26 protein-coding genes and 3 tRNA genes are annotated in these 45,041 nt (G+C 63.9%); 20 read left to right on the forward strand and 9 right to left on the reverse strand.

All coding sequences use genetic code 11. The features are described from left to right. The first annotated feature begins 55 nt into the window (after positions 1 to 55). The 5 genes from JZY06_RS06805 (at position 56) to JZY06_RS06825 (ending at position 3,307) form a co-directional block, all read left to right on the forward strand. Positions 56 to 132: transfer RNA gene (locus JZY06_RS06805), tRNA-Ile, on the forward strand. A 16-nt stretch (positions 133 to 148) separates the two neighbouring features. Then, a tRNA-Ala gene (locus JZY06_RS06810) sits at positions 149 to 221 on the forward strand. Positions 222 to 309: 88 nt separating this feature from the next. Beyond that, positions 310 to 498: a hypothetical protein gene (locus JZY06_RS06815; RefSeq protein ID WP_207278809.1), complete on the forward strand. Its 189-nt coding sequence runs from the start codon at positions 310 to 312 to the stop codon at positions 496 to 498. 61 nt (positions 499 to 559) lie between these two features. Continuing rightward, the gene (locus JZY06_RS06820) at positions 560 to 1,435 is read left to right on the forward strand and encodes a class I SAM-dependent methyltransferase (RefSeq protein WP_207278810.1); all 876 of its coding nucleotides are present in this window, start codon (positions 560 to 562) and stop codon (positions 1,433 to 1,435) included. Positions 1,436 to 1,576: 141 nt separating this feature from the next. Next, on the forward strand, positions 1,577 to 3,307 hold the full coding sequence (locus tag JZY06_RS06825; RefSeq protein WP_207278811.1) for a hypothetical protein: 1,731 nt from the start codon (positions 1,577 to 1,579) through the stop codon (positions 3,305 to 3,307). 259 nt (positions 3,308 to 3,566) lie between these two features. Here JZY06_RS06825 and JZY06_RS06830 read toward each other — a convergent pair whose 3' ends face one another. Next, positions 3,567 to 11,270, reverse strand: a complete 7,704-nt coding sequence (locus tag JZY06_RS06830; protein ID WP_207278812.1) for a YPDG domain-containing protein — start codon at positions 11,268 to 11,270, stop codon at positions 3,567 to 3,569. 1,875 nt (positions 11,271 to 13,145) lie between these two features. Between JZY06_RS06830 and JZY06_RS06835 the strand changes: the two genes are divergently transcribed. Beyond that, a complete protein-coding gene (locus JZY06_RS06835) occupies positions 13,146 to 13,670 on the forward strand; it encodes a MarR family winged helix-turn-helix transcriptional regulator (protein ID WP_207278813.1) in 525 nt (174 codons plus the stop codon). 76 nt (positions 13,671 to 13,746) lie between these two features. Continuing rightward, entirely contained in the window at positions 13,747 to 14,511 is a 765-nt protein-coding gene (locus JZY06_RS06840) for a glycosyltransferase family protein (RefSeq protein WP_207278814.1), read from the forward strand. Between the two features lie 19 nt (positions 14,512 to 14,530). Here JZY06_RS06840 and amn read toward each other — a convergent pair whose 3' ends face one another. Next, on the reverse strand, positions 14,531 to 15,979 hold the full coding sequence (gene amn, locus JZY06_RS06845; RefSeq protein ID WP_207278815.1) for an AMP nucleosidase: 1,449 nt from the start codon (positions 15,977 to 15,979) through the stop codon (positions 14,531 to 14,533). A 390-nt stretch (positions 15,980 to 16,369) separates the two neighbouring features. Here amn and JZY06_RS06850 point away from each other — a divergent pair, with 390 nt between their 5' ends. From JZY06_RS06850 to JZY06_RS06860, 3 genes are all read left to right on the forward strand, one after another. After that, a complete protein-coding gene (locus tag JZY06_RS06850) occupies positions 16,370 to 17,863 on the forward strand; it encodes a succinic semialdehyde dehydrogenase (RefSeq protein WP_207278816.1) in 1,494 nt (497 codons plus the stop codon). A 101-nt stretch (positions 17,864 to 17,964) separates the two neighbouring features. Continuing rightward, positions 17,965 to 19,239, forward strand: coding sequence for a cryptochrome/photolyase family protein (locus JZY06_RS06855; protein ID WP_330617167.1), 1,275 nt, complete (start codon positions 17,965 to 17,967; stop codon positions 19,237 to 19,239). Positions 19,240 to 19,476: 237 nt separating this feature from the next. Next, positions 19,477 to 20,526, forward strand: coding sequence for an alpha/beta hydrolase (locus JZY06_RS06860; RefSeq protein ID WP_207278817.1), 1,050 nt, complete (start codon positions 19,477 to 19,479; stop codon positions 20,524 to 20,526). Positions 20,527 to 20,955: 429 nt separating this feature from the next. On the opposite strand, the gene JZY06_RS06865 is transcribed toward JZY06_RS06860, so the two are convergent. The 5 genes from JZY06_RS06865 to JZY06_RS06885 all read right to left on the reverse strand — a co-directional run bounded on the left by JZY06_RS06865 (position 20,956) and on the right by JZY06_RS06885 (position 25,287). Next, on the reverse strand, positions 20,956 to 21,849 hold the full coding sequence (locus JZY06_RS06865) for a prenyltransferase (protein WP_330617168.1): 894 nt from the start codon (positions 21,847 to 21,849) through the stop codon (positions 20,956 to 20,958). Continuing rightward, on the reverse strand, positions 21,846 to 22,139 hold the full coding sequence (locus JZY06_RS06870) for a lycopene cyclase domain-containing protein (RefSeq protein WP_207278818.1): 294 nt from the start codon (positions 22,137 to 22,139) through the stop codon (positions 21,846 to 21,848). The genes JZY06_RS06865 and JZY06_RS06870 overlap by 4 nt, the downstream gene beginning before the upstream one ends. Next, on the reverse strand, positions 22,136 to 22,501 hold the full coding sequence (locus JZY06_RS06875; protein ID WP_207278819.1) for a lycopene cyclase domain-containing protein: 366 nt from the start codon (positions 22,499 to 22,501) through the stop codon (positions 22,136 to 22,138). Before JZY06_RS06875 ends, JZY06_RS06870 begins: the two co-directional genes overlap by 4 nt. Before the next feature lie 19 nt (positions 22,502 to 22,520). Next, positions 22,521 to 24,236, reverse strand: a complete 1,716-nt coding sequence (crtI, locus tag JZY06_RS06880) for a phytoene desaturase family protein (RefSeq protein WP_207278820.1) — start codon at positions 24,234 to 24,236, stop codon at positions 22,521 to 22,523. A gap of 247 nt (positions 24,237 to 24,483) precedes the next feature. After that, the gene (locus JZY06_RS06885; protein WP_207278821.1) at positions 24,484 to 25,287 is read right to left on the reverse strand and encodes a glycosyltransferase family 2 protein; all 804 of its coding nucleotides are present in this window, start codon (positions 25,285 to 25,287) and stop codon (positions 24,484 to 24,486) included. A gap of 1,103 nt (positions 25,288 to 26,390) precedes the next feature. Here JZY06_RS06885 and JZY06_RS06890 point away from each other — a divergent pair. Beyond that, entirely contained in the window at positions 26,391 to 30,263 is a 3,873-nt protein-coding gene (locus JZY06_RS06890; RefSeq protein ID WP_207278822.1) for a sialidase family protein, read from the forward strand. A 183-nt stretch (positions 30,264 to 30,446) separates the two neighbouring features. On the opposite strand, the gene JZY06_RS06895 is transcribed toward JZY06_RS06890, so the two are convergent. Further along, positions 30,447 to 30,530, reverse strand: a tRNA-Leu gene (locus JZY06_RS06895). 336 nt (positions 30,531 to 30,866) lie between these two features. Here JZY06_RS06895 and JZY06_RS06900 point away from each other — a divergent pair. The 8 genes from JZY06_RS06900 to crgA all read left to right on the forward strand — a co-directional run bounded on the left by JZY06_RS06900 (position 30,867) and on the right by crgA (position 41,218). Further along, complete coding sequence (locus JZY06_RS06900; RefSeq protein WP_377769083.1) at positions 30,867 to 31,868, forward strand: DUF3662 and FHA domain-containing protein; 1,002 nt, start codon at positions 30,867 to 30,869, stop codon at positions 31,866 to 31,868. Between the two features lie 186 nt (positions 31,869 to 32,054). Further along, positions 32,055 to 32,510 carry an FHA domain-containing protein gene (locus tag JZY06_RS06905; RefSeq protein WP_207278823.1) on the forward strand — a complete coding sequence of 152 codons (456 nt, stop codon included), beginning with the start codon at positions 32,055 to 32,057 and terminating at the stop codon, positions 32,508 to 32,510. Then, the gene (locus tag JZY06_RS06910) at positions 32,507 to 34,192 is read left to right on the forward strand and encodes a PP2C family protein-serine/threonine phosphatase (RefSeq protein WP_207278824.1); all 1,686 of its coding nucleotides are present in this window, start codon (positions 32,507 to 32,509) and stop codon (positions 34,190 to 34,192) included. Before JZY06_RS06905 ends, JZY06_RS06910 begins: the two co-directional genes overlap by 4 nt. 7 nt (positions 34,193 to 34,199) lie before the next feature. Continuing rightward, a complete protein-coding gene (locus JZY06_RS06915; RefSeq protein WP_207278825.1) occupies positions 34,200 to 35,582 on the forward strand; it encodes an FtsW/RodA/SpoVE family cell cycle protein in 1,383 nt (460 codons plus the stop codon). Further along, complete coding sequence (locus JZY06_RS06920) at positions 35,579 to 37,045, forward strand: penicillin-binding transpeptidase domain-containing protein (protein ID WP_207278826.1); 1,467 nt, start codon at positions 35,579 to 35,581, stop codon at positions 37,043 to 37,045. Before JZY06_RS06915 ends, JZY06_RS06920 begins: the two co-directional genes overlap by 4 nt. Further along, positions 37,042 to 38,799 carry a serine/threonine-protein kinase gene (locus JZY06_RS06925; protein WP_242516792.1) on the forward strand — a complete coding sequence of 586 codons (1,758 nt, stop codon included), beginning with the start codon at positions 37,042 to 37,044 and terminating at the stop codon, positions 38,797 to 38,799. Before JZY06_RS06920 ends, JZY06_RS06925 begins: the two co-directional genes overlap by 4 nt. After that, a complete protein-coding gene (gene pknB / locus JZY06_RS06930; protein WP_207278827.1) occupies positions 38,796 to 40,817 on the forward strand; it encodes a Stk1 family PASTA domain-containing Ser/Thr kinase in 2,022 nt (673 codons plus the stop codon). Before JZY06_RS06925 ends, pknB begins: the two co-directional genes overlap by 4 nt. A 137-nt stretch (positions 40,818 to 40,954) precedes the next feature. Further along, on the forward strand, positions 40,955 to 41,218 hold the full coding sequence (gene crgA, locus JZY06_RS06935) for a cell division protein CrgA (protein ID WP_207278828.1): 264 nt from the start codon (positions 40,955 to 40,957) through the stop codon (positions 41,216 to 41,218). Positions 41,219 to 41,339: 121 nt separating this feature from the next. Here crgA and JZY06_RS06940 read toward each other — a convergent pair whose 3' ends face one another. Beyond that, positions 41,340 to 41,858 carry a 4'-phosphopantetheinyl transferase family protein gene (locus JZY06_RS06940; protein ID WP_207278829.1) on the reverse strand — a complete coding sequence of 173 codons (519 nt, stop codon included), beginning with the start codon at positions 41,856 to 41,858 and terminating at the stop codon, positions 41,340 to 41,342. Positions 41,859 to 42,249: 391 nt separating this feature from the next. On the opposite strand from JZY06_RS06940, the gene JZY06_RS06945 reads away from it, so the two are divergent. Continuing rightward, positions 42,250 to 44,850: an AMP-binding protein gene (locus tag JZY06_RS06945; RefSeq protein ID WP_207278830.1), complete on the forward strand. Its 2,601-nt coding sequence runs from the start codon at positions 42,250 to 42,252 to the stop codon at positions 44,848 to 44,850. Positions 44,851 to 45,041: the final 191 nt, after the last annotated feature.

Raw genomic sequence — 45,041 nt, forward strand, 5'->3', positions numbered from 1 at the left:
AGGGGCCCAATTTGCGTTTGTCGACAACCGCACGGTAAAGTTCACTCTCGTTCGAGGGCCTATAGCTCAGGCGGTTAGAGCGCTTCGCTGATAACGAAGAGGTCGCAGGTTCGAATCCTGCTAGGCCCACCAAACAATTTCAATTCTTGGGGCATTAGCTCAATTGGTAGAGCACCTGCTTTGCAAGCAGGAGGTCAGGAGTTCGATTCTCCTATGCTCCACATTTTTATTCCTCCCGGTCGCAGATGACCGGGAGGTTTTGCTTTTCCCGGGCGCCCGGCCACCCGCATCACCGGGTTGGTCGCGGGCATGAAATACACTGTGGTCTTCATCTTTTTGTTCATTGTGGTTTTCTCTGTGATCTCCACGGTTATTTCCCTCGTGCTCGGCGGACTGGGGGCCTCTGTCGGCGGGGTGGAACTTATTGTCATCGCGCTGGTATCGGCGGCCGGGGCATTTTTTATCTCGCGCCCGGTGGCCCGGAAACTCACCCGGTAGTGGTGGTGGGCCGGCAGGGGGTGTTCGTGCACGGATCAATCCGGGGGTTTAAGGTTTGGCTATGACAATTCCGGACAACAACGCCATCCCCGAGATGTTTTCCGACAATCTCGGCGCCACCTTGATTTGTACGATTGAAGCCCGCGCCCACGCCGGCGACGATTACCGGATCGCCTGTTGGAACGACGATGAAGCGAAAAAAGTGTGGCAGCGCCTTACCGTGCTTGCCGAGCAGTCGTCCATTGACTTAAACGACTATGTGGTCGCCGAAAAAAGCAACCGGGCGGGCACCATCCACCGGGCGCTGTGCATTGACCGGCAAATCCGGGAGTTTCGCCGGATCACCGACGGACCGATACAGGTGGTGACCCTGGGGGTGGGACTGTGCACCCGGGCAACCCGGGTGCCCGATATCAAAGACGTCACTTTTTTCGGTATCGACCGTCCGGAAGTGGTGGCAACCAGGAAAGCCGTGATGCCGGAGGATCCGACTGAACTGATCGGGGCGTCGGTGACCGCCCCGGGGTGGATGGATGATTTCGCCCATGACAAGCCGACCTGTTTCGTGGCCGAAGGCCTTGTGATGTATCTCACTGCTGACCAGGTGCGCCAGATTCTTGCCGACATCGCCTCCACCATGACGGCTGCCTGCTGGTTTGTCTCCGACAGCCACCATTCACGGGTGATTGGAAAAGGTCAGCGGAAAGCAGAAATCACCAACAAAACCGGATCGGTCTACACCTTCGGCAGTGCTGACGCCGAGTCAATGGCCAACCTCGGCGGCCAGCGCTGGCAGGCAGTGTCGGCGATCGACACCATGGGGCCGATCGGACCCATGCACAGGGCCATCAGCACTGTTTTCCGGCTGCTCAGAAAAGCGGAGTTGTTTTCGGTGAAAACCATTGCCTTCCAGCCCACCGGTGCTGGGGGGCGGTAGGCGGGCAGGCCAACAGCCCGGGAAAGCCACTGCCGCCGGGATGCCCACTACACTGAACCGAAAACCAATCAAGCTCAGGCAGAAACGGATACCTCACGGGTGGCAAGCGGACGGAAGAGTTGTTCCCCGGCCAACCATGGTGTGTCGCGTCACGATGAAAACAGCCCGCTGCAGGCCCGCCGGCTGACGGGGAGTTTCTACACCCCACCCCTGTGGGCCGACTACGCCCACACCACCCTTGACCGGGTGCTGGGGCCGCGGTGGCGCAGCGAGAATGTTGTGTGGGATCCGGCATGCGGAACCAAAAACCTCACCGGCGGCCACGACGACTATCTCCAGCTTTTCTGTTCGACGATTGACCCGCTGGAACTGGCGGTGTCGGACGGGATCAATCCCGGGGCGAGATGTTTCGTCCACGATTTCCTCAACTCCGGCTACACGGCAGCCACCCCGGCGGCAGGTCTTCCGCGGGATCTGCACAAAGTTTTTGACGACAACCGTCCACTGGTGATCCTCATGAACCCGCCGTACGGCACCGGTGCCAATCACGGGGGCAGTTCGAAAAGAAATATTGCCGCCACCGCAGTCAGACGGGACATGGCGTCCCTGCGGCTCAACCGGGCCACCCACCAGCTGTACGCCCAGTTTTTGTGGCGGATACTGGCCATCACCCGGCACTACCGGCTCACTGATGTCACTGTCGCCCTGTTCAGCAACGACCGTTTCCTGCACGGTGGACCCACCTGGGAGAAATTCATGGGGGAATTCACCTCCACTTTCACCTACCGGGCCGGCAGTGTGCTCAATGCCGGGGAGTTTTCCGCTGTCGCCGGATCATGGGCAGTCAGTTTCACCGTGTGGGCCACCCGCCGGGCGACCGCCACCCCGGCAGTCAGCGCTACCACCACCACCGGTGAACACACCTATCTGCTGGATGTGGTGGAAAACAGGGCGCACACGGCAACCACCGTCGGCAGCCGCCGGGTAACTGCTGTGACAGCAGACAACCTGTTGTCGGCGTGGGTGAAAAAACCGCTGCAGCGGGAAAAGAAAACCATTCTGCGGCCGGCGCAGCGTGTCAGGTTGAAAAACGCCGTGGAGCCAGGTGCCGCGGGACTGCCGGTCACCTGGCCGTGTGGCGCGATCGGCTACGCCCACAACAATGGGGACACGGTGGAGCATTCGCCGAAATACGTCGGCTTATATTCCACCTATTTCGCCTCCGGGCACGGGATCGCTGTCACCGAGGCAAATTTTGACCGGGCCTGCATCAACTTCGCCGTGCGCAAAGCCTGCGTCCCGCCACCCGATCAGATGTGGTTGACCGGGCACACCAACCACCGTTGGCCCGGTGAGGCTGTGACACAAGACAACGGGTGGGAGGAATTCACCGGCGACTGTGTGGCACTGGCGCTGTGTACCGCCTCCGGCTCCAACCAGTCGGCGCTGCGCGACATCACCTGGATGGGCCGCAGCCTTGATCTGGACAACGAATGGTTTTTCCTCGACGCGGCCACCATTGCCGCCCACGCCCGAGCATGCGGGTTTGGTGAACTTGCCGCTGATGCCGACAAAGCCGTGGCCGCCGGAGCCTGTCGTTTTGTCAACCGGTGGCTGGCACAGCACCGGCTGGGCGGACAGGCCGGCGAGCTTATCGCCGCGCTGCGTGATTTTCACCTGCAGTCATTGCCCATGCGCCGGGATCGTCACCGCACCCATCCCCAATGGTCGCTGGCTGCCTGGGATGCGGGTTTCAAACAATCCTGGCTGGCAGTCGGGGGATCGCCCGGGCTGCCGGGCCCACTGGTCCGGGCACACGCCGCGGTGATGGACAATGTCCGCCGCCGGGCGCACGACTACGGCATGCTCTAGGGGCACAACGGGTTGCGGAAACCCGTGGCGCAGTTTGTCAAAGGGCAAACAAGACGGTGTGCGGGGCGGGGAGAAAAAACAAAAAAGCCGCCGCCGGATGCGGTGGGCCAGGGCTTTGTCGGGTCACTGGCTCGCATCCGGCGGCGGATTGGGAAGGGGGATGAAATTTTTTCCTGAAGCTTACGTTTCCGGCAGCACCCGGTGGCGCGGGTCCTGCCGAAACCGGTGGATGATCCGGCAGGACCGGGCGGGGGCGTCGTTACTGGTGGCGGCGCCTGCGGTTGGCGGCCACCAGCACGGCGCCGACCAGCAGGGTCAGCAGGCCGCCGGCAGTGACACCGAAAACATTGGCGCCGGTGACAGCCAGCATGGCGCTGTCGTTGTGGGCGGGCTGTTTGACCACATCAGGGGCAGTATCCGGGGCCGGGGCCAGCGGTTCCGGTGCCGGGGCGACCGGCAACGGTGCGGGTGCCGGGGCACTGACCGTCGGGGCCGTGGCGATAACACCCAGGAGTGTTCCCACCACTCCGAGACCGACGACCACGGGAAGAATCGAATCCATCGATGATCCCGGCTGCGTTTGCGTTGTCTCGCTTGTGTCTGTCGGGGGTTGGGCAACAGAACCAACCCGGAAGGTCACCGGGGTGGTGTCCTTGGAGCCATCAGCAAATTTGGTGACAATCAGGAACTTGAACTTCTTGTTCGCCTGCTTGCCGGCCGGGAGGAACGAGATGGCACCGGTTTCCGGGTCAATCCGTGCCTGGCCCGGTTCAAGGACGGCAGCGGGGTCAGTCACCTGTGTGATACCGGCAGGTAGACCCACAATGCGGTGGGTGGTGCCTTGTGGAATATCGAACGGCTTGTCCGTGTCTTTTTCGTGGAACTCGACCGGACCGGACGTGGTGACTTTGTTCACCGGGGCATCAAGGACCTGCGGGATGTTGGCCACCACAGTCGCGGTTTTTGCCATAGGCGCCACCGGGAAGCTGACCTTGGTCTGCGTGGTGGTCTCATCCGGGAACGTGACGGTAACCCGGAAGACCAGGGTTTTACCGGCGTCTTCCTGCCGCGGGGTGACGGTCAAGACACCGGAGTCGCTATCCAGGAAATACTGGCCGGGGCCCACGGTCTCTGCCGAGTCAGCCGGCATGTAGCCCTTGGGAGCTTGATCGGTTGTGAAGTCAACCTGCTTCGGGCTGACCACAGTGCTGCCGGTCGTGTCGTTGATAAACAGCGGAATCGTCGACGAGACCGGGGTGTTGGAGGTGGCCGGGGTGGAACGGTTGGGTACCGACAGCCTCGGGGCAACGTCGAATGTCACCTGCGCCGTATCGGTGGTGCCGTCCGGGTAGGTGACGGTGACCGGGACGACGACCGAGGTTCCGGCCTGCTGTTTGGTTGCAACATAGGTGATCTCTCCGGTGGCCGGATCAATGTAGATCTTGCCTACGGGTATGTTGTCCGGGGAACCAACCTGGGCGAAACCATCACCGGTGATGGCAACAGTACTGCCTTCAGGCAGTTGCTTCTGCTCGCCGGAGGGATCAACCAGCTCCACCGGGGCAGAGGTGGCGGGTAGACCGGAGACAGCCGGAATATCCTGGCTGACTGGCTCAAAGAGCGCAGCGTCCTGTTTCGCAACTACGAACGTGGTGGTTTCGGTATCCGTGGAGCCGTCTCGGTAGGTGACGGTCACCAAAAAGTCCACCGAGGTTCCGGCCTGGTCGGTGCCGGGAACAAACCACACCTTGCCCGTTGTCGGATCAATCCAGGCCTTACCCGTTGCCTGATCAATCCCGGCCTCACCGGCTTCAAGATCCGGTTTGCTGTCAACCAATGTCACACCCTCGGGCGCGGTGGTGGTGAACTTGGTGTCCTGGGGGGGTGTCACTGGCGGGGTGTCGGTGCCCTGGGCGGTGAACCCGGTGTCCTCGGAGGATGCTTTCTTACCCACCTTGGCGGGGATGGTCTGCGAGGTCGGATGGTAGTCGACACTGGCCAGCTGGTCGACCGTGAAGGTGACCATGGTCGAATCGGTGGTGCCGTCTTTGTAGGTCACCGTCACCGGGAACTGGAATTGTTCTCCGGCCTGCTCTTTGGTGGGGGTGAAGGAAACCGCACCGGTGGCCTGGTCAATGGTGACTTTAAGATCTTCAGGGACTTCACCCAGCGAGAAGGATTCGTCAGTCAGCGCCGGTTTGTTGTCACCGGTAGCCTCCTCACCTTTGGCGTGGTCGACGAAAGCGATCGGGGTGCCGGATTTGGCCTTGCCGATCGGCGCATTCCAGTTTTGGGCGACAGGCTCGAACTCGTCGGCCTCGGAAACCGGGACGGTAAATGTGACGGTGACCGGGTCAGTGGAGCCATCGGTGTAGGTCACGGTCGCCGGGATGATCACCGATTGTCCGGAATCCTCTTTCCTCGGCTGGAAGGTGACTGCACCGGTTGTCGGGTCGATCCACACCGTGCCGGGTGTGACATCGTTTTTGTTGTTGACTTTGCTGACACCTATCAGCAAACGTGCTTCGTCGATGGCGTATGTTTCACCCTGCGGTGAATCCTCACCACTGACAGGGGTGTCGGCGGCCTGGTCGAGGTAGGTGACCTCGTCGGAGGTGGTTGTAGCCCCGATGGGTGCCACAGCTTTTTCATTGTTGGGTTCAACGACCGTAGCTGTTTCGGCGATGGTGAACTTCACCGTGGTCTTCGCGGTGGTGCCATCGTTGTAGGTCACTGTCACAGGCACCGTGATTGAGGTTCCGGCCTGCTCCAAGGTGGGAACGAAGGTGATCTCACCTGTCTGCGGATTGATCCAGGCCTGACCTTGAGCAAGCGTGTCCGGGGCGGAGGTGCCGGAGACGAACTCGATACCGCCGGGAACATCGTTTCTGTCAACCGTGAAGGTTGTCACCTTCGCGTCCGCGTCTGTGATCGGCGAATCGTCCACCGCGGAGGTGAACGTGATCGCAGGCGAGGTCGCCGATTCAGTCGGGGTGGCCTCCTTGATCTGCGGGTTCGCGACAACCAGGGTCGACAAAGCCGCCGGAACAGTGAACTTTGCCGTTACCGGGTCGGTGGAACCGTCTGGGTAGGTGACGGTGACCGGGAAGACGAACGACTGTCCGGCTTGCTTCACATCCGGTTCGAACGTGACCTGGCCGGTGGTGGTGTTGAATCTCACCTGGCCTTTGTCGACACCTTCCGGCAGGTCGCCCAGTGTGAAGGACTTGGTGGCCGGCGCAGTGGTGGCCGTGGTGCCGTCCTGCAGCGTGTAGGTGTAGTCGTCGGAGGTCGTTTTTTCCCCGAACGGTGCGGTTTTTTCCACGTCGAGTGGTTCGAAGCTTTCCGCCTGCGTCCGTCCGACAACGAAGGTGACGGTGGTGTTGTCTGTTGTGCCGTCGGCGTAGGTGACAATCACCGGCACACTGATGGTGGTTCCGGCTTGTGTCACGGTCGGGGTCAGACTGACCTTGCCGTTGTCGATGCCGAACTGGTCTTCGTCGACACCCTCCGGCAGCTTGCCGAAGTCGATGGTGTAGGTGGTGCCGGCCGGCACGTCGCTAGGCGTGGTGGTTCCCTGCTCAACAAATCCCGGAACGTCGGCGGTGGTTGTACCTCCGACCGGGGCGGGAAGTGTCTGCGGCAGCGGCTGGAAACGCTGGTTATCGTTTTCCGGGGCGGTGGCTTTGACCCCGAAGGAACTGGTGGCCTGATCGGTGGAGGAATCGGGGAAAGTCATCACCACCGGAATATCGACCGTGGTGCCTTCCTGGTTTTCATTCGGGGTGAAGGTGACTGCACCGGTAGTCGAATCAATAAAGACCTGGTTGTCTTCGACACCTTTCGGCAGCGTACCGAGGGAAAAGACGGTGCCCGTTGGCGGGATGGCGGTGTTGATGGTGCCCTGCTCGGTGATTGCCGGGGCTTCGGCGACAGCCTCGACACCCACTTCGGCCGGGGTGTAGACATCACCGGGTTGCATCACGTTTGCCATCAGCTTTGCGACGGTGAAAGTGTCGGTGAAGGTGTCGGTCGAGCCGTCGGCGTATTTCACGGTGACCGGGAAGATGAAGGATGTGCCTGCCTGGCCAAGCTCCGGGGTGAAGGTGACTGCACCGGTATCCGGGTGAATCGAGACCTGGTCTGGTGCGACACCTTCCGGCAGCCTACCGAGAGCGTAGCGTGCGCCATCCGGTGCGGTGACAGTGTTGTCGGTGCCCTGCTGCTTGTAGCCCGGGGTGGCGGCGGTTGCGCGTTTTTTGACCACCGCATCCAGGGTCTGGGACTGCGGATCAACCAGGGTGGCAGTCGACTGGGCGACATTGTAGGTGACGCTGGTGTCATCTTCGGTGCCATCCGGGTAGGAGGCTGTCACAGGGAAGGTGACAGAGGTGCCTGCCTGTCCCAGTTTCGGTTTGAAGGTGACAATGCCGGTTGTCGAATCAATCGACACCTGGTTTTCATCGATGCCTTCAGGGCGATCACCCAGCTTGTAGGTGGTGCCTTCCGGGGCTTCGGTGGGCGTGATGGTGCCTTGTTTCACAAACGACGGTGCGTCAGAGGATTTCGACTGGTCCACCATGGCCGGGAGGGTCTGCGGCAGCGGATCAACACTTGCGGCAGAGGACTTCGCCACCGTGTAAGTGACAGTGGTGGCATCGGTGGAGCCATCGGCGTATTTCACGGTAACCGGGAAGACGAAGGACTTGCCCTGCTGGTCACCTGTCGGGCGGAAACTGACGACACCGGTGTTGGCGTCGATGCTGACCTGTTTGGAGTCGATTCCCTCAGGCAGGGTGCCCAATCTGAATGTGGCGCCCTCGACATCGGCAGGCACCCGGGTCGACTGCTTGTCAAAGCCGATCGGCTGGGAGTCGGTTGTCTCGTTTAATGGTGCGGGCAGAATCTGCGAGGCCGGTTCGACCAGATTCGATTCCAGTTTCGCGACGGTGAACACAATGGTGCCCGGGTCCGTCGAACCGTCCGGGTAGGTGACGGTGACAGGGAAGGTAATAGAGCTTCCCTGCTGGGCTGTGGTGGGGGTGAAGGTGATCTCACCGGTTTCCGGATCAATGAAGGCCGTACCCTGTGTCACGGAGTCTTTGCTGCCGACGCGTTCCACACCGTCAGGCATGTCGGCAAAAGCAAACGAGTCGCCGTCCATGGGATCGGCTTTGTCAGTGGTGCCCTGGGTGGTGAAACCGATCGGCGCGGAGGTGGCGGGTTTTTCGGCTTTGGCCGGAATGATCTGCCGATTCGGGTCCAGCTTGGCCTTATCGAGTTTGGCTGTGGTGAAAGTGATTGTGGTGTCGTTTTTCGACCCGTCCGGGTAGGTGGCCACAATCGGGATGATCGGGCTGGTGCCGGCCTGCTGTTTGGTGGGGATAAACGTCACTATGCCGGTTGCCGGATCAATGTAGACCTCGCCCGGTTCCATCTCCTCCGGGTTGTCGACAGGTGTCACATTGTCGGCTAAGGCGTCCGTATCGATGCTGAATGTAGTCTCATCGGGTGCCTTCGCCGGTTCGGTGGTGCCGGAGGTGACGAACTGTGGTGTTTTGGACGTGGCGGGCTTGTCCGCTACCGCCGGAATGATCTGCGGAGAGGGAGCCACCAGAGCCGCCGACAGCGGGTCTACCGTGTAGGTCACGGTGGTCGTATCAGTTGAATCATCCTCGTAGGTCACGGTGACCGTGAAGACGAACGAGCTGTCGGCACGGTCCGTCGTCGGGGTGAAGACGATTTTGCCGGTGCTCGGATTGAATTGAACTTCATCCTCGGTGAGACCCTCCGGAATGTCGAGGGAGAACTCGGCGTTGATGGGCCGGGCCACCGGATTTGTGGTTCCCTGGACATTGAAAGCGATCGGCTGTGCCGGGGTTTCGGTGTTGACGGTTGTTACCAGGGTCTGCGGTTGCGGTTGAACCAGTTTGTCGGTGAGCTCAGAAACCGTGATGACCGCTTCGGTATCGGCGGTGCTGGTATCCGGGTAGGTCACCATAACGGGAATGCGCTGGGTAGTGCCGGCCTGCTTGTCAGTGGGATTGAAGGTTACCTGGCCGTTGGTCGGGTTTATCCAGGCTTGGCCGGGCTGAATATTGTCAGCGGAATCAGCAGACTCGATTGACCCGGGCAGGGTGTCGACGAAGGCGAAGATTGTGTTGTCCGGACGGTCGGAGGCGGTGGTGGTGCCTTTGGCGACGAATCCGACTGAACCTGCGGTGACTGCTTGTTTGGGTTTGGTTGTCGCCGAGGTTCCGGTGGGTTCAATGACTGTGTTGATCAAAGGATCAACAGTGATTTCTGCATCGGTCTGGTCGGTGGTGCCGTCTTTGTAGGTCACAGTCACCGAGAACACGAATGACGAATCAGCCTGCTTTTTGGTGGGTTTGAACTTCACCTCGCCGGTGACCGGGTTAATGAAGACTTCACCTTCACCCGGGTTCGGATTATCGGTTTTGGTCACATCGGTGGGGCCAGTGTCATCGAGGGCGTAGCTGCTGACCACCGGGTTGGTGGTGTTATTGCCGTCGATTTCACGGGTAAACGACACCGGGGAGGCAATCGTCGAATTGTACGGTCCCGACACCGGCGAATAGCCCGGATCGTAGACCTCATTGCGGGGCAGGGCATCGACTGTCACCGACGCCGGGATTTCGCCGTCCTGGTACTTGGGATCACCGGTGACCGTGACAGTTCCGTCATCGTCAACGGTGATACTGCCCGGCTCGATCTGCGGGTTCGCTTCCTTGACTTTGTCTTTGACTGCTTGTTTTTCGTTATCGGTCAGATGTGCCGGATCAGCCACCGACACCGGCTCCGCCGGATCGTTGAGCTTGTAAACCAGCGGCACTTCATGATTTTCTCCGTCGGTCACCAGCGAAGTGGAATCGTCTGGTGTGACGTAGGAGCAGCCTTCGAAGGCAGTGCACTCGGGGATGACGTAGTCGAGGGTGCTGTTGTTGGAGGCGGTGATCTTCTGGGTGCCGACCTCGTTGCCCTCTGGGTCGGTGTAGGTGATTGTTGTCAGTGTCGGGTTGCAGGCGGCGTCGTTTTCAGCCAGCGAACCCGCACCGTAGAGTGCATCGCCCGGCTTCGCCAGACGGGTGAGACTTATTCGACCTTCCTTATTGCTGCTATCGAGCTCATTGACGTTCATGGCGTAGACCCAGCCGTCGCTGCCTGCCAGAACGAGTCTTCCTTGGGACAGGGTGAGTCCGTAAGCCGCCACAGGCTGATTTTTGAATTCAAGACGGCCAATCAACTCGCCGGAGTCGATCAGATCCTTACCGGGAGCTTTTTTGCCGAGTGTTGCCAAATACCAGACGCTCCTACCGTTCTCGACACCCTCGGCCAGCAGAAACAGTTCGCCGTTGGGGGCGCGCAGGAAATCGCCGCCAGAACCCACTATCTTAACGTCGTCGGTGGTCAGGAACTTTGAAAAGTCCGTCGATGCTTGAGTGGCTGTGACCGGTCCGCCCAACGTGGGGTTGTCGACATCTTTCAGCGGGGCGGTAAACACGTACGGGGTTTTGTACAGCCCGATATACAGCGTGTCATCAATGATCGACAGGGCGTTGGCGGGACCAAGGTTCTCGGAAAGTGTGCCGTCGTCGTCGTAGTACTCGACGTTGACAACCCGACTGTCCCCCGAGTTGATGTTGATGACCGATATATTGCCGTTGCTGGCGATTCCGTAGATGTTGTCGCCTTCGGCGGCGATGTCGTAGTTGTACACTCCTGTCTTCAGCGGCTTGCCGTTGACGAGGACAGGTTTGGCTTCCTTCAGATCTATAGTTGTGGAGCGGTAGAGGGTCTGCGCGTCGTCGACGACCCAGTAGGGAGCTTCTTTACAGACGCCATCGGATTCATTGCTTGACGCTATTGGTGCGGCGACTGCCGGAGTGATCGTTCCGGTGAGGGCGGCAGCTGAGGTGAGGGCCATAAGCGAACGCATGGCCATGCGGTTAGCTGTGTTTTTACTATGGTGAGACTTATTGTGGGACATGCCTCAAGCCTATTGCCGAGGGCCCTAAACCACCAGCAGACTGGGGTTTGATCCCCTGAAAAGGACGGTCAGGGGTGCCGCTGCCGCTTCTGACGTGATCCCTGCCGGGACGATCATCCGGGCCATCGCTGTTGAATATGACTCTTGTACCGCTGTCAACAGGGCAAATGACTGTCGACGTCACAGAAAGGATCAAATTATTAATGGCATTGTGATCGTGGCGGCAGGGGGTGGCAGTCTTCGTCGCCGTCACCCCCGCGGTCACCTATTTTTGGGGGCCAGCCGCACCTGTCGGTTGTTTTTGTCTGTCGGACGGCCACAAATGCCGTTTTGCGGATTGCAGGGGGCGTGACCGCCGGGCCGTATGTTCTCTTCGGGCCAGAGCCGGTGCTGACGGTGATGTGCCGGCACCGGTGGCCCGGCCGCAGGCGGACCCGACGGCAAGGGGGAGGTAAATGGTGTTCGCGCCGCGGTGACGGATCAATGGGGACTCCGGCGGTCCGCTGGGTTGACGGGGTGGTTGTTACCTGAACCCTTTTTCGTGCCACTTTGGTTACAACCATGGCCAGTACGAACAAGGACCACGCCCCACGCCCCGCGCGCCGGCATCTACGTCCGCGTATCGCTAGACCGTGAGGACGAGGCGGGCGTTAAGCGCCACGTACAAGCGTGCCGTGACCTTGCCGCTGCCCGTGGGTACGAGTCACCGCCACCTACGTGGACAACTTGGTGAGCGCCTACAGCGGCGTGACCCGGCCCGGGTACCGCCGGTTGTTGCGGGACATTGGGCACGGGGCGGTAGACAGTGGTCTGTGTGCGGAGGACGGTTCGATGATGATGTGCCGGTAAAAAATATTCGGGGAAAAAGCAAATGGGAATAAGTGTCCGCGAATGACATTATTTATGATGGGGAAAGTATTTTTTTATTGTTGCGCATGGGCTGAAAATCGGTGTGTGCGACGGAGAAATAAATCGTTGCCTCCCTGCTGTGTCGGCACGGTGCGCCAGAGGGCCGTGGCAACCGGGAAACGCCCTCAATCAGCCACAGTAAAGGATGTGTGCGGTGGCGGCCGGCAATTGTTGTGCGGTGGGGTACGGTGCTGTCTGACGGCCGGTTCTGCAGGTTATCCGGCATATTTTTCGCCAGCTTGCGGTAGCGGGGGTGTAGTGGTGAGGGGTGATTGCCGAAGCCGGTGGTGTACAGTGCTGTGGAAGTATTACTTTTTGCATGGTCCGGCCGGACAGGGCATTGCTTGTCAACGGCTGTTTGTCTGATGTGTGACCCGGGGAGTATTGTCCCGTAATCGGTAGCGTGTGATACGCGACAAAAACTCCTCCGGAATTCACCCGGGGAACCATGTGCGTGCCGGATATTTGCATCCGTGCGCCACTGTTTTTTCCGGGATGACTCATCCGGATATCACCGTGTGGGCAAGCGTTGTTGGCGATTGACTGAAATGGCCTCGTTAAAATATTTGTTTTTGTTTTAATTGTTTTTACGACAATGTCCGGCGGTGCCGTGTGGCGGGCAATCGGCCATCACCGGCTGACAGCGTGCCCGCGTGAAAATTATTAGACCGCGGAGAATTCGTGGGAAAATGATTAAAGCAATAGTGTAGTTTTTGGGATTTGCGGGCAAATCCTGCTGGCTGATCCATGCAGAATAAGTGCAGTAAAGCCCGGCATAGTAGGGTGGATGCCGTTGGTGATGAACCTTCAGTAGCGGTATCACCGGATTAATTCTTGTTGGATCCGGGTGTGACGGGACACCACCGGGTGTCCCCGATCCGGAAAAGTTGTGGTTGGTTTATGGAAGGAAGGTGCCGGAAAGTGACGTCGCAGAACACACCGGAGCGCACGGATTGCGTGGACCGGATTATGGCGCAGTGGGCCCAGTTGCGTCCGGAGATCGACTCCCACGAGATGGCTCTTGCCGGCCGTCTTCTCAGGCTGACGCGGGCAGTGTCGAGTGATATCTCCGCCAACCTCGCGCAGTTTGGCCTGGAGCCGTGGCAATTTGATGTGCTGGCAACGCTGCGGAGGGTCGGGGAGGCTGTGACCGCCCGGCGTCTCGCCGAGTCCACCATGGTCTCCCAGCCGGCGTTGACCAACCGGGTCGACAAGCTGGTCAGCAAAGGCTGGGTGTTTAGAACCGTCGACCCGAATAACCGTCGCCAGGTGCTGATCAGCCTGTCGCCGGAGGGTACAGAATTGCTGGATCGGGTGTTTCCCACCCATATTGAGGTGTGCCGCACCACACCTCCGGGACTGACGCCGGAGCAGCGGGAAGAACTCGAAGCGCTGCTGCGGCTGGCTCTGGTGGCCGTCGAGCAGTCGGAGGGGTCAGACAGCTAGCCGCCGGCCGGTTCGTTGATTCCGGCGTGTCGGATCGGGGTGGGTGCGGTTGGGCAACCGCATAGGATCGGTGGGCATGACTGATGTCACCGCGATTATTGCCGTGTCCGTGGATACGCCGGTGGATTTTTTGACCCGCTCGTTGGCCAGTGTTGTCGCCCAAACCCATCCCATTGATGCGATTTTGGTGGCGGCCCCGGCCCGGCTGCACCCGGAGGCGGAAAGTATTCTCCGGGCGCCTGATGCTGTGGCGGCGGGGGTCCGCTACATTGTCGGTGATCCGCAGGCGGGTGCGGGGGATGCCGGGGATGGTGCCGCCGCCCTGGATCAGGCTCTGGCGTCCTGCGGGACGGAATTTATTATGCGGCTTGATGCCGGCGATGTCGCCCACAACGAGCGCACTGCCCGCGCGCTGGAGGAATTCGCCCGCGCCGACCGGCGGGGCAGGCGGGTTGATGTGGTGGGCACGGCTGTCTACGAATTTGACGCCTCCCTGGAATTTTCCTCCCCGCTGGAGCTGATTTCCTCGGCTGTGTCCGTCCGCAGTTTCCCCACCTCGCCGGCCAAAGCCACAAAAGCGGCGGTGCCGGTGCTGGCCACCACGGTCACGGCCCGCCGGGCGGCGTTGACTGCCGCCGGGGGATGGGCGGGCGGCAGCGACCGTGATTTGTGGCGGCGAATCATCGACGGCCGCGGCGCCGTGGTATCCCTTCCGCAGCCGTTGACCTGGCATTGCGCGGGTTTCGCGGTGGCCGATGGCATCTGCCCGCCGGAGGGGCGCCGGCACCACCCCGGCGGCTGGTGGGCCACCGTCAAGCGGCTTGTGCGCTTCGGCCGTTAGTCGGCCGCGGCCGGCCGGCTTACCGGAAGGGAACCTCGGCGATGGTGCGGCGCAGTTTCCGGGTGTGTAGTTTCGACGGTTTTTTCGCCAGTTTCTCCACCGCGTGCATGGCGCACTGCACATGGGCCTGTTTCGACGAAGCGTAGAAAGACTGGGCTGCGGCAGGAAGTTTCGGCACATCATGCAGCGGCAGATCAGACACGCTCAGCAAGGTTCCGTAGGGCACCCGGTAGCGGTAGCCGTTGGCGGCCAGCGTGGCTGATTCCATGTCGACGGCCACCGCCGTCGAACCGCGCAGCAGCTCCCACATGCGGTGGCGGGAATTCCACTCCCAGTTCCGGTCGTCGGTGGACATGACGGTGCCGGTCCGCATCAGCTGCTGGCCGGAGCTGTAGACATGGCGCACCGATTTTTCCAGTGCCCGCTGCACCTCCGGGACGGCGGGGATGGGAATCGATTGGGCGATGTGCTCGTCAAGAATATGGTCGCGGCGCTGGTAGGCGTTGCCGAGAATCAAATCCCCCATGCGCATGCGCGCATCCAACCCGGCGCAGTGGCCGATCATGATCCAGCATTCCGGGCGCAGTACCGCCAAACAGTCGGTGATGGTTTTCGCATTGGACGGCCCGACCCCGATATTGATCATGGTGATGCCGGTGTTGGCGTCGGCCACAAGATCAAACCGCGGCATCTGCCGGGTTGATCCGGTATCCAGGTCCGCGGCGCACACCTGTGCGGCCTGCCGCCGGGTGATGGTGGTCGCATCCGGCAGCACCAGAGCGGTGTAGCGGCTTGCCGGGTCGGTCAGCCGGGCCAGTGCCAAATCGACGAACTCCCGGGTGTGCATCGCATAGTTGGTGAACAAAATGTATTTCTGCACCCCGTCGGCGGGGATGCCGGTGTAGTGGCTGATCCTTTCGCAGGCGATGTCGAAGCGCTGCGGGGTGAAATGGAAAAGCGGCATCTGCCCGCCGTGGAACGCGGCCCACGCCCCGTCGATGATGGCGTCATCGACATCGTCGAGACTGGGCCGCGGAATCGGGTCGGCTCCACCGCCGCTGCGGCTGCGCAGCCGGGCCACTGTGGCATCGGCGTCGTCGATACCGGACAAATCCAGGTATTCCGGGGGGATGCGCACCCCGGAATCCCCGACGGAGATACTGCACGGATAGTTGGCGCACAGCCGCGACAGTTGGGTGGTGAAATAGTCGGCCATGATCGCCGGGCGTGACACTGTCGCCTGGTAGCGGCCGGGACGGTCGACATAGCCGAACGGTTCGGTGCGGTCGATGGGCTGCCAGGATCGGACATCGACGGCCAGTGTCGGGTAGGTGACCGCCCGCCAGTCATCGGCCCCGGCCGCCCGGCTGCCGGAGACGATGCCGCGGGCGGTGGCCACCGCCCGCTCGTAGCGGGCGCACAAATCAGCCACCGCATCGGCGGCATGGGCATGTTGGGTCCATTCCATGGCCACCACCATAGGCGCGGAAAAAGCGGCCCGGTGCATCCCGTCGGCCGGGCGCCCCCGGGCCGGTGCGTCTGCCGGGGCGGATAATTGTCTTCGCCGGTGCACGGGCCGGTGGGGAAAGAGTAGAATGACCGCCAACAGGTGTGCTTCGGGCTGTGGGTGGTGAGCAAACCCGCCGGTTGCCCCCGGCCGCGGGTGGTGACGCATCCGTTCCACCGGGGTCCGTGACCCATGGCGTGCCACACCTTGCACCTGCCGTTGCACTGTTTTTGACGTTTTTCCGCGCACCTGCGCCCGGCAATGAGCAAAACTGTGCGGCCACCGCTGTGCCGGTGGCTGCACCTGTTGTTGCCCCGGGCACCCCAGGTTTCTTACCCGATGAGGCTGATGATGAGTTCACTTCCCGACATTGTTGTCCACTCCCCGGTCGATGGCCGGGTGGTCGGTACCCTTGCCGCCCACAACACCGACGACGTGGTCGCGGCGTTCGCCCGCGCCCGCCGGGCCCAGGCGGAGTGGGCCGCAGTGCCGGTGCGCAAGCGGGCCAAAATCGGCAAGCGGATGCACGATTACGTGCTCGACAACCAGTCCCGGCTGATGGACATCATCCAGGCGGAAACCGGGAAAAACCGGGCCGGTGCGTTCGAGGAAGTCCTCGACGTGGCGGTCACCGCCCGCCACTACGGGTTCACCGCGGAAAAACTCCTGCGGCCGAAACGGGTGCGCGGCCCGTTGCCGATCATCCATAAAACCGTGGTGCAGCGCGCCCCCGTCGGCGTGGTCGGTTTCATCGCCCCGTGGAACTATCCGCTCAGCTTCGCTGTCGCCGATGTCATCCCGGCCCTGATCGCGGGCAACGGGGTGATCCTGAAACCGGATTCACGCACCCCGCACACCGCCCTGTCGGCCGCGGAACTTCTGCTCAAAGCCGGTATTCCCGATGGTCTTTTGCACGTGCTTCCCGGCCACGGCATCGAAGTGGGCCAGGCCATCGCGGAAAACTGCGACTATCTGATGTTCACCGGTTCGACCAGCACCGGCCGGGTCCTGGGGGCCAAGGCCGGGGAGCGGCTGGTCGGCTACACCGCCGAGCTGTCGGGGAAAAACCCGATGATTGTGCTGCCCGGCTGCAATATGGAACGCGCCATCCGCGGCGCCCGGCGGGCGGCGTTTTCCTCTGCCGGGCAGATGTGCATTTCCTCGGAGAGAATCCTCGTCCACAAAGATATTTACGACGAATTCAAAACCAGGTTCGTCGCCGACGTGAAAAGCATGGCGGTCGGGGCCGGATCCTCCTGGGAGATTGACATGGGATGCCTGTACGCCCCGGAACAAGTCGAACGGATGGATAAAATCGTCACGGACGCGGTGGATAAAGGCGCGGTGCTGCTCACCGGCGGGCATGCACTGCCGAACCTGGGGCCCAGTTTCTATGCGCCCACGGTCCTGGAGGGCATCACCGACCAGATGATCCTCGGCAGCGAGGAAGTGTTCGGTCCCGTCGTCTATCTGGAGCAAATCGACTCCATCGACGATGCGATCGAGAAAGCCAACAACACCGACTACGGGCTGAACGTGTCGATCTTCGGGCCGCGCGCCCAGGCCTGGAAACTCGCCCAGCACATGCATGCCGGCACCGTCGGCATCAATGACGGCTACGCCGCGGCGTGGGGGTCGGTGCACGCGCCGATGGGCGGCTGGAAGATTTCCGGTATCGGCCGCCGCCACGGCGATACCGGTCTGACTTCCTTCACCGAGGAACGCACCGTCGCCGAACAGCGTTTTATCAGTTCATTCTCCCAGAAACCGGAGGACTGGACCGGCAACACCTTCGCCGACACGATGACCAAGGGCCTGAAACTGGCCAAACATTTCCTCCGCTGAGCCTCCGTGAAAAAACGGTGGCGGCGCCGGTTGTGTTCCCGGCCCGCCACCGCCGAGAACCATCCGCCCCGGCGGCGGTGAAAGCCGGTGTCAACCGACCTGTGTGCCCCTCAGATTGCGACCGTCCCGTGGTGGTGTGGCTGCGGCAGGATCTGCGCAGCCATGACCATCCGGCCCTGGATGCCGGCCGGCAGCTGGCGGCCAGTTCCCGCCGCCCGCTGGAGATTGTCTATATCACCGACCCGGCGACCAACCCGGCGCAAACACAGCTGATCGACAACCGGCTGCGCTGGCTCAACACCCACGACCGGCGGCTGGCCGGAACCATCAGGGTCACCGCCGGTGACCCGGGGGAGGTGCTGGCCGCGCTGCGGCCGGTGAAAGTCTATGTCACCGCCGACCACAGTCCGGCCGGGCTGCGGCGCGACCGCCGCGTCGCCGACCGGTTGGGCGGGTCGGTCCTGGAATCGGCGGACACCCGCTACGCGATCCCGCCCGGCACCCTGACAACCGGTGCGGGCACCGGCTACAAGGTCTACACCCCGTTTTTCAACGCCTGGCAGGGCTGCGGGGCCGACCCGGTGCACGGCGAACTGCCGCGCCGCGGTGACGATCCGGTGTGGGACGACTGGCTGGAGTTCATCGGCCACCGTCTGCCCGGCTACCGCGACAGCCGGGATATCCCGGCCGTCGACGGCACCAGCCGCATGAGTGCGGCTTTGGCCATCGGGGCGATCCATCCGCGGGAAATGCTGGCCACCATCGGCAGCGGCCCGGCCGGGGCCGACGACTGCCTGGCCTACACCCGCGAACTGGCGTTCCGGGAGTTTTACGCCGATGTCCTTTTCCGCCGCCCGGAGACCGAACACAGCAACGTCAACCCGAAATTCAACGCCATGGCGCTCAACACCTCCGGGGAGGAATTGACCGCCTGGGCACAGGGACGCACCGGTTTCCCCATCGTTGACGCGGGCATGCGGCAGCTCAACGCCACCGGGTGGATGCACAACCGGGTGCGGATGCTGGCCGCCAGTTTCCTCACCAAAGACCTGCACCTGCCGTGGCAGGACGGCGCCGACTATTTCGCCGCCACCCTCATCGATTTTGATCCGGCCACCAACCAGCACTCCTGGCAGTGGTGTGCCGGAACCGGCACCGACGCCTCCCCGTATTTCCGGATCTTCAACCCGCAGACCCAGGGCAAAAAATTCGATCCGCAGGCCACCTACATCACCCGGTGGGTGCCGGAACTCGCCGGGGTGGCGCCGGCCGATATCCACGCCCAGCGGAATCTGCCCGCCGCCTACCCGGCACCGCTGGTCGACCATGCGGCCGAACGCGCCGAGGCGTTGGCCCGCTGGGAAGCGATCAAATAATCCCGCCCCCTGGCCCCGGCGGGCCGGGGGCGGGGCGCACCGCCCACCGGAAGCTGACGGGGGCCGGGATGTAACACCGGGCCGGACGGCCGCGGATAGGGGGGTACACCCACCGGCACAGACTCATGTGAATTGTGTTTATTTGTGTGACTGGTGGGGTGAAAGTTGTATTGTTGGTGGGGTTCGGTATTGCCGCGACGGCCCGAACCAGACTCCCCGCATAAAGGATAGGAACACATGGCAAAAACCCGCGCACAAGGCGGAACAACCCGCAGCCGCCTGAGTGTTGTCATCGCCGCGCTTGTGGCCCTGGCGGTCGCCCTCGGCGGCATGCCGCAGGCAGCCGCCGCCGGAAACCGGGACTGGCTGCGGCCCGGCTGCTCCTGGGATGTGCACGGCCACTGGATCCAGAAATGCTGGGTGTGGTCGGATGCCAACCAGCGGCATATCCCGGTGCTGGTGCAGCCGTCGAAATTCGGCGGCCGCGGCGGCCTGTACATGCTCGACGGGTTGGAAGCGCCGAAAGACGACAACTACTGGGCCCGCACCCCGGCGATGGAAATCTTCCTCGACGACAACATCAACCTGATTATGCCCGGTGGCGGCGGCGGACAGTTCTACGCCGACTGGGCGATGGCCGGGCAGCCCTTGTCGTCGGGAGTGTCATCGAATGATTCCGGCGGTATCCCGCCGGTGCAGATCATCCAGTGGGAAACCTTCCTCACCGCCGAACTGCCCGGCTGGCTGGAAGCCAACTTCGGGGTCGACCGGCACCGCAACTCGATTCTGGGGATCTCCATGGGGGCGCTTCCCGCATTGACGATTGCCGCCCGCCACAAAGACCAGTTCGTCCAGACCACCGCCCTGTCCGGGTTCATTGACCCGACGATTTTCACTAGTCTGCTCTACCTGACAATGGTGCAGATCACCGCCTCCCTGTTCGGCGGCGGCCAGCTGTGGGAACTGTACGGCTCGTCCGGGTTCTCGTCGAATATGGCGAAAATGGATCCGGCCCGCCAAATCCCGGCGCTGCACGGACTGGATGTGATGGTCTACGCCGGTGACGGGTCGAAACCGGCGCAGGATCATTTCCCGCCGCCGACAGCTGTCATCCAGTCGATCGTCGGGGAGAGACTGATCCGGATCGCCACCGACAGTTTCGTCAACAAAGCCCGGGCCGGCGGGGTTGCGGTGCGCTACTACCCCTCCCAGGGGCTGCACACCTGGGAGCCGTGGGTGCGTTTTGTTCGGGAGCACCGGCAGGATTACCTGAACAAAATCGGCTGACACAGCCCCGGCACCCCGGGATAGTCTTTCCCCGCCACCCCACCGCCAACGCCGCCGCCCCGGCCCACCGGTGGGGTGGCGGTGTGTTTTCCCCGGCAGATGCCCCGGCGGCCGAAAACAACGCCCGGCGGGCCGGCTCCGGCATGCCCGCGAGGGCGCCGCCGGGGCGTTTAACCGGTCGGCAGGACAAAGGTGGGCACGTGCCGCCGGGGATTGTGCCGGCCGTGGGGGCATGGTCGATGACAGCGTCACCGGCCGTGCCGAAAACCCCTGCTGAAAACCACAGCCGCGGCAGGCCACCCCGCAGGCCCCGGACACCGCGTGGGGTAGGCCCGGGAGCACGCCCGGCAGCAACTCCGCCGGTGGTGTCGGTGGCAGACGATGCGCGGGGCGGGGGATGTCTCTGCCGCGGAGTGCGGATGCGGTGATCTAGCCGATGGTGGACGCCAGCATGGTGATGGTGATGATGGCCCCGGCCAGGTAGTTGTAGAGCAAAAACACCCGCCACCCGCTGCGCGCCCGGGTGCAGTTGTCATCGGCCAGCCCCATGAACCGGCCGGAGTTGACCGCATAGGGCACCACCGCCAGGGCGGCGATGAAACTGGGGGAGGGAAGAAACAGCAAAATCAGGGCGGCCAGCACATACCAGGCGGTGGCCAGACGGGCGGTGTTGGCTGCCCCGGTGACAGTGGCGATACTGGCCAGGCCGCCCGCCCGGTCGGCGGTGACATCCTGGATCGCCCCCAGGGCGTGGCTGGCCATGCCCCACAGGAAAAACGCGACCATCGACCAGATGAACCAGCTGCCGACCGGATTGCCGGTCATGGTGGCGCCCACCAGAGCCGGGGTGACAAAGTGCGCGGCGGAGGTCACCGAATCAAGGAAGGGTTTTTCTTTGAACCGCAGGCCCTTGACCGAATAGGCCAGCACCATCAGTGAACTGACCACCAGCCAGACGCCGCTGGCCCAGGTCCCGCCCACCAGAAGAAGCACCAGGAAAGGAACGGTGGTCACCGCCGAAGCAGTCAACAGCAGCCTGTGGTGGACACGGTCGGTGACGGTGCCCTCGACCCCACCCTTGCGGGGATTGCGGATATCGGATTCGAAATCGAAGACATCGTTGATGCCGTACATGGCGATGTTGTACGGGACGAGGAAAAACAGGGTGCCGCACACCCACCGCCAGTCGATCCCGCCGCCGGTCAACAGGTAGGCCGCGGCGAAGGGGAAAGCGGTGTTGATCCAGCTGATCGGCCGGGAGGCGCCGATGACAACGGCCACCGCGTGGAGCCACTGTCTGGTGCGGGTGGTGGGGTGTGTCACCGGCGGGTTCCTTTCCAGGGCCAGAAACCGGTGACCACCAGGGCGGCCACCAGCGGGTAGGTGAGATCCTCGACGGGCATCAGCCCGATGGTGATCCCGGAGTTGTGTTCACCGGCGTAGCCGACCAGGCCCACGGCGATCATGAGATTGTCGAAAATAACCGTCAGCACCGTCAGGGCGGCAATCACCAGGCCGGTGACAGCCGGCTGGTGGGCCATCCGGTGGCGGGCCCGCCACCACAGCAATCCGGCCACCACCACAAACGGTGCGCTGAGAAGAAAATAGGTCATCGGTCCGCCCCGCTGTCAGTGCCGCCGCGGGTGCCGGGGATCCGGTGGCCCCGGGCGACCAGCGCGCGGGCCGCGGCGGTGAGATTGATGGTCAGATAGACAAGGAACAGCAGGAAAAACGGCTCTTCCAGGGGCATGTCGTCAAACAGCTCGATACCTGACATCCAGGGGGAGTCGCCGCGGAAAAACACCCCGCAGAAAATGGCGGCGCTGTCCCAGAGAAGAAAAACCGCCACCAGTGCCACGACCAGCGCCGCAGCCCGTTTCGGCTGCCGGAAAAACGCCAGTTTCCACCGGTAGTCGCAGGCCACCATCGCGCCGGTGGAGGCAAGAACACAGACAAGGTAACTCAACGGCTGCATGGCTGTTCCCGCGGGGTCGCTAGCGTCCCGCCGCGGCGCGCCCGCCGGGGGGTGCCGACAGTGGTTCTTCCAGCCGGTCGGGGGTGAGATCGCCGCGCAGTCTTTTCACCACGTTTTCCGCACTGATCAGACACATCGGAATCCCGACTCCCGGCACGGTGGTCCCGCCGGCATAGTACAGATTGCCGATCCGCGCCGACTGGTTGGCGCCCCGGAAAAAAGCCGACTGGGCCAGGGTGTGGGCCGGCCCGATCGAGCCGCCGCGGAAGGCGTGGTAGCGGTCGGCGAAATCGGCCGGGCCGGCAGTGAAACGGTGCACGATCCGGTCGGCCAAGTCGGGGATGTCGGCCCACTGGGCGATCTGGGCGATCGCGGCATCGGCGATATCTTCCACCAGGGGCGAGCCGGTGCCGGAAAACACGCTGCCGTGGCCCAGATTCGGGTCGGCGGGAACCGGGATGAGCACAAACAGGTTTTCGTGGCCGTCCGGGGCCACCCCCGGGTCGGTTTTCGAGGGCGTGGAAATGTAGATCGAACTGCTGCGCGGCAGACCGTCGCCGATACGGTCGTAGACGATACGGAAATCGGTGGTCCAGTCATCACTGAACAGCAGCGTGTGGTGGGCCAGCTGCGGCAGCTGACCTTTGACCCCCAGATAGACCAGCACCGTCGACGGGCCCGGATCCCGGCTGCCCCACCACGACTCGGGAAACGTCCGGTACCCGGCGGGCACCAGCGCTGTTTCCGTGTGGTGCAGATCAGCGCAGCTGACCACAATATCGGCGGGCAGATGCACAATGGCACCGTCGGCGCTGCGCACCCTGACCCCGGTGGCATCGGCCACCGGGTGGCGCAGCCGGGACCACGGGCCGGGAATCCGGCCGAGCCGGTCGGCGGCCCGCTGCAGCGGGCCGGCATAGGGTGCGGCTGACGGTGTGGTGGTGATGGCCAATGCTTCGGTGGACAGCCGGAACGTGGCCCCGTGCTGCTCGGCGAGCCGGTGCATCGAGTCCATCACCGCGGTAAACCCGCCCATCGGGTAGCGCACCCCCTGGGTGAGATCGGCGTGACTCATCAGGTGGTACAGGCTGGGGGCCGCCGACGGCCGGGTGGATAAAAACACCGCCGGATAGGTCAGTATCTGCAGCAGCCGGGTGTCGTGGACGTAGCGTTCGGCGAAATCTTTCATCGAGGTGGTCAGCAGCGTCGCCAGCTGCGGAGATTTCGCCACCACCTCACCGGTGACGATCTGCTTGACAGAGCTGAACGTGGTGTAGAGGAAACGCCGCACCGCAATGTCGTAGGCGTCGGCCGCCGAATCAAGATAGTCGCGCAGTTTCTCGCCGGAACCCGGTTCAATCGACTCGAACAGCCCGACAACTTTGTCTTTGCCGTTGGGGACGTCGAGCATCCCGCCGTGTTCCGGATAAATCCGGTAGGCCGGATCCAGCATCGGGCAGTCAAGCTGCTCGTCGGTGCTGGTGCCCATCATGGCGAAGAAATGGTCGAAAGCATCGGGCATGAGATACCACGACGGGCCGGCATCCCAGCGAAATCCCTCCGCCTGATCAGTGGCAAGGGAAAACGCCCGCCCGCCGATGGTGTCGGTACGGTCGATGCAGGTCACCTCATAGCCGAGTTTCGCCAGCAGCGCACTGGTGGCAAGCCCGGCGCAGCCGGCCCCGATGACCACCACCTTCGTGTGTGACGGATCCGTGTGCTGGGGTGTGGCCATGGGGATGACGTGTCCTTTCCGCCGCTAACGCGACAGGTGTGGTCGGCCCGGGAGAAAACGGCAATGGAAAAACATGTGCAACACACACGTCACACCGCGGGCCGCCGCAGGCGGGGCGAAACCTGCCGGGACTGTACCAAGCTTCCCGGCCGGGTACCTGCGTATTTCCCGATGCTAGTCGGATTGGCGGGGCCGGGCGCTGTAACAGTTGCGGGCGTGGGGGCCAACCGGTGGTCTTTCCGGCGGACTAAACCAGCTGCCGCAGCGGGGCGGGCAGGCGGCCGCGTTCGGCCAGACGCACCCAGGGCGGCTGCTTTGACCAGTTCACCGTGATGGTGTGCATGCCGCGCAAGAAACGCCTGGCGATCTGCCCGGCCCCGACAAGGGCACGCGGATCCATCTCCAGGACGAGATCTTTTTGCAGCCACACCGTCTGATCGGGGGTGAGGGTAAACGACAGCTGCATGTCCTCGTGGACGACAGTGTCGGTGAAATCGACGGTGTCTTTGACCTGCTCCCAAAAAGACCTCCGGATGCAGTAATTGGTGCCGAACATCGGCTGATGTCCCAGCGCCAGACCCACCGACCGCCGGTAGGCCCCCAGATACAGCGCCGATGACACCCTCCCGGCCGGGTCGGGGAGCATGAAATGCCCGGAGCCTGTCACCGCCACCACTTCCCGTCCGCCGGAACCCGCCTGGCTGTCCACCGCATCCCAGGTGCGGTGCAGCCGGGCAATGAAATCGGGACCGGGAACCACATCGGCGTCGGTGCGCAGCATCACGTCACCGGTGGCCGCGGAAAAACCGGTGCCGGTGGCAAAAGTGATGCCGCGCCGGGCCTCGGGGACAACCCGGGCGCCGAAGGAGGCGGCAACGGCAGCGGAATGATCGGTGCAGCCGTTGTCGACGACAATGATCTCATCGGCCGGGCGGGTTTGGCGGGCAAATCCGGACAGGGCCCTGCGCAGCAGCTCCGCGTCATCAAGGCAGGGGATCACCACACTCAGCCGCCGGTTGCTACCGTGCCCGGCCGGAAAACGTTCAGTCATGATGTCCTCACCATTTCATCGGTGGGCGGGTGGGCTACAAGTGACACACACCGCAAGCCCCGGCCCGCTGTCGGGGTTTGTTTCATCCACGCTAGTGCAGCCGGCAGCGCCGGGTGGGCGGGACCCGGCCGGCACCCCGCATCCACCGGGACGACGGTTGTGCACTCGGCTGTGGCCGGGCCTGCCGGCTGCCGGCCCGCACCTGTCGTAAAACGCCTGAACCACTACCCCCGGTGACTGTGGAATCTGTCACTGTCGGTGGTGGGCATCGGGCGATCCGCACGACCCCATAACGGGGGGAGGGAAAGGAAATGCGCAGGAAACTATGAGCGTCACACATTCACGCCAAGGGGTGGTCGTGAGGGGTGTTTTGGTAAGGGGATAAAACCGTGAAAATAACCGTTACACTGCATTTCCCTATCATCTGTCGGCAAAAGTTATGTCTGTGATTACCTAACCGGTATCGGGGTCGCAGTGACACAATGACACTTTTCCTTTCTTTGCCCCAGTCGCGGATGATAACCCCAGAAGAGGATGGACGGGTGCCCCCGATAGGGGTGGGTGGGCATGAAAACCAGCCGCCATGTGGGGTTGCTCCCACCCCTTCTTGGCCGGCGGCTGGCGCGGTCTGCGGCGGGTGTCCGGTGGGGTGTGCCGGTATCGGGCGGCATCCGGCGCCGTCGTTTCGGTCGGTGGCGGTGGAATAGCCGGCGGCGCGGCCCCGGCTGCTTTTTTCGGGGCGGTACCACCCAGCGCACCCCCGCGGATGTATCGATGGTGCTTTTTTCTCCTGTGTGGCAGCTGCGGTACGGGTGCCGGGGTGTTTGTGCTCACGGTGCGCCGGGCAGCGGAAACAGGCGGTAGCGGGGGCTGCCACGGGCTGCCGGAAAGATATGCCCATACCGCTGGTGGGGTAATCGGACATAATCCCACGGCCGGGCCGGGGAGGGAAAAAAGTTTTGGGGTGGGTGCTATGTCGGCGACCGCCCCGGGGGTGGGTTATTTCGCGATAGGGTCCGTCGGACGAGTGTTTCGCGGCCGGTGAACCACCGCCCGAGGAGTGGTGTTTTTCCTGCCGCGGACAAGGACAGAAAGGCACATCCATGACTGTGTTGACAAAGCTCAAGCCGGTGACAGCCGCCCTGGCCGCCCTGGCTTTGGGCGCTGCGGCAGTAGGGGTACCGCAAGCCCAGGCCGCGCCCGGTGATCCGCCGCCGCCGGAATTCGCCGCAGGCCCCGCGGGCTATGACGTTGACCCCGATATGACCGCTGACCCGCTGTTTGAGACCGTGGAACTGGCCCACGGGGGTGATGACGGATTCAACTGCTACCGCATTCCGTCCCTCGGTGTGGCCACAGATGGCACGGTTTTGGCCAGCTACGACGGTCGCCCCCACAACTGCCAGGACGCCCCGCAGGGCAACTCCATTGTTTTGCGGCGCAGTACCGACAGTGGCGGCAGCTGGACGGATCCGGTGGAAATCGCCCCGGGGCAAAACCACGGGCAGAAATTCGGCTACTCCGATCCGTCGGTGATCACCGACTGGCAGACCGGCACCATTTTCAACTTCCACGTCAAGTCCTTCAACACCGGTATCGGCGGCTCCCGGCAGGGCACTGACCCCGATGACCGCAATGTCATCCACGCCGCCTACGCCAAGTCCACCGACAACGGGTTGAACTGGACATACGACCATGTCATCACCGGGGACGTCACCAACCAGAGCGATTGGCGCGCCCGTTTCGCCACCTCCGGCAACGGCATCCAGAAGCAGTACGAGCCGCATGCCGGCCGGCTGATCCAACCGGCGATGGTCATCCGTCCCGGCCAGTGGGGCAATGTGGCATGGTATTCCGATGATCATGGCGAGACCTGGCAGGCCGGTGAGCTGTTTGGCAACCACGGTGACGAAAACAAAATGGTCGAACTGTCGGACGGGCGGATCATGGACAACAGCCGCTCCTCCCGGGGTGGGCAGGGGGTGCGCCTGATTTCCCATTCGGATGACGGCGGTGACACCTTCACCGACCCGGTGGGGGATCCGAATCTGCCGGATCCGCACAACAATGCGTCGATTATCCGCCTGTTCCCCAACGCGCCCATGGGATCACCGAAATCGAAGGTGCTGCTGTTTTCGAACACGGCCAACGGGGCGGTGGCTTTCAGCAACCGCAACAACGCCACCATCCGCATGTCCTGCGATGACGGGCAGACCTGGCCGGTGGCCAAACTGTTCAAAGCCGACGACATCCAGTACACGTCAATGGCGACCCTGCCCGACGGCACGGTCGGTGTGCTGTGGGAAAACCACAACCACGGCGCCCACAACAACATCCACTTCACGAAGTTCAATCTTGCCTGGCTCGGCGGAACATGCATGCAGGCCACAGCCGACGACACTGTCATTGCCGCCGACTCGTCGGGCGAGGTAATGGTGACGGTATCCAACCCGGTCGGCGGCGCCATCGTCGATCAGCCGGTGCGCTTTACCGCCCCCAGCGGATGGGAGGTCACCGCCGACAATCTCACCCTCGCCCCGGGGGAGACCGCCACGATTCCGGTGGTTGTCCGCACCCCGGCCGAGGCCTGGGACGGGAAGAACAAGATCCTGCTGTCGGTGGCCAACGGCTACCAGATCGCGCAGGATTCCTTCACCGTCACAGTCACCGGCGGGCGGGATGTCTCCCGGGAGGTGACGGTGACATCGGAGGTCCTCGGCACTGCCGGGAAGGTGCTCACCGAAGGCCAGCAGATCCGTTACCGCTTTGTGGTCAACAATCCCACCCCGCACCCGGTCAATATTGTTCCCTCCAGCAGCGAATTGGATGGCTTTGACCCCTTCACCACCACGACAGGCAAAAACTGCCGGTGGGGCACCTTCGGCGCCCGCCACAAAGCAAGCTGTGATTTTGCGTTCTACACCGTCACAGCAGACGATGTGGAACGCGGCCACGTGCAGTTCACAACCACCTGGGCGATCACCCCGAAGGGCGGGCCGACCCGGACCACGGAAACACTGACGGTGATCACCCCGAAAAATGATGTGTCGCCGACAGTGGTGCACCACACCGCGGTGTCGGTTGAACGGGTGGAACCGGTGGTCTCCGACGGCAGTGAACAGCAGGTACCCCTGCGGGCCACGGTTGTCGTCGATGATGATGCGCCCCTTCCCGCGGGCAGCGCCATCCGTTTCTACGCCGACGGAATCCAGATCGGCCAGAACGATGTTTCCTCCGACAACAGTGCCTCCATTGATGTCACGGTGCCGTCCATCGGCCCGGGCCAGGTGGAAAAAGACTATGCGGTCACAGCCCGGTTGATCATCCCGGCGGACAAAACCCGCTCTTTCACCACCCGTGACGGTTTCAACACCGTCACTGTCCTGCCGCAGCCGAAACCGGATAGCCCGCGCCGCGTGACCGTCCACGAGCGCCACCCGGTGGTCTCCAACGGCCAGACACAGACCATTGTGCTGGCTGCCACAGTCACCGGTGCCGACACCAATCCGCAGCCGGATGTCCGGGTGAGTTTTTTCGTCGACGATGATGCCGTGGCCACCGCCACCACCGGTGATGATGGTCGGGCGGTCGTCGAATACGATGTCGCCAGCCTTCCGGCCGGCCGGTCCGAACTCACCAGACACATCAGGGCCACCGTTGACCGGGAAGAAAAAGAAACCGAAATCCGTCTGGCGGCCGAAGGCACGGCAGCGCTGGTGATCAAACCCGTCCCCAGCCCGGTGACCGCGACATCCACCACGACCACCACCGCCACGGTGACGCAAACAACAACAACGACACCGCCGGTGGAAACAACGACAGTGGTCACGCCGACAACCGTCACCGAAACCTCCACCACGACGCTGCCACCGGTGACCGAAACAGTCACCAAGCAGCCGGAAACCATCACCAAACACCCGGAACCGGCCACGGTGACCCACACCCCGGCCCCGGTGACCACCACGGTGACCACCACACCGCCGGCACAGACAACCACCGCAACAACCAGGGTGGAAGTCCCGGTGACAGAAACCGTGACCACAACTCCGGCCACTGTCACCGAAACCACCACGGCCACGACAACGGCCACCACCACCGCACCGGAACCTGTGCCGATCACCGTGACCACGACCCCACGGCCGGTGACCACCACGGCCACCACCACGGTTGACAGGCCGGTCACCAGTCATGTGACACAGACCGCGACCGCGACGAAGACGGTGACAGCCACCTCAACTGCGACGCGGACCTCCACGGTGACAACCGAGGTGGCGGTTCCGACAGCGGTGACAACGACCCTCGTGGTCACCGAAACCCCGGTGACGACGGTGACCACCTTCCTCGAACCGGAACCGGCCGAGCCGTCCCCTGCCACGGTGACACACACAGTGACAGCACCGGCCCCCGCCCCGGTGACCGTGACCACGACACTTCCGGCCCCGCCCACAGAGACCGTGACCGTCACCCCTCCGGCAGCTGCCCCTAAAACAGTCACCACCACTGTCAAGGCGACCACCACCGTGACAGCTGATGCGCAGACAGTTACTGTCACCGCTGCTGCTGAGCCGGAACCGGTGGAGATTGAACCGGCCGGTGAGCCGGTGGAGATTGAACCGGCTGGTGAGCCGGTGGAGATTGAACCGGCTGGTGAGCCGGAACCGGTGGATAGTCAACCGGCCGGTGCCGGTGACAGTGATCCCGCCGACGGGCGGGACAATCCGGAAGAAAAACAACAGCCCGCCCCCAGGGACACGCTGCCACCGGCCGACAACCGGGCCGTGGAGCTGATGGCCGCAACCATGGCCGCGGTACCTGTGGTGGGTGTTCTCGCCACCGGTGCGGCTGCCGCCATGACCTACGGGCCGGCGCTGATGCAGCTGGTGCCGTGGTGGAACCCACTGCACTCCGATATCTATGCCGCGCTGGTGAGATGGATGAAGACCGTCATCTTCCCGCTGGCAGGCCCGCTGCCGTAGACGGCACCAAAGATCCGGGCCACTGCCGGATCCTGATCAACAGGCGCCGCGGTGCGGGGGAACCGGGCAGTGCGAGCTGCCGGGTTTGCCCGCACCCCGTATCCCGGCCCAAAGATTCAGGGCAACGTGAAACACCCCGGCCGGAACCATCTAGTGGTTCCGGCCGGGGTGGTGCACATGCTGTGGGCGAAGGGGGACTTGAACCCCCACGTCCTAGAAGGACACTGGCACCTGAAGCCAGCGCGTCTACCATTCCGCCACTCGCCCGAGTGTTGGACTCCGCGTGGAGCGGTTAAAAACATATCACGCAGATGCCCACCACCACCAAATCAGCGTATGTTTTGGCAGGTGGAAGGCCATGGGGGAGGGATGGAACGGGGATCGCGGGCACGTATTTCGCCGGGTTTTTCCGCCGTGCGTGTTGTGTTGCCGGGTCCTGTGCCACCTATACTTCGCAGCAACACCGTGCGGGAGATTCCCGGCAACGTTGACAGATCAATCCATGACCGGATGCGGCGGTGGACGGTCGGTACTGTCCCATCCGGGAATTCCGGTGTCCCTTCCATAACCTGCCGGGGATCGCAAAAGGAGCGTGAACGCGACGTGTCAGTACGCAAGTACTTCACCAATTTCGATCAGAAACTGCAGAGAATGGACCGTAAACTGCAGCGGCGGATGACCAACAGTTTCGCTTTTTTGATGGGCGGGAAAATCGTTGTCAGCGAGTTTGAGCAGGCGCTGTGCGAGGAAATGGCCCACAACCGGGTGGTGGGTGCCGGCGGCACCGAAGTACCCAACGTGTTCCGGGCGCAGGTGTCGCCGAAAGATTTCGCCAACCTGGTCTCGGTCAATCCCGGCTTGGCGGGTAACTGCGCCGACATGCTGTCGCGTCTGGCCCGCAACGAAGGCTGGAGCAGGGCGGGGGCCGTGGTGGTCAGCATTGTCGAATCCCCGAAGCTGCGGACCGGCCAGTTGAACTGTGAGTCACACACCGATCCCGCCCCCGCGGCCGCCAGTGCTTTCATCGACGCCGACGGCACAGTGGTCGGCGGCACCGCCGTCACCCCGCCGCAGCGTGACCACCGGCAGGTTCCGTCCGTGCCGGGTCGGCCGGCCGTGCCGGAGGCGCCACTTGACGGTGGTGCGGCCACCTACCGGGGCGGGCGACTCTATCCCGCCGACCCGGCGGCGGGTCCCGCCGGACTGGCCGGGGGACACCCGGCCCAGCCCGGGCACACCGGCGGCGGCATGCCGGCCCCGGCCAGTCCCACGGGCGCCTACCCGCCGGAACCGGTCAGACATGCGCCGACGGTGACACTGCTGTTGCAGGACGGATCCTCCCGCACATATCTGGTGATGGAGGGCGCCAACATCATCGGCCGTGCCAGTGATGTCGATTTCCGTCTGCCCGACACCGGGGTGTCCCGGCGGCACGCCGAAATAACCTGGGACGGCCGGGATGCGGTGCTGGTGGATCTGCACTCCAGAAACGGCACCATGGTCAACAACATTCCCGTTGACAACTGGCAGCTGGCCGACGGGGATGTCATCACCATCGGCCACTCCTACATTGAAGTGCGCATCACCGGTGAAACCGGGATGTAGACCGGCCCGCCCGTCAAAAGTCCGCCCGCACCCGGCCTGCCGGGTTGTTGCGGCAGCTGCGTCGGCATGCCGGCGGTGGTTGTTCGGCTAATCTGGGTGTGGTGTCTGTGCCGGGGCACAAGGGAAGACCACAGAAGTGCCCGGCCGCCGTTTTTGGCTTTCGTTACCGACGAGGGAGCTTGACATATGGAATCCAACATCGTGCTGTTGGCGCTGAAATTCGCCCTTCTGGCACTGGTGTGGCTGTTTGTGCTGGCCGCTGTCGTCGGCATGGGGAAGTCGTTTTCTTTCGCCCCCACCACCGGCGGTGGGGGCGGCAGAAGCAAAAAGCAGCCCACCGAAATGGTGGTGCTGACCGGCCCGCACGCCGGAACGAACCATCAGCTGTCCGCCGAGGGCACCCAGACGGTGATCATCGGCCGCGATCGCGACTGCCAGGTCTCATTGCCGCAGGACGGTTTCATCTCCCAGCAGCATCTGCAGCTCACGCGGGAAGCCAGCGGCCGCTGGTCGGCCCGTGACCTGAATTCCCAGAACGGAACCATCATCTACCCGGCCCCGGGGCAGACGCTTGCGGGATCAAGGCCTGTGACAGCCGGTACCGAATTTCTGATCGGCGAATCGCTGGTGAGACTGACATGAGCGTGAAACTCTTCTACGCCATCCGCTCCGACAGGGGGCTGGTGCGACGCAACAACGAGGACTCGGCCTACGCCGGGCCCCATCTGATCGCGCTGTCCGACGGGATGGGTGGCCATGCCGCCGGGGAAGTGGCCTCCGCGCTGATGATCGAGCAGATCAAAAAACTGGATGCCGATCACGGCGACAACGACATGCTGGCGCTTCTGGGGTCGGTGGCCGATGACGGCAACCGGGCCATTGCCGCCGGGGTGCGCAATGATCCTTCCACCGACGGGATGGGCACCACATTGACCGCCCTGCTGCTCGGCGGCGATGAACTGGCGATGATCCATGTCGGTGATTCCCGCGGCTACCGGCTGCGCGACGGCAAGCTGGAGCAGATCACCGTCGATGACACCCTGGTGCAGAAGATGGTGGAGGAAGGTTCCCTCACCCCCGCGGAGGTCTCCGACCATCCGCAGCGCTCCATGCTGCTCAAGGCCTACACCGGCCGACCCGTGGAGCCGCTGCTGACCAACCTCGGTCCCCGGGTCGGCGACCGGTACATGATCTGCTCCGACGGGTTGAGTGACCCGGTCAGTTTCGACACCATCGAAACAGCCATGAACCAGGCCCCCAGCCCGCAGGCCGCGGCCGACCGGCTGGTGGAGCTGGCCATGCAGGCCGGCGGGCCGGACAACATCACTGTCGTTGTCGCCGACATCGTCGACGATGAGACTGCCGGTGATGATCCGCTGCCGGTGACCCCGCTGCTGGTCGGGGCGATCAACCCGGATGACCCGGAAGTACCCCGCCCCGATACGGCGGCGGGCCGTGCCGCGGAACTGGCGGCCCGCACCCCGCGGGAAATCCCGCCCGCCCCTGATGGCCCGCACCCGGATCTTCCCGTCATTGCCGCCCCGCCGCCGCTGGCGGCCGGGCCCGGCAGCGGGAAAAACAACCCCCGCTCCCGCCGCGGCCCGCTGGTGGTGCTGGTTCTGGCGGTGGTGCTGCTGGTGGTGGCCGCCGCGGGGTGGGCGATCTCCGACAGGTTGTCCAACGACTATTTCGTGACCACCAACAACGAGGCGATCGTCATTGACCAGGGTGTCGACCAGGTGGTGTTCGGCCGTAGTTTGCACCACCGCTACCAGGCGACCTGTCTGGACACCACCGGGCGGGTGTCCCTGATTGATCCGGCCGCCGCCGACGGCGACGCCGCGGCTCTGCCGGACGGCTGCAGCCTGTTCACCCTGTCGGATCTCGCCGCCGCGGACCGCGGGGCGGTGGCCACCCTCACCGGCGGCAGCTATGACACGGTTGTCACCCAAATCCAGCGGCTGGCCGACCGGGCGCTGCCGGTGTGCGTGACCCGCACCCCGGCAACGACCACCACTGAACCGAGTGCCGCGACCACCGCCGCGGAAGAATCCGCCACAGGCGAACCCACCGCCACAGGGGAAGAACCCGCCGCGGAAGAGACCACAACCACAGGGGAAGAACCCGCCACAGAAGAGACCACCGCCGCTGATGCGACTGCGACCGACGCACCGTCTGAGGGTGAACCCACCGACGCCGCATCGGCCACCACCACCGGTGAACCGTCGGCGTCCCCGTCGGAAACCGCAGCCGCAACCGCGACCAGCACCAACCGGTCCGGCAGCAGGACACAGCCCGGAATCGATTGCCGGGAGGTGAACTGAAAAAGCCGTGACGTATCTGAAACGACTTGCCGCCCGCCGCACCGAACGGCTGCTGTTTGTGCTGGTGCTGGCGATTGTGGCGGCAGCTGCCACCGCCACCGGCGCCAGTGTGACCTCCCCGCACTACAGTCTCGACACCCGCTGGTTCATCATCGCCTGCGCGGTCACACTGCTGGTGGTCCACCTGGTGATCACCGCTGTTGTTCCGTCCTCCGACCAGATCATCATGCCGTGTGTGGCCCTGCTCAACGGGGTGGGCATCGTCATGCTCCACCGGCTGGACGCGGCTTCCCTGGATAGGGCGGATCGCAACCCGCAGTACATTCCGGTTGTGGCCGGCCCGTCACAGCTACGGTTCACCCTGCTGGGGTTGGTGGTGTTTGTCCTGGTGGCGGTGGTGGTGCGCAATGGCGCGAAGCTGGCAGGCTACGCGAATCTGCTGGGTTTGGCCGGTCTGGTGATGCTGCTGGTGGCCCTGCTGTGGCCGGGTGACCGGCTTGATGACACCACCCGGATCTGGATCTCCATCGGGGGGCGCAGCATCCAGCCGGGCGAGTTGGCGAAAATCCTCCTGATCATCTACTTCGCCTATTTCCTCAGCGAGCACCGGCATTCCTTCAATCTGGCGGGAACGAAAAAGTTCGGGATTGTCTTCCCCCGGCTGCGCGATGTCGCCCAGGTGGTGGTGTTCTGGGGTGTGGCGATGGTGATTTTGGTCTTCCAGAACGATTTCGGCCCGGTGCTGCTGCTGTTCGGTACCGCGGTGGCGATGCTGTACATGGCCACCGGCCGCACCAGCCTGGTGGGTCTGGGTTTGGTGCTCATCGGTGTCGGCGGGTGGATCATGTACCACGTGTCGGAGAAAATCCAGCAGCGCATCCAGGGCCTGGATCCGCTGTCTGACCCGACCAACACCACCTACCAGGCGGCGGAAGCAATGTTTTCCTGGTCGTGGGGCGGGTTGACCGGCACCGGTTTGGGGCGCGGCTGGCCGCAGGATGTTCCGGTGGCCCACACCGACTTCATTCTCACCGCCTTCGGTGAGGAAACCGGTCTTGCCGGTGTCAGTGCCCTGATTGTCGTCAGCACCCTGATTGTGGCGCGCGGCCTGGTGGCTGCGCTGGCGGCCGCGGATCCGTTCAGCAAACTGATGGCCGGCGGTTTCGCGGTGATCATGATGATCCAGCTGTTCACCGTGGTGGCGGGTACGTCCGCACTGCTGCCGATGACCGGTTTGACCACACCGTTTGTCAGTGCGGGCGGATCGTCACTGGTGAGCAGCTATATTCTGGTGGCGCTGCTGATGCGGATATCGGATACCGCCTACCGGGGGCACCGCCGCCCCGCGGCCGCGCGCAGGCCGGCCACGGTGATGGGGGGCGGGCAGTGAACAGATCGATCCGTGCTGTGGCCCTGGTGTGCATGCTGCTGCTGGTGGTGATGATCGGCAGCCTGACCCGGGTGCAGGTCATTGCCCGTGACACCTATGTCAGCAACGAATACAACAAGCGCGCCACCTACGAGATGAAGTCGGTGCAGCGGGGTGCGATCACCGCCGGCGGGCTGGTGCTGGCGGCCTCCGAGAAAGGCCCCGACGGGTTTTTCCACCGCACCTATCCCACCGACCTGACCGCCTACGGGCCGGTGGTGGGGTTTGCCTCCGACATCTACGGGCTGTCGGGGCTGGAGAAATCCCACAATGCGGTGCTGTCGGGCAAAAACCTGGGCACCTCAGTCAGCGGAATCAGGAACTATCTGTCCGGCAAACCGACGGTGGGGGCCACCGTGGAGCTGACCCTCAACCCGCAGGCGCAGACCACCGCCTACCGGATGATGGCGGAGAAAAACTTCACCGGCGCGGTGGTGGCGCTGCGCCCGTCGACCGGGGAAGTGCTGGCCATGGCATCAACCCCGTCGTACAATCCGGCGCTGCTCGCCGACCCTTCCACCGCCCGGGACACCTGGCAGGAGTTGACCACCCCGCCCCTGGCGGAGAACAAACCCCTGGTCAACCATGCCACCCAGATTGTTCTGCCGCCCGGATCCACATTCAAGGTCATCACCACCGCGGCAGCGTTGGCCAGCGGGCGCTACACCCCCGAGTCGCGGCTGACCGCCGCGTCCTCGATCACGCTGCCCGGATCAACCGCCACCCTGGAAAACTACGGGGGCGAGCACTGCGGCCCGGAGGCCGACACCAGTCTTCTCAACGCCTTCCAGCGTTCCTGCAACACCGCTTTCGCCGAACTGGGGGTGGCTGTCGGGGACAAGGATCTGGTGTCGATGGCCGACCAGTTCGGGGTCACCGACACCTATGATCTGGGCCTGCCCTACCAGCCGGGCACCGTGGGGGATCTGTCGCAGGATTCGGTGCGCGCCCAGTCGGCGATCGGCCAGCATGATGTGGGTATGACGGTGCTGGAAAACGCGGTGGTGGCCGCCACCATCGCCAATGGTGGTGTCCGCATGGAACCCCATGTGGTCTCCCGTGTCCAGGCCCCGGATCTGTCACCGGTTACGGTGACCAAACCAAAGGAGTTGTCCCGGCCCGTGAGTGAACAAGTCGCCGAACAAATCACCCAGATGATGCTGGCCAGTGAACGCTTCTCCGGGGGGCGCAGTGGTCTGGCCTCGAAAACCGGCACCGCCGAACACGGTGTCGATTCGCGTTCCTCCGCACCGCACGCCTGGTACATCGCTTTTGATCCGGGCAAGGACGTGGCGGTGGCCGTGGTGGTCGAAAACGGCGGCGACCGTGGCCGGGAGGCCACCGGCGCCACGGTGGCCGCCCCCATCGGCCGGGCGGTGATCGCCGCGGCGGAAACAGTCCCGGCGGGTGGTGGTCAGTCATGAGCGATCACCCGGAGCAGACCCTGGGGCGGGAACAGCAGCAGCTGCAGGCCCTGATCGGTGACGACTACCGGCTGCAGTTCATTATCGGCCACGGCGGCATGGCCACGGTGTGGCTGGCCCACGACATGCTGCACGGCCGGGATGTGGCGCTGAAAGTGCTGCGCCCGGAATTTTCCGACAACCACGAATTTCTGTCGCGTTTCCGCAACGAAGCCACCGCGGCGCGGGCAATCGAATCAGTCAACGTGGTCAAAACCTACGACTACCGGGAGGTCACCGCCCCGGCGGGCAACACGTTCTGTTTCATCGTCATGGAATACGTGCGCGGTGAATCCCTGGCCGATCTGATCCACCGCCGCGGCAAACTCGAAGAACCTTTGGCTTTGGATGTCATTGAGCAGGCCGCCCACGGCCTGGCGGTGATCCACTCCATGGGCATGGTGCACCGGGATGTCAAACCCGGCAATCTGCTGATCACCGAAGACGGGACGGTGAAAATCACCGACTTCGGCATCGCCAAAGCCGCGGCCGCTGTCCCGCTGACCCGCACCGGCATGGTGGTCGGCACCGTGCAGTATGTCTCCCCGGAGCAGGCCCAGGGCACCGATGTGGATCCGGCCAGTGACGTCTACTCCCTGGCTGTGGTCGGCTTCGAACTGCTCAGCGGCCACCGGCCGTTCAGCGGCGATTCGTCGGTGAGTGTGGCCATCGCCCACATCAACACCCCCGCCCCGCAGCTGCCCGGATCGGTCACCGACCACACCCGGGAACTGATCGGTTTGGCGCTGCGCAAGGATCCGGCCCGCCGCTACGCCGACGGCGGTGAATTCGCGCAGGCGATCTGCGCGGTACGCATCGGCCAGCGGCCGCCGCTGCCGCATGCCGCCGCGGTCGCCGACACCGCAGCGCCGTCCCACCCGGCCGACCCGGAAGCCCGGCTGGCGCTGGGCCGGGCGACCGTGCCGACGACCACCTACCCGGAGGACCGCCGGCCCGGCGGGCGGGCCATGCCCGCCGCCATCCGCCCGGCGGTGGTCGAATCCGGCGGTTCGACCGGGAAACTGTGGGTCCTGGTCGCGGTCCTGGTGGCCATGGCCCTGGCGGTGGCCGCCATCGCCTATGCGGCCACCCGCCCCCCGTCAACCCCCACCACCCCGCCGGTGACCCACCTGCCGCCGGTCACCGGCGCCCCCACCGCACCGCCGGCGCCGGTCACCCCGACCGAACAAGCCCCCACCACCACCGACAGTGATGCGGCCCGCCGGGAGGAACAGCAGCGCCGGGAAGAAGAACAACGGCGCCGCGAGGAACAGCAGCGCCGCGAGGAACAACAGCGCCGCGAGGAACAGCAGCGGCGGGAGGAACAGCAGCGGCGCCGGGAAGAAGAGCAGCGCCGGGAAGAAGAACAACGGCGCCGCGAGCAGCAGTCGTCGGCGGTGGCAACCACCCGGAATATCACCACCACCGTCACCGTTCCCCCGGTCCAGCCCCCGACCAGCCAGGCCAGCCCCACCAGTCGGCCCGCCGCGACAGCCACCGGCGGTGCTGCCCCGTCGGCGAGCACCCCGCCGGCCCCGTCGGCCACCGGCGGTGCTGCCCCGTCGGCGACCGGCGCTGACCGGGCGCCGGGCGCATCCGGCCAGCCGGAGCGGACCGGCGTGTCCGGGCCATCCTCGCGCGGCACCGGTACCGGCAACACTGACAATTCCGCCGACGGCGCCGACGGCGCCCGCGCCCCCGAGGAGGCGTTGTGACAGACAATCTTCTGGCCGGCCGCTACAAGCTCGGGTTCATCATCGGCTCCGGGGGGATGGCTGATGTCTACGCCACCACCGACACGATGCTGGGCCGCGATGTGGCGGTGAAAATGATGCGCTCGAACCTGGCCAGTGACGAGGTGTTCCGGGAACGCTTCCGCCGGGAGGCGCAGAACGCGGCAAAACTCAACCATGACGCGATCGTGCAAATCTATGACACCGGGGAAACCGACATCAACGGCGTCCAGGTGCCCTATATCGTCATGGAGCGTGTCCAGGGCCGCACATTGCGCGACATTGTCCACGAGGACGGCCCCTACACCCCGGTGGACGCAGCCAAAATCCTGCTGCCGGTGTGTTCTGCGCTGCAGCATTCCCACGAGCAGGGCATTGTGCACCGCGACGTCAAACCCGCCAACATCATGATCACCAACACCGGTGACGTGAAAATCATGGACTTCGGCATCGCCCGGGTCACCGGCGATGCGGCCGCCTCCATGACCCAAACCCAGGCGGTGATCGGTACCGCCCAATACCTGTCCCCGGAACAGGCCCGCGGCAAATCAGCAGACGCCAGATCCGATGTCTACGCCCTGGGGTGTGTCCTCTACGAGGCGGTGACCGGCAACCCGCCGTTTGAGGCCGATTCACCTTTCGCGGTGGCCTACAAGCATGTGCAGGAAAACCCGGTCCAGCCGTCGACACTGATCCCGGATTTAAGCCCCACAGCGGCCGTCAACATCGACTCGGTGGTGCTGACCGCCATGGCGAAAAACCCGGCCGACCGCTACCAGTCGGCCGCGGAACTGGGCAAAGACCTGCAACTGGTCAGCCGTAACGCGGTCAGCTTCGCGGCGAAAGCCCACCTGGCGCCAGCCGCCGGGAACCGGCACGGCGTGGCCAACCCGATTACCGCCGAAACAGCCGCCGTCACCGTGGTGCAGCGGTCGGTTCCCGACCACCACAGCCACCACGCCCCCGACGGCGGGCACCCGGACGGCCCGCCCGGGCCCGGTGCCCCGGCCCCGGCCGGCCGGCACGCCGCCGAACCCGTCCCGGCCGAGTCCGGCCGCACCGGCGGGGTGCTGACAGCTGTCATCGGTGTGCTGGCAGTCACCGTCATCATTGTCGGCGCGTTTTTCACCTGGGACTATCTCACCGGGGGGCGGGAAACAACCGCCACCATCCCGCAGCTGGCGGGCCACAGCCAACAGGATGCCACCACAGATCTGGAAAACCTGGGGTTGGTGGTCACCGCCACCACCGAAGCCTCCCCGGATATTGCCGAAGGCGCCGTCATCGCCACCAACCCGGGGGCCGGTTCCCAGCTGAAAACAGGATCCACGGTGGTGATCAGTGTCTCCTCGGGGCAAACCCTGACCACGGTACCCAGCGTGAAAAACCGCACCACCGAAGTCGCGGCCACCATACTGGAGCGCGCCGGGCTGCTGCTGGATACCGAAGTGAGGGAAGAAACCAGCGACACCGTCGCCGCCGGGCGGGTCATCGACCAGGATCCGTCCCCCACCGAGCAGGTGGCCAAAGGATCAAAAGTCACCATCACCGTCTCCACCGGGGCCGGCACCCAGCGGGTGCCGGTGATCACCGGGCAGAAGTGGCAGCAGGCCGAATCCAATCTGATCGCCGCCGGATTCACCCCGGTGGTCCAAAACATTGACTCCGAGCTGCCGGAAGGCACCGTCGTCGACTGCGAACACGAAGGCACCGACCAGCCGACGGGTTCGTCCATCGTGGTCAAAGTATCCAACGGGCTGCTGGTGTCGATGCCCGATCTGACCGGCATGAATCCCGACCAGGCTTTCCAGGCGCTGCGGGCGGCCGGGTGGATCGCCCCGCAGACCTCACTGCTCAGCCAGCCGGTACCCACCGGATCCCTGGTGGAATCCGGGCTGATCCAGTCACAGACCCCGCTGCCCGGCGACATGCTGAAAAACGACGGCCTGGTCAGCATCCGGGTCGGCTCCTTTGATCCGCTGGCCGCCTTCGGCAACTAGCGCCTCCCGCAGGCATGCCGGCGGGTGGTTTTCCCCGTGTTAGATTGGGGTGCGCTAGTCTTTTACACACAACACAGCCCCCGCGTGATCTGCGTCGGGGGCCCTGTGCCGAAAAACAAACTCTAGGAACGATCCCCATGCCCAAGTCAAAGGTTTCCCGCTCTTCGATGCCCCAGTCGGGTTCGATCAACCGGACCCCGGTGAAGATCAATTCCTCCGGCACGCCGCTGTGGTACAAGATCCTCATGTTCGGTTTCATGCTGGCCGGACTGTTGTGGCTGGTGGCCAACTATCTGGTGGGCCCGGACATTGCGTTCATGCGGGAACTCGGCCCGTGGAACTACGGCATCGGTTTCGGGCTGTTCATCGTCGGCCTGCTGATGACCATGGGCTGGCGCTGACCGCCCGCATCAGCTTGGGCGGTCACACCCCGGTGGCCACGCGGGTTCCACCGGGCGCCCGCCGGATCCTTGTCCGGGGCGGCCATGTCCCGCCCGGCGCCGCGGTATCCGGGACTGTGGATCACGGTGCGGTCTGCTGCTTGCCCAACAGGCGGGCAATGAGCCTGTCACCGTCCCGGTGCACCACAGTCATGCTGCTGTGAGCCGGTGTGGTCCCGCTGGTCGGCCACGCCACAGAAGCGGCGTAACGGCCGGTACCGCGGCCGGCTGGAATGACCAGATCAGTGGTGGCCACTTGTCCTGCGGTGGCCACGGCATGCTGCGGCCACGGGCAGACGGACACACCGGCGCAGGCCAGGGTTGCGGTGGCATCCCGGATTCCGCGCAGTTTCACCACCGCTTCCCGACGGGTCCAGAGGTGGGGGTTGGTTGCGCCTGTGGTGCCGCGGATATCCCCGGCATGGTCGACATCGATACCCACCGGCCAGTCTGATACAGCCACCACCACCAGGCTGCGGGCATGGCTGACCGAAACGAAACGGCTGCGGGCCACCACCGCCCCGTGGCTGCGGGAGGCGCACTCCGGGCACAGTCGTGTGCTGTCCGGGGCAAGGGCATCCACCAGGACCTGGGCCACCATGCGCCGACCCCGGTCAGAGGGCTGGGTGAACTGTTGTATCCGCGTGCTGTCAGCGGGCCGGAGCAGGGTCTTAAGGCGGATGTCCGCGCTGTGGAGACAGGCCCACCAACAAGTGACGGTTGGTGGCTCAGTCGCAGCGGTCAACGGGCCCCTACCTCCTTTAAGTCCTTGTTAAGAAAGGGGGATCAATGCGGTGCTGGAGAATCCTTTTCGCAGCTGGACCTTGAAGAACAGCTGTGCACCGGCCTTGTTTAGGGTAACCGAACCGTCTATATTGAGGCTATTGTTCTCCGGCCACGCATACTGACGGTGTGGTCGCCCCGTATGGTCATCCGCCCCTTTGTCCCCTTTTCGTGAGATTGCAGCTTTTTTAACCGACGTGTCTTCTTCTGTGAGTACCACCTGCCCGACCGTGACCGATTGTTTGACCGGCACCGGAGATCCGGGCGATCCGGCACTGATCGCAGATGATGGTGCAACAATCACCTACGGCCAGCTGGCCGATCTGGTGGACAGGGCCTGCGCTGTGCTGCCGGTGGACGTCAAACTGCTGGTCCATCTGCCTTTCCACCGCACCACCGGCTGCATCATCGCCTATCTGGCGGCGCTGAAAACAGGACATGCGGTGCTTCTCACCGCACCGGATCCGGGGCAGTATGAGCCGGTCACCGACCGCTATCCGGCTGATGTGACAGTCACCGCCGACGGGTGTTTCCTGCTCGGCGACGGCTCCGGGGAGATAACAGCGGACTGTGCCGTGACCCCCCACCACGACATTCACCCGGATACCGCGGTGCTGATGTCGACATCGGGGACCACCGGCTCCCAGAAACTGGTCCGGTTGACCGGAACGAATATCGTCGCCAACGCCACCGGGATTGTGCAGGCACTGGGCATTACCGCCGCCGACCGGTCACTGACTGTCCTGCCGCCGCACTATTCTTTCGGCCTCAGTGTCGTCAACACCCATCTTCTGGCCGGCGCCAGCCTGGTGGTCGGCAACTACGGTGTCACCGACCCGGAGTTTTTCACCCGTGTCCGACAGCTCGGGGTGACCAACTTCGGCGCCGTCCCGCACATGCTGGACCTGTTGCGTGCCACCGCGCCGCTTCCGGCGGCAGCCGGCGCGCTGCGCCTGATCTACCAGGCGGGCGGGAAGCTTGACAGGCACAAAACAGTGGCCTGGGCCGGTGATTGTGACCGGCTGGGCATCGATTTCCGGGTGATGTACGGGCAGACGGAAGCCACCGCCCGGATGACGGTGATGAAAAAAGGGTGTGCCGCCACCCATCCCGATGCGGCCGGGTATGTTCTTGACGGCTGTTCGATGACGGTGCGTGATCCGGCCCCCGACGGCACCGGGGAGCTGGTGTTCGAAGGGCCGAATGTGATGATGGGCTACGCCCACACCCCGCAGGATCTGGCGCTGGGGGTGATGATCGATCATCTGGACACCGGCGATGTGGGAACCGTCGATGATGACGGCCTGGTCACCATCACCGGGCGCAAAGCCGACTTCGTCAAGATCGCAGGGCTTCGCATCGAACTGCACCGGCTGCAGGAAATGCTGTCGGAGAAAGGCATCAACAGCCTGGTCACCGGTGATGACAGCGGCGTGCGGGTGCTGGTGGAGAAACAAACCTCGGTCACCGACGGCAGCGCCGGGCCGGCGGCGGTGAGAAAATTCCTGGTTGACCACACAGGTATTGATGCCGGGCATATCAGTGTCGCCGCCACCGGCGTGCTGCCGCGGCTGGCCAATGAGAAACCGGACCGGGCCACGGCCGACCGGATGGTCGCACAGATCACCGGGCAGGCTGAGAAAGCGGAACAGCAGCAGGTTGCGAGCCCGGAGAAACGTGTAGCCGGGCAACTGGAACGGATTCTGGGAGTCGACGGCATCGACTTCAACAAATCGTTTGCCGCCAACGGCGGTACCTCCCTCAACCAGGTGGCCGCCGCCGCGGCCCTGACGAAAGTATGCGGCACCCTTCCGGTGGGCTGGGCCAACGAACCGTTGTCCACGCTGCTGCCGGACACACATGTCAGAATGGCCCCCTGGAAAGCGGTGTGGATCGACAGCCCGGTCATCATCCGCATGGTGGCCGCGTTCACCATTGTCGCCAGCCACGCTTCGGTCATGGATGTCACCGGCGGCGCACATTCGCTGCTGATGGTCGCGGGCTTTGCCCTGGGCATGTTCACCTTGAGCAAAACCAGCCGGACACAGCGCCTGTCTTCTGTGCTCCGCACCATTGTGTCGGTGGCGGTCCCCGCCTCCATCGTCGCCACCCTGGGGGTGCTGTTCACCGGCACCTACGGCTTGTCCAATGCGCTGCTGATCCACTGGTTGTGGGAGTTTCCCGGATCGCAGCGCCACCTGTGGTTCATTGAGGCCTACATGTGGGATCTGGGGCTGATAGCCGGTGTGTTCTGCATCCCCCCGGTGGTCGGCTCCTACCGGCGGCATCCCTTCGCAACCTCGCTGGCACTTCTTGCCGTTGCCATCGGGTTCCGCTACGCGCTGGCATTCGACGTCGATATTTTGCGCTGGGATCCGGCTGGTGTGCTGTGGCTGGTGCTGCTGGGGCTTGCCGTGCTCAACGCCGACCGCTACCCGAAAAAGCTTCTGGTTGTGGCGGTGTTTGCGGTGGTGTCCCGGGACTACTTCTGGACTGAACAGCAGCGTTTCTATGTGTTCGTCGTCCTGCTGGTGCTTTTGTTTGTGCCCCGGCTTCCGGTACCCCGTATTCTGCTCACCCCGGTGACCCTGATGTCATCGGCCACGCTCTACATCTATCTGGTGCAGTTCGATGTGCTGGCCGTGCTCTCTTACGGCTGGCCGACGGTGATGGTGTCCATCCCGCTGGGAGTGGTGGTGTCCCTGGCCGTGAACCGGGTGCAGGCCAGGTACAGCTCTACCGTGGTGCGCCGCAGCCAGAAACCACAGCGGTTTCTCCGCGCCCACACCACATCATCCACGGCCGACTAAGCCACCGTCGGGTTGGCCGCCCGCGGGTGTTTCACCCGGGACAATGATCCTCCGGCAACCGGCACCGCGGAGAGCATGCGCGCGGCGTGCTGCCCGCGGCCTTAGGGGCGCCGCACAACCGTTGGCAGCGTCGCTAGGCGGCGCCACGAGATGTGCCGGGAGGTGGTCATTGGCTGCTGACCGACCGCAAC

Origin of the sequence: Corynebacterium mendelii (genome assembly GCF_017307055.1) — a bacterium.
GTDB lineage: Bacteria > Actinomycetota > Actinomycetes > Mycobacteriales > Mycobacteriaceae > Corynebacterium > Corynebacterium mendelii.

Coding starts and splice junctions, on each gene's coding strand:
- JZY06_RS06890 (WP_207278822.1), top strand. CDS start 26,391: ATGACTGTGTTGACAAAGCTCAAGCCGGTGACAGCCGCCCTGGCCGCC.
- JZY06_RS06870 (WP_207278818.1), bottom strand. CDS start 22,139: ATGACCTATTTTCTTCTCAGCGCACCGTTTGTGGTGGTGGCCGGATTG.
- amn (WP_207278815.1), bottom strand. CDS start 15,979: ATGGAATGGACCCAACATGCCCATGCCGCCGATGCGGTGGCTGATTTG.
- JZY06_RS06940 (WP_207278829.1), bottom strand. CDS start 41,858: ATGGTGGCCCAGGTCCTGGTGGATGCCCTTGCCCCGGACAGCACACGA.
- JZY06_RS06815 (WP_207278809.1), top strand. CDS start 310: ATGAAATACACTGTGGTCTTCATCTTTTTGTTCATTGTGGTTTTCTCT.
- JZY06_RS06850 (WP_207278816.1), top strand. CDS start 16,370: ATGAGTTCACTTCCCGACATTGTTGTCCACTCCCCGGTCGATGGCCGG.
- JZY06_RS06905 (WP_207278823.1), top strand. CDS start 32,055: ATGGAATCCAACATCGTGCTGTTGGCGCTGAAATTCGCCCTTCTGGCA.
- crgA (WP_207278828.1), top strand. CDS start 40,955: ATGCCCAAGTCAAAGGTTTCCCGCTCTTCGATGCCCCAGTCGGGTTCG.
- JZY06_RS06925 (WP_242516792.1), top strand. CDS start 37,042: ATGAGCGATCACCCGGAGCAGACCCTGGGGCGGGAACAGCAGCAGCTG.
- JZY06_RS06875 (WP_207278819.1), bottom strand. CDS start 22,501: ATGCAGCCGTTGAGTTACCTTGTCTGTGTTCTTGCCTCCACCGGCGCG.
- JZY06_RS06860 (WP_207278817.1), top strand. CDS start 19,477: ATGGCAAAAACCCGCGCACAAGGCGGAACAACCCGCAGCCGCCTGAGT.
- crtI (WP_207278820.1), bottom strand. CDS start 24,236: ATGGCCACACCCCAGCACACGGATCCGTCACACACGAAGGTGGTGGTC.
- JZY06_RS06830 (WP_207278812.1), bottom strand. CDS start 11,270: ATGGCCATGCGTTCGCTTATGGCCCTCACCTCAGCTGCCGCCCTCACC.
- JZY06_RS06820 (WP_207278810.1), top strand. CDS start 560: ATGACAATTCCGGACAACAACGCCATCCCCGAGATGTTTTCCGACAAT.
- JZY06_RS06910 (WP_207278824.1), top strand. CDS start 32,507: ATGAGCGTGAAACTCTTCTACGCCATCCGCTCCGACAGGGGGCTGGTG.
- JZY06_RS06885 (WP_207278821.1), bottom strand. CDS start 25,287: ATGACTGAACGTTTTCCGGCCGGGCACGGTAGCAACCGGCGGCTGAGT.
- JZY06_RS06840 (WP_207278814.1), top strand. CDS start 13,747: ATGACTGATGTCACCGCGATTATTGCCGTGTCCGTGGATACGCCGGTG.